Origin of the sequence: Paenibacillus sp. FSL H7-0350 (assembly GCF_038593195.1) — a bacterium.
GTDB lineage: Bacteria > Bacillota > Bacilli > Paenibacillales > Paenibacillaceae > Paenibacillus_AQ.
The window spans coordinates 2,768,232-2,825,902 of the sequence record NZ_CP151972.1 but is presented as its reverse complement, the minus strand read 5'-3'; the positions used below and the strand labels follow the sequence as shown (position 1 = coordinate 2,825,902).

Genomic DNA, 57,671 nt, shown 5'->3' with positions numbered 1-57,671 from the left:
CTTACCGGACGTATTCTACAGAATTTGGCGATTATAACCGGCAGGTTATGTTGGACCAACACACTCAATTCCTTGCTGAAATGGCCGCCTATAATTTACATAATAAGCGTAAAGAAGGCATTGGATTCATCCTGCAAAGTTTGGAATCGTCTGCTAGAATTAATAATGAGAGCAATATCATCAAATGTGTTGATCTGTTCGAACAGCATCGTCATCTGGCAGATGAAGACGAGCAAGAGCAATACAAACTTCTAATTAGGGAGGTGCAGGATTCACATGAGAAGAAAATTGTTCAAGCTTCTAGTTTCCTGTAGTCTGGCTATTGCAATTATTATAATTGTTGGTACTGCTGAGCCTGTAGCAAACATCAGTACTCAAAGTCTTATTCAAATTATGAATCACGGTGTAGGTGGTGGTTGATGCTTACCGTGCAGCAATGATATGATTTCAAAGCTTGGGAAACAGTAGAGACAGCGGCTAAGCAAATATGATTTCGAAACGATAGAGACCCTATGAGACCAATAGGGTCTCTAATTTTTTACCATAATGCAAATGGGTTGCCTGTAGTTCACGGATTATACCAATCTGTAGTATTCTACGTTATTGACCATTGGAATAATGTGACATATTATTACAACTATAAAAGAAATTATATTGGATTCCAGTTAGGTGGTGTTTGCATGGTCCCTACTACTAGAACGATGATTCGCGATCTATTAGCGTTGCATTTGTCGCAGAAGGGAATGTCTATTCATCAGTTCTCCATACAATCCGGAATTAATTCAGGAACGCTCAGCCGGATACTTAGTGGTCATCAGCCCATTGCTATGAACCATCTGGAGCGAATCACCCAGGCGATGGATCTGCCGGAGGATCATTTCTATAGCTTATACGTGGATGAATGTTTCTATTTCTCATCACCTACCTGGCGGCGTCTAAGGCCTTTTCTTGTGCGCTCCGCTGAGCTGGGCCGTCTGGATTGCGTTGAACGGGTGGTTCAGAATCTGCTAGAGAATCTGGTCTATGCCCCCATGCTGTTCGAAGTAGCTGAAGGCCTGTTTCGAGAGGGGCTGTGGCAAGCCGCCGAATTGCTATATAAGAATGTGAGTGTCAGTGAGAAGTATCAGAATTCCGAGCGACTTGCGTTATGCCAATACCGTCTTTTCCTAATTGCCATAGGTGATGACCAGGCGCGGAATTTACAGGCTGCGCATCTCTTCGAAGGCTACCTGGACTGGCTGGATGAAGCGGATCAATTAGACGGGTTGAATCATTTGGGTCATGTCTACGGTTCAATGAACCGGTGGCATAAGGTGGATGAACTCGCTAACAAGATGCTGCAATTAGCAACTATACGTTATAATCTCCAGTGGCAGTCAAACCGCAGAGAGAGTAACGAGAAAAAAACTGAAAAACCCCTCTACTTCTATATCCTGTACGCACAGCTTATCCGTTCAACTGTGTGTGAGGAATTAGGGGACTTCAATTCGGCATTAGAGTGGGTATCTCTCTATATGGATGTGAGTTGGATACAGGAAGACGATGAAGAAGCGAAGCGGATTGTGGCCCAGTTCCAGGAATGGGGTACCGCGAACAGACTGCTCCATCGGGTGATGGGAGGACAATATGAGGCGCTCTCTGAATATGTTGAATATATCTCCCACCGGCCAGATGAGATATTTATAGCGTTATACAATATTATCCTATCGGCTAACCGCTATGATTGGAATGTTGATTATATTCTGGAGCGATTTGCTTCCTATATTCCTTACCGGACAAATCTTGCAGAGTATGGCATTCTTCATAACAAACAAGTCATAGCCAATCAATACTCCCGATTTCTTTCTGAATTGGCAACCTACTATTTACATGATAATCGCAAAGAAGGAATTAGATTCATCCTGCAAAGCTTGGAATCGTCCGCTAGAATCAATAACGAGAGCAATGTAATCAAATGTGTCGATCTGTTTGGGCAGCATCGGAATCAAGCAAATGAAGAACAGAACGAACAATACAAAGTTCAAATTGGAGCATACCTATAAAGTGTCTTTTTACAAAAAAAGTAATGCTATTCCCCATTGCCCTCCACAATGCGACAAACAAACCAGGTATCCCGGTCTATAATTAGGAGAAAATCTATTTATAGTCTGGGAGAAATGGACCATGCCTAATTATTATTTTAGGGAAGTGTGGACACCGCTGCGCTTGTTCGGGATCAGATTCTACCGGGATGACCAGGACCGGCTGTGGATCAAGAAGGGGAAGCAGCGGCGGCAGCTGGTACGGAAAGGCGATAGTGACACGATGGAGACCTGAGGGTCTTCATCTTTTTTTTTGCGGCGTCTTTCCTTTTTTTCCTTGAGATGCAGGTGTATGATAATTCAGTAGACTAGATAGAGAGAAGGAGATGCTGGTATGTTGCCGAAGGAGAAAGTACATAAGCTAAGAGAATGGATGACGGAGCGCGGGATAGCGGCCTGTGTGGTGTTGAGCGGGGATGCTCACTTAAGTGAATATGAGGGGGAGCACTGGAAAAGCCGCCGCTGGATTACCGGCTTCACCGGTTCTGCCGGAACGGCTGTGATCACGTTAGCGGATGCTGGCTTGTGGACGGATGGCAGGTACTACATTCAAGCAGAGCGGGAGCTGGAGGGCTCCGGTATCCGTATGTTCCGCATGGCTGAGCCTGGCGTTCCGCAATGGGATGAATGGCTGGCCGAGGAATTGCCGCAAGGCGCACGTATGGCGGTAGACGGCAGAACGTTGTCCGTAACCGCGATGAAGGGCTTGCAGGCCAAGTTCGCGGCGAAAGGGATTCAGACGATTACAGACCTCGACCCGGTAGGGGAGATCTGGACGGACAGACCGGCCATTCCGGCCGAGCCATTAATGCTGCATGACGAAGAGTATGCAGGCCTCAGCCGGGTGGACAAGCTGGAGCAGATCCGGCAGGGGATGAAGCGTAAGGGCGCTGATTATTATGTGCTGTCCGCGCTGGATGATCTGTGCTGGCTGTTCAACATCCGGGGACGGGATATTCCGTTCAATCCGTACGTGACGGCTTTTGCCATAGTAGGGGTACATCATGCAATCTTGTTCGCCGGAGGGCATAAGGCCACCCCGCAAGATAAGGAGACGCTGGCCCGGGATGGCGTGGAGATCAGGGAGTATGAGGACATCCTTCCGTTCCTGCAGACGCTACCGGAAGCAGCTTCCGTGCTGTATGATCCGAACAAAACCGGATATAGTCTGGCGGCGGCCATCCCGGAATCCGCTCATAGTATTGAAGTATCGGGTCTTGTAGTAGCCCTTAAGTCGATCAAGAACGAGGTGGAGATCCGTAATATCCGGGATGTCTATTTGAAGGATGCGGCCGCCCTGGTCGGACTGTTCAAATGGCTGCAGGAGACGGTTCCGCTCCGTCCGGTGACCGAGCTTGAAGCCGATGAGAAGGGGCTGGAGCTGCGGCGGCAGCAGCCTTTATTCGCTGAGCTAAGCTTCTCCAGTATCTCTGCCTACGGCGCGAATGCTGCGATGATGCACTATTCGCCGTCTGCCGACCATCCGGTAGAGCTGGAAGCCAGAGGCCTGTATCTGCTGGATTCGGGCTCGCACTTCCAGAACGGGACAACGGATATCACCCGCACGCTGGCGCTTGGCCCGTTGACGGATGAGGAGAAGAGAGATTTTACGCTGGTGCTGAAGTCTGTGATTGCGCTGTCTACGGCCAAGTTCCTCTATGGCTCCACCGGATCTACCCTCGACATTCTCGCCCGCAAGCCGATGTGGGATAACGGCCTCGATTACAAGTGCGGAACCGGGCATGGTGTAGGCTATTACTCCAATGTGCATGAGGAGCCGCAGCGGTTCAGCTTCAAGCCGAATCCTGTTGTCCTGGAGCCTGGGATGATTATCACGGTAGAGCCGGGAGTCTACAAGGAAGGCCGTCATGGTATCCGTACGGAGAACACGCTGCTGATTACGGAGGATGTGACTACGGAGTTCGGTAGATTCCTGAAGTTTGAAGACCTCTGTTATTTGCCGATAGATACCCGGGCGATTGAGACGTCTATGCTAAGCGGGGAGGAACTGGCTTGGGTGAACCATTATCATGCTGCGGTGTACGATAAGCTGGCTCCGCTGCTGGATGAGGAGCACCGGGCGTGGCTGAAGCGGGAGACGGCGGCTTTGGTGTTGTAAGGAATAGAAGAACAAGAACGACGGGGACCTTAGGGGCTTCGTCTTTTTTTGTATGTTTTTTGGAATTATATTAGACAAATTGTGACAAAACACTGGGGGAAGCTAACTTTCTGGGCCCCTGGTAAGGAAGTAATAGACATTTTCGCGAAATAAATGTAACATCCTTGTTGTGAGCCTTCTGAATAGGATTAACTGGGGAGGGAGTAATAATCTAACTATAAGTTAAAATGTGTTGATTGAACTGGGGAGAAGGAGATGGAATATGTATTCGAAGAAATTAAGAACGGCGGTTTCCATGGTTCTGGTCTTATTATTATCGTTATTAAGTGTGCTTGAGGTATCTGCCGCCTCGTTCAGAGCAGGGGTAGTCTCGAATGACCGGCTCCCGGATGGCACACAAAAGATCATGGTCAATAGTGTAGTAGATGTGACTTATAGCGATCTTAAGGTTCTGAATGAGGTTAAGTTCGTACTTATGAAAGAAGATGTGGAGATAGCCAGTAAGGTGAAGGCGAGAAGTGAAGCCAAGCTGACTGTGCTGGATGCAGTGTATACTTCTATGGAGTACAATTATCTTTCTTTTGAAGGGCTGGCTGCCGGTGAAGAATATTCTCTTCATGCCGAATATACGGGCGGGCAGGGGCTGGTGATGACACCTCCGCAGAGCATCCGTGTGCCTTCAACTACGGGCATTGATATCTCTGTAGAACGGATGACTAAGGATTCCAATACATATGAAAGTGCTACACAATCGGAGGTCCGCAGCGATGATAAGAATGTAAGGCTTACCATCCTGAATAATGGTGTTCCGCTTGTGAAGGGATCCGTGGCGATCTGGGCGAATTATCAGTCCTATTCCTATACCACGGATGAGAACGGGCAGATTCAGCTTAGGGATAATCATCAATTATACTTGAATACTCCGGTGATGTTCGTATTGCTTAAGCAGGGGAGCGAGCAGTATGAAGCTAAGCCAATCTATGTAACTGACCGGGAGCAAGCGGGTACATATATGGTGGCTGTCCGTTATCTGAATGCCAAGGGGAAGCTGTTCACCGATCAGTTCCTGACCAACTCCGGACTTAGGGGATTGGCGAATCAGTTTGCTGTGCCGGGATATACGGTGCTGGTATTCAGAACAGGAGAGGTGCCTGGGGACTATAAAGCTTATATAGCCACTGATAACCGTGAAGCTTATATGTTCCAGATTCCTGCCTCTTCATTGTACGCGGCGGAAGACGGGACACACAAAGAAATCATCAAGGATGCCAGTGACTACAGCCGGATTAGCTTCCGTGCTTCCTTGGATGGTGAGCCTGTATATGTAGAGAACTATTCTCTCATTGATAATACCAGGTACAAACAGATAGACAATGCGAGAGGTTCTCAGCTCTTTTTCGGGCAAAGTATCTATCTGGAGAAGAATAAGGAATATGAATTCACGTCGCTTGCAAGAAATCGTGATACCGGCGTCAATATCTTATTCCGTAATAAAATCACGCCAACCGAAGCAAAACATGAAATATTCTATGATGGACATTCCCAGGATTTCAGCAAGCTGCAACTTCAGATACCGGCTATGGGGATGGGGCGTGGTAAAATAAACATCTCTTATCTGAACGAAAGATATAACTATAACCAGATCAGTATGAATCTTGCTGTAGGCGATCATCTGTATGTACCTAAGGGTGAACAAATTCACCGCTTGACGGCAAACACTACTTTTGGCGGTGCAGATTCTAACAGCAACCCGAATGAGCTTCTATTGAGTTCATACTTCACTCCGTCAGATGATGAGTATAACATCCGTGGCGGGAGTACATTTAAGGCCGGGATCAGTCTCCAGGTGCAAGCCTCCAGTTACTATGACCAGGCTGAATTCCGCAATCAGGTTGTTCTGGGCGAGAGTGTGAATGTTCTTGTGAAAGTGACAGATGAGTATGAGAATCGTCTTGATCTCAGCAGTAATTATAAGCTGATCATCACAGATGAGAGCGGCGCTGTGATCTCGGATGACTCTCTGTATTGGTCCACTGAGCAAAAGGAAGGGAAGCTGCAGCGGATCAATCAGCGGGATTGGAAGCCTGCCAAATCAGGGACATATAAGGTTCAATTATTCCCAAGCACCTGGATAAATAGTGGTTATGTTCTGGGAGAATTGCTGAGTGAGGCTGAGCTGACGGTTCTGCCGAAGAACGAATTGGATATTGAGATCAGAGACAATGATGGCAAGCTGGTGGACCTGGTAGACAAGCCATACCTGACTGTTGACCAGGCACAGAAGGTAACGGTTACTGTACGCCAGCATGATACGGGTGCCCAGGGGCAACCGGTGGCTGGAGTGCAGATCAGCGGTTATGGGGAGGCGCTTGGCACCACCGATGAGCAGGGAACATTCACCATACCGGCAGACAAAGCTTTTTATGCAGGTGAGTTGTATTTTAAGAAGACTGATTATTTATCTAAAAGTGTGCACCTAGCGATCATTAATCCGCAATCGCAGGCTGTCATCCGTGTGCGGGGCCTTGATAAGGCTGAAGGCGGGAACTATGCGGGCGGGGTTCCGCTGGACGATGCGAATATCCAGGCTAAAGTCACAAGAAGTGACGGTTCTTCTTCTATCGTCTCTTCTTATGTTCGCAGTCCTGAATCCCAGGGGTTCCTGGTGGTAGATTCTCCTTCAACTGTAGACGTTGACTTCATGCGCTACAACAGAAGCCATAACGGAGTGCAAGCCAAATATGGTTACTACATGTATGGCTCCATTAATACAGAACCCGGCAAGGATTACTCGCTGGTGCTGGACGCAAGACAAGAGCTTCAGGAAGTCAGCAAGGTTATATTAGACCAGCCGGCTGACGAGCTGTATGTGGTGCGGCGGGATTTGGCAGAGACGGATTACATTCCTTATGTGATCGACAGTAATCCTGCAGGTGAGAATTATTTCTACGCCACTCAAGGAACCTACAGTATGCTGGCACATACCCGGTTAGACACTTTTGTATACCGTGATCAGGTTGTAATCGGTGCAGGAGACAATAGCTTGTCGATGGATGATAGTGCGTCTGCGCTGGCTACGCTGGTGGCACCTGAATCAGGGACCATCTATGCGGTTAAATATACGACACCGGGCCAATCGACACTCCAAGGCTATGCGTTCAATGCCAATCAGGTGCAAATTACCCCTGGCGATGTAGTAGTATCTGTAGACCAAATCAAGGGTGCCATCGAATACCAGTACGATATTCATTTCGCACCTGGAACGCTGCAGGCAGGTACACTCACCCAGATTACGCCACTTGCCTTGAAAGGGCTGGATATTGTGGGGTTGCAGAATGGCAAATTAATCCGGCCCGCTGGTTCGACCTTGATTGAGATTGGACTGGTCGATACAGCAGGCAACTCCATCGGACAAATCAAGAAGCCGCAAATTCTGGTTGCCAATGGCGGAACAAGCAGTGGCAGCATGAGTCTGTACCCGGACAAGGCTACTTATGAGCTTCAGAACGAAGCGGGAAAGGTGCTAACCAAAGAGGCTTTTCTGGTATACCCGCTAAGAGCAATGACTTATGATAATACAGAAAACAAGATGTTGACTGACGGAACTTATGTGATCAAAGCTTCAATGACCATCGATGGACAGACCTATACCCTGGACAAAAAAGTAATCCTGGAGTCGTCGGGAGATACTGTGGTTAATCCAGGCCCTAATCTGCCAGGAAGCGATAATGGAGGTAACGGCGGCAATACCGGAACGAATCCTAATCCCGCACCGGCACCAGGGGGAAGCGGACCAGGAGGAAGCGGACCAGGAGCACCTGGACCAGCAGCAACACCGGCTGCTCCCGCTCCGGCTGCGGTAACAGGGACTGACGCGAATGTTCAGCAGCAGAATGATAAGCTGAAGGACTTGCTCAAGAATACTTCCGGCTCCGCAGCAGAGAAAGCCACGGCAGCACAGAATGCGCTGTCCAGCATGGCCGAGTCACTCAAATCGGCTAACACTCCTGCACAAGCTGAACAGAACAGCAAGAGCTTGTCTCAGGCCATGGATTCAGCAGCGCAGCTGCTGGGAACTATTCAGGATTCCGCAGAAAAACAGAAGATTGTGAGTTCTATTACGCAATTGGTGGATAGTGCGCCTTATTTACTGAACAAGCTGGATAGCTCCAGCAAGGCAGTAGAAATTGCCCAGGCCCTCATTAATAATGCGGCTGCGGTGCTGAATAACGCGCAGGGCATCAAGGCTGAAGAGGTTCAGAAGCTGAAGGATGCTGTTATACTTTCCAGCCAGGCCGCGCTGAACAAAGCTGGCGAAGCTACAATTACCAAAGACAATGTAACTGTAGAAGGAAACGCCGTCTCTTCGCAGCTGGATTCGGGATTCATCAGCGCACAGATTGAAACGGCCAAGCAGGCATTAGCATCCGTCGCTGGAGAGCTGACTAGCAAGCTTGGAGCTGGAACGGCTGCTGACCTGAAGCTGAGCCTGACGGTGAAAGTACCTCCAGTGGATAAAGGGATTCATAAGCTGAATACCACGCTCCCATCAGAGATTCTTACCTTGGTGCGGGAGAATGACATTGCCGGATTGAAGATTCAAATGGACCAGACGGCATTCACCATTGAGCCGGATACCTTCGGTAAGGTGGAGGCAGGCCAGAAGATTAATCTGGCAGCAGAAGTGGTAGAGAATGCTGTAATTAACAAACCCCGTCAGGCAGAACCGCTGGCCAATATTCCAGTGATGGAATTCAGTGCTTCTGTTGACGGCCAGCCGGTGAAGAGCTTCGCGAAGCCGATCGATGTGACCTTTGATGTGTCAGCCATTGATATTTCGAAATATTCAGAGGCGAATCTGGAGAATCTGACTGTGTACGTCCTGAATGAGAAGAGTCTTACCTGGGAAGCGGTTGGCGGTAAATATGATCCTGTTACTCAAACTGTAACGGCACCGAGAGGACACTTCAGCAAGTACACTGTGATGCTTGGAGCGGCTGCATTCACAGATGTGCCTGCCAGTCACTGGGCAGTTAAAGAGATCAATTACCTGTTGACTAAGGGAATCCTGGACGAAGGCGGAGCATTTGCTCCATCTGACAAGATTACCCGCGAACAGTTCGCGGCAATGATCGCCAGAGCTTACGGGTTGAACGGGGAAGGGCTGGCCTTGCCGTTCAAGGATATTAAGCCAACCAATCCTTACAGTGATGAGATTGCTGCGGCTTATGCAGCCGGAATCATTAACGGCAAATCGCCGGCTGCTTTTGACCCTGAGGCAACCATCACACGTGAAGAGATTGCAACAATGCTTGCACGTGCACTTACAGCGTATAACGGTAAATCAGCTGTTGCCCAGCCGGCAGCAGTGATTGCAGCCTTCACAGATGGAGCCAAAGTATCGAAATGGGCGGCATCCAGTGTGGCGTTGACCAAGAGTATGCATCTGTTCGAAGGCTTCGGGGATCAGAGCTTCCGCCCTGCCCAGACCGCCAGTAAAGCAGAGGCTGCAGCCTTGATCTACCGGTTATATCAGTTGAAATACTAAATTAGATCTAAACTCAAAAAAAGCAGCGGTTCTCGGTTGAACTGTGACCCACAAGAAAGACACTTTGAAAAAAGTGACCATCTTGTGGGTCTTTTGTGTTTTAATCAGAATATTGGAAAAGGAGCGGGATAAGGCTGTGGGAAACTTAAATCGAACCCTATTTACGGAAGATATCATCAGAAGATTAGAGAAGAATCCAAATGTTCAGCGAGTATCCGAGACGAATATTTCGTATACTGCTGAGTTTAAGTTGGCGGCAGTGAAGGCCTACAACGAGGGGACACCCCCGTCAGAAATATTTCTTAGGGCGGGCTTTGACCTGGATCTCATCGGTTCTAAAAAACCAAAGCATAGTTTGAAACGCTGGAGAGATAGCTTTGCTAAATATGGTGAACTGGGACTACTGGAAGAACGGCGTGGCAAAGGCAGCGCTGGGCGAAAGCCTGCAAGTCCCTTGTCTGCTGACGAAGAACTGAAGCGCGCAAAGGCGAAGATCAAATTACTAGAAGCTGAGGTCGACTTTCTAAAAAAGCTCGAAGCGCTCGAACGGAACAAAGGAAGACCTTAACACCTTCGGAGCGCTACGAGATCATTTATTACACCCTGAGAGCCCATGGACTCAGCCGCATGACGCGTTATTTCTGTGAAGTCGCCGCCGTGAGCACCAGTGGCTATTACAGATGGCTGGGCTCCGAGCAAAGACGCCAACTTCGTACAGCCGACGACGAACGTGACCTTGTTCTTATTAAGCAACACTTCGACGCATTACAAGGAAGAGCTGGCGCTTTGGTGATTAAGATGCGTTTGGAGCACCTCAGCGGGGTCACCATGAACCACAAGAAGATTCGCCGATTAATGCGTAAGTTTAACCTTGTCGCGGCCATACGGCAAGCTAACCCGTACCGTAAGATGGCAAAGGCTACGCAGGAGCATCAGACCTGTGCAAACTTACTGAAACGCCAATTTGACCAGAACGAGCCGGAGAAAGTCTTTCTAACCGATATCACGTATCTGCGGTACGGAAACGGACAGTGGGCTTATCTTTCGTGCATAAAAGATGGAGCAACGAGACAAATTCTTGCCGACTGTGTAGCAGGGACACTAGAGTTACCACTCGTTGAAAAGACGATTCGGCGCCTGCTGGAACGGCTGGATGGAAACCTTCATCCAGAAGCCATTTTCCACTCCGATCAGGGCATGCACTACACGCATCCTAAAACTCGTCTTCTCATTGAGCAGGCAGGTTTTCAACAGTCCATGTCCCGTAAAGGGAACTGTTGGGATAATGCATCGATGGAGTCATTCTTTGGGCATATGAAAGATGAAATGAGCGTTCGAGATTGTCAGAATCTTACGGAAGTCAGGGCTCGTGTTTCGGAATATATTGCCTACTATAACTCCGAGCGATACCAATGGACATTAAAAAAGATGACTCCTGACGAATTCAGGAGTCATCTCCTAGCGAGCTAGCTCTAGGGTGTTTCTTTTAAACCGTCCTCAAATCGGGTCACAGTTCACGGTATTGGAGAATCGCTGCTTTGCTTTATGTTGTGGTCAAAAGTCTGAGCTACACAGCTAAAGGATCAGCCCTGCCTCCGCTCAGGAATCACAAAGGATACCGTAGTGCCAGCCCCGGGCTGGCTGCGGATGACGAGGCCTTCGCCGTAGAGCTGGGTCAGGCGCCGGTTGGTGTTCAGCAGGCCGATGCCGCGGTGGGCCAGGAAGGTGTCATCGAGCAGACGGGCCACCTGTTCCTCGCTCATGCCCTTGCCGTTATCCTCCACTTCGAAGGAGGTGTAGCCCTTCTGGCGGTGAATGCGGATCGATAGCTTGCCTCCGGCTTTGCGGCTTAGCAGGCCGTGTCTGACGGCGTTCTCCACAAGCGGCTGAAGGGTGAGCGGAGGAAGCAGCAGCTCGATGCCGGGATCAACCTCCCATTCGATCTGCAGGCGTTCCTCGAAGCGCGCTTTCTCAATGAAGAGATAGGACTCTACCAGCTCCAGCTCATGGGATAATCCGACGAGTTGCTGCGAATTCATATAATCGAAGCTGATGCGCAGGTAGGAGGAGAAGGCCTCCCCGAGATCACGCATCTTCGGCAGGTCGAATTCACTCAGCGCCAGCAGCGCGTTCAGCGTGTTGAACAGGAAATGAGGCTGAATCTGTGCCTGGAGGTAAGCGGCCTCCAGCCGCAGGCCCTGGGTAATGGACTGCTTCAGTCCGGTCAGTGAGCGGACCCGGTATTTCAGCTCCAGCGCATCTACCGGCTTGGTGACATAGTCGTTGGCTCCGGCCATGAAGCCGGTATAGATGTCCGCAGGCTGGTTGCGGGCCGTGAGCAGCAGGATCGGCAGCTCCGAGATGGAGAAGCGCTGCCGGACGATCCGCGTCAATTCATAGCCGGACATGTACGGCATCATCACATCGGCGATCAGCAGATCCCACGGCTCGGTGCCAAGCAGCTCCAAGGCTTCCTCGGCGCTGGTGGCGGTGACCAGCTGATAATGCTCTGCCGAGAGCATGCTGGCGAGCACTTTGAGATTGACCGGATCATCATCGACGGCCAGGATCAGAGATTTGACCGCCCGGGAGGCATCCTGCATCTGCGGCGGATTCGTTAATTCCATAGGGACTATGAGATTGCGGATATCGGGCTGCTGTAGCAGCAGCCGGCCTTCCTCCAGCAGCATCTCCTGCAGTTCCGGGTTGTCCGGCTGCCCCTGCGAGGCTGGTTCCTGGTCCGCCATCTCCCGGGCCCCGGCAGAGGAGGCCAGCGGCAGGGTGAAGGTGAACACTGACCCTTTGCCCGGCTCTGAGTCAACAGTGAGATCTCCGCCATGCAGCTCGGTCAGCTGCTTGCTGATGCTTAAGCCGAGACCGATGCCGCCGCCGTCAATGATGCCTTTGCTGCCTTGCTCATACGGCGAGAAGATCCGCTCCTGCGTCTCCTTGTCGATTCCCGCTCCGGTGTCGGCTACGCTGATCCACGCAAGCTTGCCGTCGGCTGCAGCGGATACGGTGACCGTTCCGTCCTGCGTGTACTTGATGGCATTGTGCAGCAGGTTATAGAGGATCTGCACAATCCGCTTCTCATCCCCCCAGACCGGCGGCAATGAAGCGGGAAGCTCATTACGCAGCTGCAGCCTTTTGCCTTCGATCATGAATTCGAACATCCCCAGCACGCCCGAGACCAGTGAACCCATGGCCAGCGGCTCGCGCTGGAGGATAATCCGCTTCTCCTGCAGACGGGTCACATCGAGCAGATCGCCCAGCATCAGGGACATTCTGCGGCTGATCGTAATGAGCAGCTCCAGATCCTTAGAGCTCTGTTCGTCCAGCACCTTTTGTTCCTTGGAGGCTACAGTCTGGGCAATGCTGATAATACCGTGCAGCGGTGTCCGCAGCTCATGGGAGGTATTCGCCAGGAATTCGTCCTTCTTCCGGTCGCTCTCCTTCAGCTGCTGGTTGAGCAGCCGGTTCTCCTCCGCATTGCGGAAGTACCGCTTGAACCAGTAGGAGGAGAAGCCGATAATGGCTGCTATCATATCAACGGGATAATACTGGATACTTATCCGGCTGTTCGATTCCAGGGCGCCGCCAATGACACTGGAGCCGATGGCGGCAGCAGCGAACAGCAGGAAGAAGGAGTCCTGTTCCTTCCGCCAAACCATCCGGCCGATATGGTAGATAACTGCAGCTACAGGAAGCAGATAGAGCAGAGAGAAAAATATTTTTCCATACATCACCAACTGAACAGGTAGAACGAGTACATAGACGGTGTAGATAAGCAGTCCAGCCACATATCCCTTCAATAGACGGCCGGAGCGCCCATGAGTATAGAAGCTGCGCGTCAGCAGCAGCATGAACAGGGAGATCGCCGGATAGGACAGCAGCTTGATCTTCAGCGCCCAGGTATAGTTAATGGGGAACCAGATCAGCAGAATCGCATCGTTGTCGGCGATGATGGAGACCGCTACAGCGAGCAGCAGCAGGAAGAAGAGCACGAACACATGCTCCCGCCGGTTGAAAAAGTATAGAATGCTTGCATACAGCGCATGAAGCATCATGATCACAAAGCTGACCAGCTGGAAGCCGATCGAATACATCCGTTCAGTATCCACCGCTGCTTGGGAGCCGAAGCGAATCGACCTCACAATCCCGCCCTCCAGCGGATGGTCGTAGTTGGCTGCCCGGACGAGGAGAACAATCTCCTGCCTGCCCGGCTCATCGTAGGCTGCGGTGTAAGAGACCGCCTTGGGGATATAGTCTCCGCTATTCGCGGCCAGCTTCCCGAAGCTGGTCTCTCTCTGCTCGTTAATATCGATGCTGGAGGCGGCCTGAATCCGCTGAATCCAGAAGCCGTAAGACTCGGTCTGTGACGGATCTAAAAGTATACGCAGCTTGTATGTACCATAGCCGAGAGAGGATTGCTCCCCTTCCGGGAAGCTGCTGCTCCAGTCACCGGGAACCTGGACAACATGCGGTGTGGCCGCAGCCTGTGCGGCGGAATCCTCATAGCCGAGGAGCTGGCCGGGATAGAACTCCCATTCTCCATCCAGCTGGATGGATGGGGAATTCACGAAGTCCCAGCCCCGCATATCCAGCACACCTTGTTGTGCCTCGGGATGCTCAGACGCTGTATTGGCATTGAACCACAGATAGCGCAGACTGATCAGAATGGTTAAGTAGAAAAGCAGCAATATAGCCTGCTTGAGGTTGAATCTGGCTCGTGCCTTCATTAGGTGTGTACTCACAGAGGTTATCTTCATCATACGGTTTCAATTCGACATCTGTGATCCTTATCCTGCTTACCCCCAGATGCCAATTAGCAGAATTCCGCAAAAAATGACAACCGAGCATATCATCCGCCGCAGGCCCTGCCGCTCCTTCAAGAGCAACACACCAAGGAGCGTAGCGAATATGGTTCCGATCTCCCGCAGCGGGCTGATGTGGGCGAGCGGTGCCTGCTGAAGTGCGAACAGGAACAGCAGATAGGAGCCAGGATTCAGCACGCTGCCCAGCAGGATGGTGAATGTGTTGCGGCGCCACTCTTCAAGCAGCTTCCGCGATCTCAGGACCGCGGGGGTCAGTCCGGCAACGAAGCCTATATTGGTCACCTCAAGCAGGGCCAGCGGCGACATATGCTGAAGGTTCAGCTTATCGACGAACACGTAGCAGGTAGTGCATAATCCCACGCAGAGGGCCATGAGTACCGGTGTGTAGTAGCCTAAGGTGGTGCCGGGGCCGGATGCAGAAGGAGTGCCGGACACAGACCCGGATGAAGCCGGGTGGCTTCTTCGGGAGCCTATTCCGCTGAGGACAGCGAAGCCGCCGAGCATGCAGCAGATCCCGATCCAGCCATAGGCAGACAAGGATTCCTTCAGGAAAATAACGCCGATCAGCGGGATCAGCAGCGTGCTTGTCCCCCGCATCACCGGGTAGATCTGGGACAGGTCGCCCATCTCATAGGTTATGGATAAAAGCCAGGAATATAAGGCCTGCAGCGCTACAGACAGCAGCAGCAGGGCGTAAGCACCGGCGGCCAGCGGCTGTGTCCACAGCTCGATCAGCAGTACCGGCAGCAGCAGCACCGTGGAGACCATCATGATCGACCACAGGAAGATGCTTTTATTCAGGCTTCTTTTGGTGAACATGCTCCACACCGCGTGGCACATTCCGGAAGCCAGCACCAAAAGAATTGGCAGCAGCATTGATTGTCAGCCCCTCAAGTAGTAGTTAGTGTTGTGAATCGGCAGCAGGGGGGGGGAGTATGGGCAGGCTGTTCTGTACACCGGGAGCCGTCTGCCAGCCGGAGCCAGGTATCGAAGGACGGATGGTTCTGCTCTAGACGGATGACGCGCGCTCCCCGCTTGAGATTGTCGTGCCCGTAAGTATTATAGCCGGTTGCCCGGCCATAGCTGAGGCGGATGCCATGCAGTGTACCGGTGAAATCATTGATATGGTCATGTCCGCAAAAGGTGCCTGCCACATCGCCCATCTCTACGAGGGTAGCGAATAACCCTGAGTTCAGAACCGGAGCGCAGACCCGTTCATACTTGTGTCCGTAACAGACTTCGGTGTTCCACATCTCGTCATATTCGGGCAGCGGGATATGGAAGAATGCCAGCGCAGGCCGCTTGGCCTTACCTTCTCCGGGATTCAGCCGCGCTGACTGCTCTGCCAGCCAATCCATCTGGTTACGCCGGACCCAGCTATACCCGGGAATCTGCTCCAGCGGAGAGTAGGCACCCGTATCGAGCATATAGAGGATGGCTCCCGCATGATTGCCCGCGCCTTCAATCTCCAGGACGTAATTGCTTGAACCTGCCAGCTCCGCCGGACCAGCCTCAGCCAGACACTGCGGAGACTCCTGCGCAATCTCCATCAGCTCGCTGTAGGTCACTCCGTTCTCCGTGTCGTGGTTGCCGAATACGAACGCCCAAGGCACACCGGAATTCACTACAGCAGCCACTGCATCGCGGAAGGCCTGCTTGGGATCCTGGCAAGGAAGCTCACCTTCACGGACCGGACCCGTATAGATCGTATCCCCTGTGAAAATAACCAGGTCCGGCTGCTCCGCCTTCAGCACCAGCTCCATCAGCTCCCGGGTCTGCTGATCCTCTGCTCTTCCATCCATCCAGTGGAGGTCAGTGAACTGTACGATGGTGAAGGTACCGTCTGGCCGAAATGATAATTTACTGTTCATGCGGGAAATCCCCTCTCTTGTCAATCCGATTATGGGTATGGCAGTAAGGCGTGTGGTGATGTAATAGTGCGGCGTTTGTTGATTCAATGTGTTGTTGATTTATGTTTCTTTGTGTTGTTTCATGTTGATTTTAGGCTCGTTTGGTTATTCTGTCAAGCCTCCTATGGGATGATTGTATTCTCTGCAATAGAATTAGCACGATATTAGGCAAAAGCTCATTCTACTGTAGTTCATACAATGTGTGCCATACCCATATATCTACCAAGGATGCTTCTGTGGCAAAGGGGCCGCATTGACAAGTGGAATTCAGATTCATATACTGGTGAAAACAACATCAATACACTAGAAACAACATTTCGACTAGAGATACCCAAAAAAATTTGAATTTACTAACTAGTACCTTATTGGATTTAAAATAGTGGAGCAGACGCAATTCCCCTTCAAATTACATCTTTTTTTCCAAGCGGGCCTTGTTCTTCAGGGGCTCTTGGCTTATCGTAAGGGACTGAGGTGCGCTTATTTGGGAAGAAAATCGCCAATTGGGCGAGTAACGGACTCCATGGAGCTAGAATAGGCCTTATCCTTTGCACTTCAGCTCCGAAACGTCTCATAGAGAGACTGTAAGGTCACCTGAGTCCGTTACGCTGCAAAAAGTGGCGTTTTCGCGGAGATAAGATCTCACCGGTCCGTTAGATTTTGGGTTGATAGGGTTTAACAAACTTATCCATCCTTTTTAACCTGATGCTCTACTAGTTCGTGCAGCAGAATGTATGCTGTTTTTCGCATACATTGGGACTGGTTACTTTCGTGCAGCAGCCGTCACCGGATTTCTCCCGCGAAAAGTGGCTGAATCAAGGGAATCTGGGACAACAGCGGCTGGAGGGCCAACTATTCTCTGGTGTCACGGCCAATCCCATCATAGAAAAATAAAAGTACATTCTATATAAAATCAACACCGACTGGAGGAAGTATGGATGTCGCTGACCTATGAAGAACGCAAGCACACGATTCTCGCCCAGCTGGAGCTTGAGGGGAAGGTGCAGGTGCATTTTCTCGCGGAGCGGTTCGGGGTGACGACGGAGACGATCCGGCGTGATCTGGACCGGCTGGAGAAGGAAGGACGGCTGCGCAAGGTGTACGGGGGAGCGGTGCGAATCCGCTCGGAGAATCATGAGCCTACGTTCATGAAGCGCGCCCAAATGCATCTGCCGGACAAGCAGGCTATCGGCAGGCTGGCAGCCTCACTCATTCAAGACGGTGAGACGGTCATCCTCGACAACGGAACAACGACCCTTGAGATCATGCGCGCGCTGAAGGACCGAACACAAGTGACAGTGATTACAAACTCTGTTCCCGTGCTGAACTGTGCGCTGGAGCAGTTTGCGGGGAAGGTTATTTTTGCCGGAGGTGAGGTGAATGCAGGATACCAGGCGGCAGTAGGGGGCACCGCCCATGATTTGCTGGGTCAGTTCAAGGTGAATAAGGCTTTCATCTCTGCCGGGGGGATCTCGCTCTCGGAGGGCATTACCGACTACCACCTGGAGGAAGCCCTGATCTCCCGCAAAATGATGGAACGGGCTGAGGAATCCATTCTGGTCGCGGATCATTCCAAATTCGGCATCACTACCTTTGCCCAGATCGCCCCGCTAGAGCATATCTCCATGGTGCTGACCGACAGCGGCTGCTCTGAGGAATGGAAGGATACCTTTGCCCGGCTGGATATTGAGCTGCTGACCGGTGCGTAACGCAGAGCTGTGCAATATAAATAGCGCCAATCCATACACTTGTGAAGTGGAGGATTGGCGCTATTTGTTATGTCTATTGGTTAGTAGGGTCAGCCGATCCAGATCCGCTGCGTGCTATGATCACTGGAGTTGGCGCCGAGCATGATATCGAAGTCTCCAGGCTCGAACACCAGCTGATCATCCTGGCCGTAGAACATGAGCATGTCTCTGGTGATCTCGAAGGATACCGTCTGCTTCTCATGCGGGGCAAGGGTAATCTGCTTGAAGCCCTTCAGCTCCTTGCCGGGACGGACCACACTTGCGGTAACATCGCGGATATAGAGCTGTACGGTCTCCTTGCCGGTAACCTCCGAGGTGTTCTCCACCTGGATGGAGGCAAGCACCTTGCCGTCTGCCGCAGCTTCTACTGTAAAGCTACTGTAGGCAAAGGCGGAATAGCTAAGGCCGTAGCCGAAGCAGAACAACGGATCATTCGGAATATCCAGATAGCGGGTTACATAACGCACATTCGGATACTGGGGATCATAAGGACGTCCCGTCTGATAAGCATTATAGTACACCGGGATCTGTCCCACGGAGTAAGGGAAGCTCATGGAGAGGCGTCCGGACGGGTTATAATCGCCGAACAGCACATCTGCAATGGAATTTCCCGACTCTGTGCCGAGGAACCAGGCCTGTACCAGTGCATCACTTGACTCAAGCACTGGTGCAAGCTCCAGCGGGCGGCCGCTGAACACAATGGTGACCACCGGCTTGCCGGTTGCCTTGAGGCGGTGGATCAGCTTCTCCTGATTGGCGGACAGCCGCAGGCTGGCTTTACTGCCGCCTTCTCCGGTATCCTGCTGATTCTCGCCGACTGCGGCAAGAATCACATCACAGTCCTTCAGCTGCTCGTAAGCCGCTTCGGAAGCATCCTCCACATCGAATACACCCTCCAGCATGCTTCCCAGCTCGCCGGTCATTGCTGTGAGCAGGTCCGCTGCCGGGATTTTGCCGGTGATGCCCTCGTAGAGGGAGACCGCCGGGTCTTTCTCGGTACCGGCCCAGCCGCCAAGAACATTGATCGAGGTAGCGAAAGGACCGGCGAGGCCGATCTTCATGCCGCGCGTAAGCGGCAGGATTCCGCCTTCGTTCTTCAGCAGAACGATCGAGCGGGCGCCCAGCTCGCGTGCTGCCTGAAGATGCTCGGGACTTGGCTTATCGGCTTCATCAGCTACAGGGTCGGCATCCTTGAACGGATTGTCGAACAGGCCGAGGGCATCCTTAAGCTCCAGTACCCGCTTAACAGCTTCGTCGATGAGGCGGAGGTCGAGAAGACCTTCCTGGACAAGCGAGGCAGCGTGGTTCAGATAGTGGGTGGACATCATTTCGATATCGAGTCCGGCTACCAGACTCTTCAGCGCTGCTTCACGTCCGTCTTGCGCTGCGCCGTGGGGCACCAGCTCATTCACGGAGTTGAAGTCGGCGATGGTTACGCCATCGAAGCCCCATTCCTCGCGGAGAATACCGCGCAGGAGCTTGCTGTTGCCGCTGGACGGGATGCGGTCAATGGTATTGAACGCAGCCATTACCATAGCGACACCGGCATCTACTGCTGCCTTGTAGGCTGGCAGATAGAACTCACGGAGTACGCCGGTGGACATGTCCACCGTGTTATATTCACGTCCTCCTTCTGGCGCGCCGTAGCCGGCGAAATGCTTCACGCAGGCAGCGATCCGCCCCGGCTCCTTCAGGTCCTTGCCCTGGTAGCCCCGGACCATGCTCTCGGTCACCCGGGCGTTCAGGTAAGGGTCCTCACCGGAGGTCTCCATGACCCGGCCCCAGCGCGGATCGCGCACGAGGTCGGTCATCGGAGAGAAGGTGAGGTGAATGCCGGCGGCAGCGCTCTCCCGCGCAGCTACCTCAGCGAACTGCTCGCAGGCATCGAGATCGAAGGAACAGCCCATGGCGAGCGGAATCGGCAGAATGGTCCGGTAGCCGTGAATGACATCGGCCATGAAGATCAGCGGGATCTTCAGGCGGCTGGATTCCAGATGCCGGGTCTGCAGCTCAATGACATTCCGGGCGCCGATGCCGTTCAGAACGCTGCCGATGCTTCGGATCACCTGCGGCTCGATATTAAGTTCTTTGAATGGACCCGTCAAATCCACGGTATCATCCAGACCCCAATAGTACGGACCAAGCTGGGTAAGCTGGGCTAACTTCTCGTCTAGTGTCATATCGTTCACGAGATCCTGGATAAACGGTTTAGTCATGGTTAACTCCTTCGTAAGCGTACTGAAAGTTATTGTGTTACATAGATATGCAGCTCATCGCCGGGCAGGCTCAGCAGATGATTCTTGGCAATGCTTACCGCACCCGGGCGGTATGGATTCGGTAGTACCTGGCCAGTAACAGCAACGCCTGCTGCCTGCACTTCCGGGGTGCGGGCCTTACCTGGGCTGATGTGATAGACAAAGGTCATCTTCTTGCCGAAGCACTCATAAGTGAAGCGCAGACCGTCAAGGCTGGCCGGAAGGACCGGATCAATAATCAGCTCTTCTTCACTGAAGCGGATACCCAGGACGGCTGAGATCAGCTGATTCAGATAGATTCCGGGACCGCTGGAATACAGCCGCCAGCCGCCCTTCACCTCAACGCTGCCGTCACGCAGCTGGTCGAAGTTCTCCTGATAGCTGTAACGGTCAGGGAAATCGCCGTCCGAGCTGCTGAAGTACATGTTGCTCTGACGCAGCTGCGCATTAGGCACGCTCTGCCGGATGTTGATCGGGTTGATCTGGAACAGGCCATCCCAGGCACGCTTCGCTTCGCCCAGCTTGGCGGAAGCTTCAATATAGCGGATATGGGCATGTACATATTGCAGGCTGATCTCACGGCCGACGCTGGCTGCTTGCTCCGCACGGCGGAAGATGGTGCTTACGCCGCCTTCATAGCGGGCAGGACGGTCCATCAGGCGCACGCCGTCCGGGCAGTTCAGGTGCTCATCGATCAGGCGCAGATTGGTTAGCGCCTGCTCCGGCGTAACCAGCTCCGCAATAATACTGCGGGTCATCGGCAATAACCGGTAATGAATTCCAGTCTGCTGATCCAGCGGATGAAGCATATAATCAATGCTGCCGTTCTCCTGGAAGTAAGCGAAGCCGGCGATCACGCCGTCTTTGATCAGGAGGGTACGGAACGATTCCTTCATCTCTTCGGCCATAGTTGCCAGGCTGGCGGAGAATTCAGGATCGGCGGAAGTCACCTGGGACAGATTGCGGATCACCTGGAAGGCGAGCGCGACAGTCCATGCGCTGACCAGCTTGGTCTTGAGCGCTTCATTGGCTGGCTGCAGGGTGTCATCCCAGTCGCCGCCGGCATAGTTGATCAGGGACGTGCCCGGTATGAAGCGATCACGGATGGTCTCAACGGCAGCCTTCACATGCTCAAGGACAGTCTCGGTCTGCTGGCTTGGCTGAGCGTCCGCCAGATGGTGATAGCCGATTTCTTCGTTAAGAATCGCGTAGTCTCCGGTAGCCATGATGTAATCGCTGATGCATTTCAGCGGCCAGAGCACAACGTCGCCATGCCATTCATGGGCCTGAACCGGATGCTGGTCGAACATGAACCATTGCGGCCATTCCTTGCTCTCCCACAGCTGATGCGAATAGATCTTCAGCAGAACATTGCGGGCCAGCTCATAATGCTGGGTCATCAGGAAGTATTCCATTGGCCCCTGGCATACATCGCGTGTACCCCAGGCTGCTCCGCCCGGCTGTTCAAGGCCATGCGGCATGATGAAGTGGGTCATCGCATTATGGGTGTACCACCATGCGGTCTCATTCAGAATGCCGATCCGCGACTGCTCCGCGCCATCCAGCTCCAGGTGGAAGCCGGAAGTGAAAGAAGCGTAGAATTCGTTATATTGTACCTGCTCCTTCTCCAGTGTGTAAGGGGCCGTCAGCGGAAGAGCCTCTGCTGCTGAAAGTCTGCCCTGAAGCACGAGCTGGAAGCCGGAGGACTGCGTTACCGACAAGGTAAGCAGAGTGCCGTTGCGCGGCTGTCTGTCGGCATAGAACATCCGGTCGTCACTATACGTATAGGAAGTTCCCGGCAGCTGGATATCGAAATGCAGGCCCGGATAAGGAAGCTTCTGAAGTAATGCTTCATCAGGAAGAAGCTGCAGGATGCCGTCTTTCTCTTCTACCCGTACCGGATGCTGGAATTCATGTTCGCCCATGACCAGCTGGTTCGTGATCAGATAATCATAGGATCTGCCGAGCTTCGACTGGACCTGAAGGGCAACATCCGGCTGGCCTGCTGCGGCGATCGCAGTAACGGTCAGCACATCGTCTTCAACCTGATAATGCCATTTCGCAAAATTCACGCCCATCTCGTAAGCCGCCGGCAGTGTAAGAATCCGGTAGACCCCGTCCATGCGGACGTAGATCCGCTGACCGCTGTTCCGCTGAATATTCAGCAGGCCGCGCGGCGTGGAGAGCCCTTTATGGAAAGAGGTATTCCCCACTACAGTCTGTCCGTTGAAAATCCCGTACATATAGTTAGTGGAGGAGATCAGGTTGTTGTCTACCTGCTTGTCGCCCAGCAGCGAGGTGATGATATGGCCATGCGGACGTTCTACCAGCAGCTCCTTAGGCTGTAGAACCACATGGACATGCCCGTCTGTGAAGAAGGAGAGCAGCTGTCCGTTCTCCATCTCCTCAAGCTTCCGGTTCGGGAAGGCAGCATCGATCTCGGCCTGTGACCACTGTGCGGAGACATATGGCTTGCCGATATCGTCACTCAGCACAGGGACATCCCGGCTTGGCACGGCTTCCTTGCCGCTCCAGTCGATCTCTGCATAAGCTGCCTGCAGCTCAGCCTGGAATTCAAGCTCAGTTACAGCAGCGGGATGATTCGGACGGAATAGGCCGTAGAAGGCGAATTCTACCGGAGCTGACAGGACCATAGTCTCGGTCTGGAGTGCGGTATAAGCCAGCTCGTATTGATAATTACGGTTCTGCAGATTGCCGTTGAGCGCTTCAGGCACATAGCTTCCTTTATAGGAAATGCCGAAGAACTGCATGCCATCCGTGGAGTAGCCTACAGCCCGTGAACCGACTACACCCTGCTGGAGATAAGGGAAGTCCGAACCCTGCGGCTGGTTCTGGCGCGAGCAGACGGCGTAGCCCTGCGTGCCTTCCCAGATGCTGTGATCCAGATATTGGCTCATGTACAGCTCATTAGCGAGAATGCCGCCTTTATCTGCAATGCCGACGTCCTGGCCATACACTACATCTACAGTCTCACCGTTGCCGGAGAGCTGAAGCTGCCAGAACCAGATGCCGTCCTTTGCCGGTGCGAAGGTTACGCGGTAGCTGATTGCTTCTATAGAACCTTCAAAAATCAGTTTGTCGTCGGTACATGACAGCTTGGAGCCCGACTTAATACCCAGCAGCGGATAGCTCTGGATTCCTTGCTCCGTATATACGCGCAGGTAGATATTATTGGAAGAGCCGTCTGCCGGATTACCCTGGAACAGATTAATTAGAGTGGAGCCCTGCGTGAATTCAAAAATATCTCCTGTAGGCAGGAATGTATACGACAGGTCATCCCGGGTTAACGTAATCATGTTCATTTGTTGTTTGAATATCATATCGAGCCTCGCTTTCCAGTGCTTAAGTTAGGACATGAAATCGATCAGAACGGGGAAATTCATCATCAGATGTCACAAAAAAGGGCTGACATGTCCATGTAAAGAATAAATAGAAACGTTTCCATAGGCGATACATTTCGAGTTTAGACTTTTGACTGAAAAAAGTCAATTATCTATAAAAAAAACGCCTTTTCCTCTATTATGTATAGCGAAATGTAATTTTATTACTTGTTATTTAAAAATAAAAAATGTTTGACAGCGTATACAAGGAAGGAGTATGCTCTGAGCAGGGGAAACACAAAGAAATAATGGAAACGTTTCTATATGGTCGAAAAGGGTTAATTAGTTGCAGTGGAATGCAATGTTTAATTTGGAGGTGGGTTCATTGGCAAGATTTGTACAATCGGGCGGAAATGTTGTCCGGGAATTATTGAAGAACAAAGTGTTGTATCTCATGCTGCTGCCTGTCATTGTGTATTTTGCTGTGTTTCATTATGCGGTAATGCCTGGCGCTTACGTTGCATTCGTAGATTACAAGCTCAACAAAGGGATCTTCGGCAGTGACTTTATCGGACTCAAGAATTTCGAGTTCCTGATTCAGAACGGAGACCTCTGGAATATCACCAAGAATACTTTGCTCTACAATCTGGTGTTCCTTGCACTAGGTAACATCATCCAGATTGTATTTGCCATCATGCTGTCGGAGATTACAGGCAAGTGGTTCAAGAAGATCTCCCAGTCGGTTATTCTGCTTCCGAACTTCATCTCGATGGTTATCGTCGGCGTGTTCGCGTATAACCTGTTCAATTTCAACTCCGGGTTTATCAATACGATGCTTACCAGTACGGGCTTAGACAAGATTGAGTTCTACTCCGACGCTGGAATCTGGAAATACATCATTGTAGCGTTCAAGATCTGGGCAAGTACCGGTTACGGTATGATTGTCTATCTGGCAGCGATTACGGGGATTAACCATGATCTCTATGAAGCAGCCTATATGGACGGCGCCACTACCTGGCAGCGTATCCGTTATATGACTTTGCCGATTCTGAAGCCAACCTTCATTCTGCTCCTCCTGTTCGGTATGGGCGGAATTCTCAAAGGCTCCTTCGACCTCTTCTACAATTTGATTGGAACAAACTCCGTGCTGTATCCGCAGACGGATATTATAGATACGTATGTCTTCCGGTCGCTCGTGGGACAATTTAACTTCTCCATGGGTGCTGCTGTAGGCTTCTACCAATCCTTATTCGGTCTGGTTCTGGTGCTTGTCGTTAACTTTATTGTGCGCAAGGTTGAACCGGATAGCGCGTTGTTCTAAGACAAGATAAGAAACAGGGGTGTTAATATGGCAAGTAATACTATTAAAATCAAACAGGATTCAGGCAGCATTTTCATTAAGGTGATCAGCTACATTTGCATCTCCGTGTTTGCCCTGTTCTGTGTGTTTCCTTTTGCGCTGATGATCTCTTCCTCCTTCATGAATGAGCAGGAGATTATCCGCGAGGGGTACAAGCTGATACCAAATGAGGTATCTTTCAAGGCCTATGAATTGTTGCTCAGTAACTCCTCCAAGCTGGTGGATGCTTATCAGGTAACGATCTTTATCACAGTCGTCGGTACGGTGCTCGGACTGTTCATGATGTCCATGGCCGGATTTGTCCTGAACCGCAAGGATTTCAAATACCGTAACTTCTTCTCCTTCCTGATCTATTTCACCACTTTGTTCAGCGGAGGATTGATTCCGACTTACATCCTGATGGTTAAGCATCTGCACCTCAAGGACAGCCTGTTCGCCATGATTCTGCCAGCTGTGGTAGGGGCGTGGTCGATCTTCCTGATGCGTAACTTCATGAAGGCGATCCCGGATTCCCTGTATGAATCAGCGACGATTGACGGCGCAGGCGATTTCCGCATCTACTGGCGGATCTTCATGCCGCTGGCGGTTCCATCACTGGCAACGATCGGACTGTTCTCGGCACTGGGCTTCTGGAATGAGTGGTACAACGGAATGCTGTACATGGACACTCAGAGCAAATTCCCGCTTCAGTACTTCCTGCAGCGTATGATCAATCAGGCGAATATGGGCAGTCTCATCAACTCGGGAGCGGTCATTAACACAGCCGATCTGCCGACCCAATCGATCAAAATGGCTACAGCCGTGCTGGCTACAGGCCCGATCATTCTCCTATATCCATTCATTCAGCGTTACTTCGTAACCGGTCTTACCATCGGTGCTGTTAAGGGTTAATGGACGCCTGCTTCAATTGAAGGGTGTTTGTTATAGATGCAAAATTCATAATATAGAAAAGAAAAGGGAGGCTTACCGAATGAAAGGTAAAAAGATTGCTTCTTCTCTAGCTGCTGTCCTCATGCTTACTGGAGTGCTATCCGCTTGTTCGTCAAGCAATAATGCAAATGGAAATACAGGCTCGTCGAACACTCCATCCACTTCCACTAATTCTGGAGGCGTAGACACTTCTAAGGAAGCGAAGCTGACGTACTATCTGTGGGGCAGTGAGGGAGTTACCAATAAAGACATTCTGGCTGAGATTAACAAGAAGCTTAAGGCCGATATGAATACTACGCTTGAAATCAAATATATTGACTGGGGAGACGTAGCAACCAAGTATCCGCTGCTGTTCGCTTCCGGCGAATCGTTCGATCTGTCGCATGCTTCTCCGGGTGCTCCTGTGTCCTACTACACCCTGGCTACTGAAGGTGCGCTGACCGACATTACCGACATGCTGGACAAGGTAGCGCCTAAGCTGAAGGCTGAGATTCCAGAATCCTCCTGGCAGAACACCAAGGTAAATGGCAAAATCTACGGCGTACCTAGTCTGTTCAGTGAATATACGCCTGCCGGTTATGCCTACCGTACCGATCTGCTGAAGAAATATGGCATGACAGACATTAAGTCCATCGATGATATGGTTAAATACATGGATAATGTGGTTGCCAATGAATCCTTCCCGCCAATTAACGGTAAGGCTGAGGATGCACAGAACATGTACAGAATGCTCGTTGATACTACAGGCATGTGGCTGAACGCACCTGGTATCTCGCTCAATGAATTGAATCTGGTCACTAAGAGCCCAGAGGATTACAAGACTGTATTCCATCCGGCCTTCACCCAGGAATTCGAGGATTGGGCTGTGAAAATGCGTGAGTGGGGCGACAAGGGCTACTGGGGCAAAGACGTTCTGTCCGCTTCCCTAGGCAGCAAAGACAACTTCAGAGCCGCGAACTCTGCGGGTTATCTGACTCATGCCCAGGACTGGATCGGCCAATATGGCGGAGATATCAAGGCGCTGCCTGATGCTCCTACAGCTTTCTATACCTTTGCTGAAGCCAACAAGAAAATCAAACGTAAGATGGGTGTAGACAACTCGACAGTTATCAGTGCGAACTCCTCTAACCCAGAGCGTTCTCTGATGGTTATTGAGAAATTCATGACGGATGAAAGCTACTACAACCTGATGCAGTACGGTATTGAAGGCAAGCACTACGTTATTGAAGATGGCGTGAAGAAACAGCCGCAGGGCTTCAATGAAAAAACAGACGGCGGCGGCTTCTCGGCTTGGTCCCTCAGAAACGACAAGTTCGTGATTCCTAGTGATACTGAGAACCCTGTTCGTAAGGAACTGTTCGCTGCATGGGATAAAGAAGCGATTGATGATCCGTACAACGGCTTCAGCTTCGACCCGGCTAATGTAACTACTGAGATTGCTTCGATCTCGAACGTGAATGCACAGCTTGGTATCCAGCTCATGCTGGGTAAAACAAATAAAGATGCAAAAACGGCTGTAGCAGAATACCGCGATCAGCTGAAAAAAGCAGGAGTTGATAAGGTCATTGCCGAAGTAGAGAAACAATTGGCAGAATTTACACCTGTTAACTAAAAGAATGTATAGGTTACAGGGGAGCTATATCTTATAGCTCCCTTACCTATAAATGGGGGAGTAGAGTGGACGTAAACATTAAGGATATCGCCAGGATATCCGGTGTCGGCATCTCAACAGTGTCCAGAGTCATCAATAATAAGGGTCTGGTGAGCAATGCCACCCGGGAGAAGGTACTGAGTGTCGTCAAGGAATATAATTATATTCCCAATTCCAATGCCAGAAATCTGAAAACAACGCAATCCAAAAATATTGCACTTATGGTAAAAGGGATCACTAACCCATTCTTCTCGATTATGATCAAGGAGATTGAACGTCAGGTCAATCTGCGCGGATATCCGTTTCTTATCCATCAGGTAGAAGACGGCACCGATGAGATTAACGCAGCCATTCAGCTGGTGAAAGAGAAGAATCTTAGCGGGATTATTTTCATGGGCGGTACCTATAATCACTCCGAAGAGAAATTCAAGCAGTTAACCGTTCCATTCGTACTCACGACCATCACTACCTCACAGGAAGTGGACCCGTCCATCTTCTCAAGCGTAACGATCGATGAATCCAAGGAAGCCTATAAGGCAACCTCTTATTTACTTTCGCTGGGACATCGAAACATCGGCTTTCTCGCCAAATCCCCTTTACTGGAAGACACCACAGGCAGCCGCCGCCTTCTTGGCTACAAGATGGCGCTGGAAGAACATAACATACCTTATAATCCGGGATTCGTAGAGGATTGTGAATACAGTCCAAGCTCAGGCTTCAATGCTGCACGCAGACTGCTTAACCGCGACAGAACCGTAACCGCTATCTTTGCGGCCTCCGATACGATTGCGATCGGTGCGGCCAAAGCTGTGCTTACCGCAGGCTTATCTATCCCCGATGATATTTCGATCATCGGCTTCGACGGTATTGAGATGGCTGAGTACTATCATCCTGCGCTGGATACGATCAGCCAGCCGGGCACTGAAATGGCACTGTCCAGTGTGGGCGTGTTGTTCGACCTGATTACCAAACATTCCTCCCATCAGCACATTGTCTATGATGCGGTATTGCTCAAACGGGGCTCTTGCAAGATGATTAAGGGCCGGTAACAGCAGGGCGCTGACTATAAAACCAACTGGAGTTGACAACAATATGCAAGATTCACTGAGAATAGGGACGCTTGTACGCGGCGGCGAAGCCGTCCAGGTCATTCCGCAGATTGTAGAGCATGGCTTCGACTCCTTTCAATTGAATTTCTGGCAGACGACAGGCGGAATCGATCTGGCGGAGACCGCAGCCCGGGTCCGGGAGCTGGCGGCTGAGCATCACTTCATCATCTCTGCTGTCGGCATCTACGGCAATCCGCTTGGCGGCGGGCCGGAGGCTGAGACAGAGGCTACCTTGGAAGGCTGGGCGCAGCTGATTGAACACGCTCATTTGTTCGGGACTGACCTTATCGGCGGATTCACGGGGCGCTTGCCGGGCTCGTCGATTGACGAGTCGCTTCCGAGATTCGCCGAGGTGTTCGGAGAATTGTCGAAGCGGGCGGCAGACAAGGGTCTGCGGATTGCTTTTGAGAATTGTGCGATGGGCGGGAGCTGGCAGAAGGGTGACTGGAATATTGCTCATAACCCTACAGCTTGGGAGAAAATGTTCAACGCCGTTACGGCAGACAATCTCGGGCTGGAATGGGAGCCTGCCCATCAGCTCACCGCGCTAATTGATCCGATTCCGCAGCTGCGCAAATGGGTGGATAAGATTTTCCATGTTCATGGCAAGGACGCGACGATTGCCTGGGACATAGTCAAGGAATACGGAATTCATGGTCCGAAGCCTTATGTGTGGGACCGGACGCCGGGCTTCGGAGATACGAACTGGACGGATATTATCACCATTCTCCGGCAGGGCGGCTATCAGGGTACGATTGATATTGAAGGCTGGCATGATCCGGTCTACCGGGATGAGCTGGAGATGACAGGCCAGGTCCATGCGCTGAATTACCTGAAGCATTGCCGGGGCGGCAGTATGATACCGAATCCGGTTGTATAAGTACACAAGAAAGACCTCATGTTTCACATCTCCTGATGTGGCCGTGAGGTCTTTTGGGTTGGAATGATGTGATTAGATGAACCGCTTGATCGTCCAATAGGGGACGGTGAAGGTCCCTTTATTCGTTTCAATATGCAGTGCATCTGCGGAGTGGTCGATTTGGCATACTCCAGTGTACGTTTCTCCGCTGATTAAATGCACGCGCTGGCATAGATTGGAGAGAAGTGCATGCTGAATATCCTGTTTAATCATACCGTCCACTTCCTCCTTGAATGCATTGCTTGTAAATCTCTGTACTTATTATTAAACACGGATAGGATATTTTAACAGCAAAAATGGTTACAGTTTTGTACCATTTCACACCTGAATAGATGGCCTCAGATGGAGTAACATATTCATGTGCCTTCGGAGTGACGTTCTGTGGAGAGGGTAATATATATTCAGGAGGTGTTACCGATGAATAGAACGACCAGATTACATCAGATAACCGTAACTCTTCTTACTGCAGGTCTACTTGCCCTGTCAGGCTGGGGATCGGCGGCTTCTCCGGTTCAGGCGGCGGCAGCTTCAGCCGCGGCACTGGCTTGCGGGACTGGAGATCACGGGCTGCTTCAGGATTTGCAAAAGGCACATAGCGGAGCTGACAGCATTCCGCTCACCTTCTCGGATGTGGAGTTTCTGAACGCGAATATCGGGCGCGCAGCCGGAAACGGTTTTCTGATTGCAACCTCGGACGGCGGCTGCCATTTCCAGAAGATCTATGAAGGACAGTGGAGCTTCCAGCAGATTGATTTCCCGGATAATGTTCACGGCTGGGCGCTTGCTGCGGTTAAGGACGGGCAGGCTAGATATCTGCTAAGAACGGCAGATGGCGGCTCTATCTGGACAAGGCTATCGAACCAGGCAGTAACCTTTGAACGGATAGAGTTCCTGGACAGCAGCCAGGGCTTCGGCTACAACCGCGCATCTACATATTATACGAAGGACGGCGGGAAGAGCTGGAGTCTGATCAAGACGCCTGCCAACACACGCGGGGCGGAATTCACCAGCCGGAATAACGGCTGGGCTGTGGTGGCCGTTCCCGGCAGCGGCTATCGGGTGATGAAGACAACTAACGGCGGAGCAGTCTGGAAGCAGGTACTTAGCGCCTCCTCCCCTGAGGCGAATTACGGACAGATCTACGCCAAGGGTAGTCAGGTGTATGCGCTGCTGTACGGCGGCGTCGGCATGTCGCAGACCTCTTATTCCCTCTACGGCAGCTCTAACTCCGGCGGCAGCTGGACCCGGGTGATTGCCCAGGAGACCGCAGGCGGCGGTCCGGCTCCGGGCAGCGGCGCAGCCATAGCGAAGAAGGGGCCAGCTTCGGGTACCCCCGGTAATATGGTGCTGATCGGCACACAGACTGCCTTTCTGGTAGGATACCAGCCGGCAGCGGAGCAAGTGGGAATCGGGCTCACCAAGAACAACGGACAGAGCTGGAAGAATCAGCAGACCATTCCCGGATTCGAAGGAACGATCTCGTTCACCGACGTCAATCAGGGCTGGATGGCTGTGAAGGATATGAACAGCTCCACCCTCTATGTGACGAAGGATGCAGGCGCTACCTGGACAGCACGGTTTTCTTTTGAGACGGCAGGGCAGTAGGTTGTCCGTTAGATCTTGACGAATGGCAAAGATGACTGACAAAGATGACTAACAAAGATGAGTGATAAAGACGGGTCTTGTCCCCATGGGGGCGGACCCGTCTTTGATTGAAGGTGTTGTGGAGAATAACGTTAGCTTTGGTGTAATACTTGTGAGTAGCGGGTAATGGGATAGCATAGGGGGTGAAGCATGGTTAGACCCGTTAGAATACTCTGGATTATTGCTGTCGTGGTGAATATTGTAGGCTTAGCGCTCGTTGTCCTGCTGACTAACCCATGGTTCAGCCAAGGATTTATCCTGGATGTCATAAATATATTGCTGCTCCAGATAATAGGCATCCCTTCTGCGGTTTTGGTTGTTGCATCGCTTCTTCTGTTGAAGTACACAAGGAAACCGCCAGGCTGGGCGGGGTACATAGGAATCATCATCATGATAGGGGCGCTGTTGTGGATTGGGTGTTATTTTCTGTTTTTTGCATGGCTGATGCTATTTGAGAACGTCCGGTAAAAATAATACTTTACCGAACGTTCTTGAATATGTTAAGATGCAGCTACGAAAGAAATTATTTTTTTGACAATACTAGAACGATTGGTCTCAAATAAAAATGATGAGGAGTGTTAACGATGGGGAAGCTTGACGGGAAGGTTGCATTGATTACTGGAGGGAATAGCGGGATTGGGCTGGCTAGCGCCAGGTTGTTTGTGGCGGAGGGTGCCAGAGTGGTCATTACCGGCCGTAATCCGGTATCTCTGCAGGCGGCGGTAGAAGAGCTGGGCGCGGAGCATGCTGTTGCTGTTCAAGCGGATGCGACTGATCCGCAGAGTGCGGTGAAGGCTGTGAATGCAGCGATAGAGGCCTTCGGCAGACTGGATGTGGTCTACGCGAATGCAGGAATCGCGGGCTACACACCGTTGGGTAGCACGGAGCTTGCCACCTTCGAGGAAGTGCTTCGGGTCAATGTGACCGGTACCTTCTTCACCGTCCAGGCTGCGCTGCCTCATCTGAAGGCCGGAGCCTCCGTCATTCTGACGGGCTCTGTGTTAGCCAAGGCCGGAAGACCTGGCAATTCCGCCTATGCCGCCAGCAAAGGAGCGGTTAGCAGCATGACCAAAGTGCTGGCCTCCGAGCTGTCCCCGCTGGGCATCCGCGTCAACAACATTGCGCCCGGCGTAACGCGCACTCCGATCTGGGGCGAGTCGGCGATGGATAACTGGAAGCAGGTTGAGGCAGGCATGGCCCTTTCGATTCCGCTGGGCCGCGCGGCTGTGCCGGAAGAGGTCGCCAAGGTAGCGCTGTTCCTGGCCTCCGAGGATTCGTCGTATATCCAGGGCGCAGATATCGCCGTCGACGGCGGAGCGGGCAGCTCTCCGCTGGGCGCACCAATATACCGCCAAAACGCATAAGGATGGAAAGTGGCAGGAAAAGTGGCTAGTGGCAGGAAGCACCTTGAGGGGTGCTTTTTTGCGTTCAGGCGGAAGAGTTGATGAGTGACCGAATATATGTGAGAAACCGAATACAATATGCTGGCATTCACCCAGTATGGTAAAATGAACTGACACTTGTAAATTTATGTTATTCTCACTCAGGGTTGGAACCCTATTTTGAACGGAGGTTATCCGCATGAGGCTTACTAACCGGGGTACGATAATTGCTGTTGTGGTACTCGTTGTTGTAGCAGGAGGGATCTACCTGTCGCTAACCGGATTACCCTATAAAAGAAGTCAAATCGCTAATGAGGTCAAAGCCTACCTGATTCATACCAGAGCATATCCCGAAGCAGATATTCAAGAGATCCGGGGAGTCTATAGCCTGAAATCGGGCGATTATGAAGCGGAGGTACGATATAAGGATGAACCCGATCAGAATTATACGTATGCCAAAGTGAATGGTGTGTTCAGACTCGTCGGAGTCAGCAGCATGTACGGGGGACATATTGATGAAACTTTTTATTGATGATTGATTTCCAGGTTAGAGGTAAACGTTCTGCGCTGTCGAATAAGAGAATATACATAATGATGGAAAAGCTTGCATGTAAGGCGGATGTGTTGTAAACGCTCACAATTGATGCAGGAGGCGAACGGGAATGGATGGTAGCAAGTCGTTGATCTATCAAATTCTTAAGACTATTGAAGAGGGTAAAGTGCCGGTTCTGGAGAACCTGGAGGGAGTGACGGTTGGGGGCTTTCACAGTGCGCTTGAACAGATTGTAGAGAACAAGCTGGCGAATAATATTAGCTTCTCCCTCAGTGGCAAAGGCAAGAAAGCGGTCCGCGTCGTGGACACGAGCGGCTCCAAATTGACGGCGCAGGGCGTAAATTATATCCATGTCCAGGATAGCCGCACCTACTAGCTATATAAGAAACAAGACAACACCCGCAGAAGTGGAGAGACAATCTCCTGCTGCGGGTGTTTCATTGTGGGGCAAGTACCTATTCGCCAGTCTTGATGATCCAGACCTCCGGCAGATTACGGTACTGCTCGGCATAGTCGAGGCCGTAGCCGACGACGAATTCGTCCGGGATGTCAATCCCGCTGTAGTCAATGGGAACATTGACCAGGCGGCGGGAAGGCTTGCTGAGGATGGTGCAGATGCGTACGCTGGCGGCTTCGCGCAGGGCGAACAGCTGCTGCAGATGCTGAAGTGTCAGCCCGGTGTCGATCAGATCCTCGACGAGCAGGACATGCTTGCCCCGGATATCGATGTCGATATCCTTCTTGATCGTGATGACACCGGAAGAGGTAGCGCTGGCGCCGTAGCTGGAGACCGACATATAATCGATGCCAACCGGAAAAGTAATCTCCCGCATCAGGTCGGACATGAATACAGCGCCGCCCTTAAGAATACCGATAAGCACAAGCTCCTTGCCTTCGTAGTCGCGCGATATTTCAGCGCCCAGTTCCTGTACTCGCTGCTGTAGCTGGTCCTTGCTGACCAGAACTTTGGTAATTTGGCTCATGATTGACGCTCCTTATGGATCAGGATGGGATCAGGAAGATGATCTGTCCTTTTCCTTAAGCATAACATCATGTGCGCCTCCTTCAAAGATCGTTGTCGAGGAGACCAGGGTAATCTTGGCCTTCTGCTGCAATTCCGGGATGGTTAGCGCGCCGCAATTGCACATGGTGGACTTGATTTTGCTGATGCTGAGATCAAGATTATCCTTCAGCCGTCCGGCATAGGGGATAAAGGAATCCACCCCCTCTTCGAATTCCAGCTTGCTCTCCTTATCGGCATTGCCGAAGTCATAACGCTGCCAGTTGCGGGCCCGGCTGGAGCCTTCGCCCCAATATTCCTTCACGAAGTTCCCGCCGACCAGCAGCTTGCGTCCGGGACTCTCATCGAATCTGGCGAAATAGCGCCCAAGCATCACGAAGTCAGCGCCCATCGCCAGCGCCAGCACAATATGATAGTCATAAACAATTCCGCCGTCCGAGCAGATGGGGACATAGATGCCGGTCTGCTCATAATATTCCTGGCGCGCCGCCGCCACTTCGATGACGGAGGAGGCCTGGCCCCGGCCGATGCCCTTTTGCTCGCGGGTGATGCAGATGGAGCCGCCGCCGATACCGACTTTGATGAAATCAGCTCCCGCCTCCACGAGATACAGGAAGCCCTCCTTATCGACAACATTGCCCGCGCCGACCTTCACGCTCTCCCCGAAAGTCTCCTTAATATAATGGATGGTCTCCGCCTGCCACTCCGAATACCCGTCAGAGGAATCGATACACAGGATATCTGCTCCAGCCTCCACCAGCGCCGGTACACGCTCCTTGTAATCCCGCGAATTGATTCCGGCACCCACGATGAGCTGTTTGTTGTCGTCATGCAGCTCCAGCGGATACTCCTGATGGCTGTCATAATCCTTTCGGAAGACCAGGTGGACGAGATGGCCGCTGTCATTCACAATCGGCAGGCAGTTCAGCTTATGATCCCAGATCATGTCGTTCGCTTCTGTCAGTGTGATGCCTTCTTCGGCGTAGATCAACGAAGCCAGCGGGGTCATGAACTCTGTAATCGGGCAATCCGGCGGGAGGCGGTTCTCGCGGTAATCCCGGCTGGTGACGATGCCCATCAGTCTGCCCGTTGGTTCTCCGTTGTCTGTAATCGCAATGGTAGAGTGGCCGCTGCGCGCCTTCAGCACCAGCACATCCTGAAGCGTATCTTCCGGGCGCAGGTTCGAGTCGCTGAGGACGAATCCGGCTTTGAACTTTTTGACCCGGCGGACCATTTCGACCTGTTGCGTGATAGACTGGGAGCCATAGATGAAGGAGATGCCCCCGCTTTTGGCCAGTGCGATTGCCATGTTGTGGTCGGATACCGCCTGCATGACCGCCGAAGTCACGGGGAGGTTCATGGTCAGTGCCGGGGTCTCTCCCCGGCGGAATTTGGTTACCGGTGTGCTAAGATCCACATTTCCGGGAATGCAATCTTTGGTGGTCAGGCTGGGCACCAGCAGGAACTCACTGAAGGTTCTTGAAGGCTGCTCGTAATAATAAGCCATGGCTTGTCACTCCCCCTGCTATTTTTGGACAACTTATACCTGGGACAGGAACCTGACGGGTACTCCGATGTCCGCTTCCAGCTGCTTGTAATGCTCACCTTTGGCTAAGATTGCCTGCACGCCGATAAGCGTCACGCCCATCACAGACAATTGAGCAGCAATGCAGCGGATCGTAGCGCCTGAACTAATCACATCATCCAGCAGCAGCACGCGGTCACCGGAAGAGAAGCCGTCAAAATAGATATAATTCTCATTATACGCCGTCTCGCGCCTGACACTAACCTCATAATTCTCATACAGCTCCGTACTGAGGCGCAGAATATTCATCGGCTTCATCAGCTTGTAGGCAGCCAGCATCCCCCAGGTATGACCGCCGGGTTCAGGGGAGACAATGTAATCAAAATCGGGAAATTGCTCCGCTACAGCATCCGCCAGTTTGTGAGTGATTTCACGGATCAGCTGGGGGGCGATATACGTTCCGCGTTCTCCGAAGGGGTAGAGCTTGAAGTCATAGGCGGTGTCCTTGTTCTTGTAGATCCTCACATTTCTGGCCTTACGGATCGATTCACTTAAGCTTGCGTAGGATGCACTCATTTGCCCTCACTCCTTCTATTATAATGGATGCTAAAAACCCCAGGCTAAAGGAGGCGCAGTCCAGAGCAGGATACATCAGCAGAGAAAAGCCCGGTTTCACCCGTAAGCTCACACTGATTTATCCAGCAGGGGTCTGGCCTCTTGTAGCCTGGGGCAATTTACGGTTGCCTGTAGATACGCCCATTCCGGATTAACGGGCTTATACAAGAGAGGTTTGAAAGGACATAACTGACACAATGTTAACTCGGGAAAGGAGAATTAGGTCGTTTTTGCTACATATGTTATAAAAGTTAACTCAGATCATTTGTTATATGCTATCATCCGCAATAAAGTGTGTCAATATTTCATCAACATGTTATATTTAATTACTTATGTACTTATTTATAATAATTATTATCTGCAATTCATAAATAGTTCAAAGGTTTTGTTAAAAGCCGTATTTTGATGTGATATACTTAACACAGCGTTTTGAGATCTTGTGAAATTGATTCTATTATTTGCTGATAAGCAGTAACAGCGCCTACACCAATGAATATAGATTAGGATGGTGAACAAGCGATGCATATTGTCGTCGTTGGCCTGAATTACCGTACGGCTCCCGTAGAGGTGAGGGAACAGTTCGCTTTTGCCGAGAAAGATCTGCCGCTTGCGCTTCATCAGCTGCTGCAGACGAAGAGCGTTCTGGAAGGGGTCGTTGTCGCCACCTGTAACCGGACGGAAATTTATGTGGTCGTGGACCGCCTTCATATGTGCGGATATTTCATCCGCAGCTTCATGGAGCAGTGGTTCGGAGTAAGAAGCGATGTATTTACGCAACATATGTATATATATGAAGACGAGCAGGCGATTGCCCATCTGATGCGTGTCACCTGCGGTCTGGATTCCATGGTGATTGGCGAGACACAGATTCTGGGTCAGGTGCGCAGCGCCTTCCTGACGGCTCAGGCGGAAGGGGTTACCGGAACCTGGTTCAACCGGCTGTTTAAGCAGGCGGTGACGCTCGGCAAGCGTGCGCATAGTGAGACCTCGATCGGTGAGAGTGCGGTGTCGGTCAGCTATGCGGCAGTGGAGCTGGGGAAGCGGATCTTCGGCATGTTCACCGGCAAAAGAGTGCTCATTCTCGGCGCCGGCAAAATGAGCGAGCTGACGGTGAAGCATCTGTACAGCAGCGGCGCGGCGGAAGTGATTGTCGCCAACCGTACCTTGTCCCGCGCTGTAGAGCTGGCCGAGAAATTCTCGGGGAAGCCCAGGACGATTGAAGAGGCGCTGAAATCTCTGGATGAAGTGGATATTGTGATTAGCTCCACGGGTGCGGACGGCTATGTACTTACGGCTGCCCAGGTAGCCGAGGGCATGAAGCGCCGCCCTTCACGGCCGTTGTTCATGATAGACATTGCTGTGCCGCGCGATATTGACCCTGCTGCTGCCAGTGTGCCGGATGTATTCCTCTATGATATCGACGATCTGGAAGGCATTGTGGAGAGCAATCTGGAGATGCGCCGCAGTGAAGCCGCCAAGATCGAGGTTATGATCGAAGGCGAGATGGCGGATTTCCAGCAGTGGTTGAAGACGCTGGGCGTCAGACCGGTGATCCGTGCGCTGCAGGACAAGTCAAACGGAATATATGAAGAAACGATGGATAGTCTGTTCAACAAGCTGCCTGAGCTGGATGAGCATCAGCGCAAGGTGATCCGCCGGCTGACCAAGAGCATCGTTAACCAGATGATGCATGATCCGATCAATGTGATCAAGGAGATGTCCGGTGGCAAGCAGGGGAATGAAGCGCTGGAGTACTTCACTCAGATCTTCGCCCTGCAGGAGCAGCTGGATGCAGGTCCGGCCGGTGAAAGTGTTGAACCGCTTCAGCGCAGCACTGCTGAACGGCCCTCCGGCGGAGAGATCCGTGTGCCGGGAGCGGTGCTTACCCCAGCCGGTCTGCTGGGCGGGTGAGCCACATGCAACTGCTGAACGGAATATATGATGCCGCTCTGCTGCTATATGCCCTGAGCCTGCTGTTTGTTTTCTCGGATTGCCTTCGGCGTAATCCGGGCGGAAAGCGGCTGGGCACAGGGCTTCTTGCTGTCGTGGGCCTGCTGCAGCTGACCGGACTTGCGATCCGCTTCGCCCAGGAGGGCGGATTGCCGATTTTCACGCCTTATGATTTCCTGTTCTGGTTCTCCTTCAGCATGGTGGTTACCTCGTTCGCCGTGACGTATACTCGCGGCGGTGAGTTCACGGTGCTGCTTCTCAGCATGGCGGGCTTCAGCGTATTCCTGCTGAACCGGGTATGGCTGACGGCAGAGGATCATACCTTGCAGAGCTGGAGTGCGGTGCACGGGTGGCTGGCGATGCATGTGATTCTGGCGAATCTGAGCTTTGCCGCACTGACACTGGGGACGGTATTTGCGATAATGTATCTATTCCTGCATACGAAGCTGAAGAATAAGAAGTGGGATGACCGCGTCCGCAGGCTGCCCAGCCTAGAGACGATGGACAAATATTCCTACACAGCGATCCTGGCCGGAGTTCCGCTGCTGCTGGCCTCGCTGGTTCTGGCGGGTCTGTCAATTGTCGCGGAAGGGCGGACGCCGCTGTTTCAGGATACGAAGGTCCTGACTACGCTTACGGGCCTTGGCGTCTATATTGCCTACCTGGTGCTGAAGTTCTCCGGCCGCCGAAGCGGTACAGTCATGGCCCGCTGGGCGATTGCCGGGTACGGCTTCATTATTCTTAACTTCCTGTTGAATTCCTGGTCGAAGTTCCATGGCTGGGGCGGGGAGTGAGCGGGATGGAGAGTAGCTTGCGAGCGGGATGGACGTTGGATGAGCCGAGTTGTAATTGTTGGGGAGAGCTGGAGTGAGCGTGATGGAGAGTAGCCTGCCAGTGGGCTGGAAGATGGATGAAAGTGAGTTGGGAGTGCCTGGGGAGCTGGAGTGAGCGTGATGGAGAGTAGCCTGCCAGTGGGCTGGAAGATGGATGAGAGTGAGTTGGGAGTGCCGGGGGAGCTGGAGTGAGTGGGATGGAGAGTAGCCTGCCAGTGGGCTGGAAGATGGATGAGAGTGAGTTGGGAGTGCCGGGGGAGCTGGAGTGAGTGGGATGAAAAAGTATCTGCCGATTATGCTGGATGTGGAAGGCCGGCGTGTGGTGATCGTTGGCGGCGGGGCAGTGGCTGCTCGCAAGGCGGCTCCGCTGCTGGAAGCGGGCGCGGAGCTGGTCATTGTCAGCCCCTCGCTCAGCGGGACGCTGGCTGACGAGGGGCGGCTGAAATGGATCAACCGCCCCTATGCTCCCGGGGATCTCCAGGGAGCTGTTCTGGTCTATGCCGCCAGCGATAATAGGGCGGTGAACGAGGCCGTTGCTGCGGAAGCCCGGCAGCTGGGGCTGCCCGTTAATGTGGCCAGCCATGCGGAGGCGGGCACGTTCATTACGCCCGGCGTGCTCCGCCGCGGGCGCTTGACGGTTACGGTCTCGACCTCCGGGGCGGGACCGTCTGCGGCTGCGGAGATTACGCAGCAGATTGCGAGGCTGCTCGGCGAGGAATACGAGCCGTATCTGGATTTTTTGCATGAGCTGCGGACAGCCATCAAGCAGCTGGAGCCAGCGGCAGAGACACGGTCGCGGCTCTTGCGGCGGCTGGGGAAGCTGGATGTGTTGAATGAGCTGCGGCAGGGCACCTTTATACCATGGACACCCGGGGAGATTGAGGCTTGGGTGGCGCGCAACCGGGAGGAATAGGCGGCGGAAGTGACTGGGAGTGTGCCGAATGAGGGGCAAAAGTGCCCCTGATTTCTACGAAAGCCGCCAGGGTGAACGAATCAAGGGCAAAAGTACACTTGAATTCGGCCGAAGGGGCTCAGGCGAGCCAATGAAAAGTATAAGTACACTTGAATTTAACCGAAGCAGCTCATTCGAGCAAATGAAGAGTATAAATACACTTGAATACGGGCGAAAGTGGCCCAGTCGAGCAAATGAAGAGTATAAATACACTTGAATACGGCGAAAGCGGCTCAGTCGAGCAAATGAAGAGTATAAGTACACTTGAATACGGGCGAAAGTGGCCCAGTCAAGCCAATGAAGAGTATAAATACACTTGAATACGGGCGAAAGTGGCCCTGTCGGGCAAATGAAGAGTAAAAATACCCTTGATTTCGGCGAAAGCGGCTCAGTCGAGTAAACGAAGTGTATGAATACACTTCATTTTGGCCGCAGCAGCTCAAGCGAGCGTGCTGATTCACGGGAGAGTTATAAGGCGGCGGCTGGAATAAGGGACTGACTTGAACAGGGGGAATTGGGCATGCGGAAGATTATCGTGGGCAGCAGACAAAGTGCGCTGGCTTTAACGCAGACGGGGCATGTGATTGCCGATCTGGAGCGGCTTAGCGGAGCGCATGGATTTGATTTTACTTTTGAGGTGCATAAGATTGTGACCAAGGGTGACCGGATTCTAGATGTGACCCTGTCCAAAGTGGGCGGCAAAGGTCTGTTCGTCAAAGAAATTGAACAGGCGATGCTGGCGAAGGATATTGATATGGCAGTACATAGTATGAAGGATATGCCTTCCGAATTGCCGGAAGGCTTGATGAATGGAGCGGTGCCGAAGCGCGAAGATCCGCGCGACGTTCTGATCTCGGGCAGCGGAGCAGGACTTGAGGATCTGCCGCAAGGCGCGCGCGTAGGCACAAGCAGCCTGCGGCGCTCCAGCCAGCTGGCTGCGCTAAGGCCGGATCTGCTCATTGAGCCGGTACGCGGCAATATTGATTCGCGGCTGAAGAAGCTGGAGAACGGCGAATATGACGCGATTCTGCTGGCAGCGGCAGGGCTGTCGCGGATGGGGTGGCAGGACCGGATTACGGCATATTTGCCGCCTGAGGTCTGCCTGCCCGCTGTAGGCCAAGGAGCACTTGGTATTGAGTGCCGTGAGGACGATGAGGAGCTGCTGAGGCTGCTGGCGCTGTATAATGATGAGCGTACGGCACTCACGGTGACGGCGGAGCGGACCTTCCTTGGCGCCTTGAACGGCGGCTGTCAGGTGCCGATCGGCGCTTACGCGATCCTTGAGCCAGAAGGTGAAGCTGCGAGTCCGCGAATCACTCTGACTGGGATGGTCGGAACACCAGACGGCACAGTCATTCTGAAGGAGACCTGCACCGGTGAAGATCCGGTGGAGCTTGGTGCGGAGGTCGCGCGTAAGCTGGTGGCTAGAGGTGCGGAGAAGATTTTGGAAGATGTAAGGGAATAAGGGATAAGGGTTAAGAGTTAGACAGGAAATAGTGTGGGTTGGGGAGAAGCTTATGCAGGCCAGGATCGTATGTGTATAGGGATAAGGGGATGACGGAGATGGCGGGGAAGGTATATCTGGTAGGTGCAGGTCCGGGGGATGCGAAGCTGATTACAGTCAAGGGGCTGGAGTGTATCCAGAAGGCTGATGTACTGGTCTATGACAGGCTGGCCAGTCCAAGATTGCTGAAATGGATGAAGCCCGGCGGGGAGAAAATATACGTAGGCAAGCTCTCGGACCGCCATACGATGAAGCAGGAGGATATTAATCAGCTGCTGGTCGATCTCGCGCTGGAGGGCAAAACGGTGGTGCGTCTGAAGGGCGGGGACCCCGTGATTTTTGGCCGGGTAGGTGAAGAAGCGGAGCTGCTTCGCAGGAACGGCATCTACTACGAGATTGTGCCGGGCATTACCTCGGCCATCAGTGTCCCGGCGTATGCCGGTATTCCGGTGACTCACCGTGAGGCATCATCTTCCCTGTCGATTATTACCGGCCATGAGAGCCCGGATAAGCTGGATCATTCCATTCAATGGGATAAAGTAACGAATGCTACAGGCACGCTGGTGTTCCTGATGGGTGTCGCCAAAATTGGTTACATCAGCACCCAGCTCATGAAGCACGGCCGTCCGCCGGAGACCCCGGTGGCGCTGGTGCGCTGGGGGACGCGTGCGGATCAGGAGACGCTGACCGGTACGCTGGCCGATATTGAGGCGAAGGTTACGGCGGCCGATTTTCAGCCGCCGGCGGTTATTGTAGTCGGTGACGTTGTGCTCCAGCGGGAGCACCTGATGTGGGTGGAGGCGCTGCCGCTGTTCGGCAAGCGGATTGTAGTGACGCGGGCGCGCGCGCAGGCAAGTGAACTGGTGGACCGGATCGAGGAGCTGGGCGGCGAGCCGTATGAGTTCCCGGTCATTGAGACGGTGATGCAGCGGGATGCGGACAAGCAGGCGGAGATCGCTGCAGCACTTGGCGGGCTTCCGGCGTACGACTGGGTGTTCTTCACCAGTCCGAACGGCGTAGACTTCTTCATGCGTCATCTGACGCAGCAGAAGCTGGATATCCGCAGCCTGCACGGGGCACGCCTGTGCGCTGTGGGACCGGGTACGGCCGCGGCGCTCGCAGAGCGAGGGTTGATCTCCGAGGAGCTGCCCGGCCGCTTCCAGGCCGAAGGGCTGATCGAAACCTTCGGCCCCGAGCTTAAGCCCGGGCAGAAGGTGCTGCTGCCGCGCGGTGATCTGGCCCGCGACTGGCTGCCTGCGAAGCTCGGGGAGCTGGGGCTGGAAGTGACGGAAGTGGATACTTATGAGACGATTGTCACCGGCGAGGATGATATTGAGCTGGTGAAGCTGCTGGAGGAGAAGCGCATCCATGCGGTGACCTTCACCAGCTCGTCTACGGTGCGCAATTTCCTCGGCATCCTGAAGCGGATGGGCCTGGAAGATCCGCTGGCGCTGCTGGCAGGCGTCAAGATTGCCTGCATCGGTCCGGTTACCGAGCAGACCGCAGTCGAAGCAGGACTCACTCCGGGACTGCTCCCGGAAGAAGCCACCATCGAAGGGCTGGTGCAGGAGCTGTGCCGCTGGAATGAATCGACAAGGCTTCACGATATAAATTGAACCTGAAAAAATACAGCGGTACAATTGAGGGAATCTGGGACAAGTCATGCCCGTTTAGAGATAATTGCTTAACATAGACAGATGTGTGTAGATACTTACTGAACAGGAGGTTTACAGCAATGAGCTTTCCAATAACCAGACACCGCCGTTTGCGCGGGTCGGCCGGTATTCGCGGCATGGTGCGCGAGACCGTATTAAATGTGCTGGATTTCATCCAGCCGATTTTTGTAACCTATGGAACGGGTGTGAAGAATGAGATCGGTTCCATGCCCGGCGTCTATCATTTCTCGCTGGATACGCTGAAGGCAGAGGTAGATGAGATTGCTTCCCTGGGCATTCCAGCGGTGCTGCTGTTCGGTATTCCCGAGACGAAAGATGCAGTCGGCTCGTCCGGCTTCGCAGACGATGGCATTGTGCAGGAAGCCACGCGTCTGATCAAAAAATGGTATCCCGACCTGCTGGTCGTAGCCGACACCTGCCTGTGTGAATTCACCGACCACGGCCACTGCGGCATGGTGCATACCCATACGGTGGACGGCGTGGTTCACGGGGATGTAATCAACGATGCTTCGCTTGAGCTGCTGACCCGCACGGCGGTCTCGCAGGCCCGGGCAGGGGCGGATATTATCGCACCGTCCAACATGATGGACGGATTCGTGCAGGCGATCCGTGCCGGACTCGATGCGAATGGCTTCGAGCAGGTACCTATCATGTCCTATTCGGTAAAATACGCCTCCGCCTTCTATGGCCCGTTCCGTGAAGCGGCGGATTCGGCTCCCCAGTTCGGCAACCGCAAGACGTATCAGATGGACCCGGCCAACCTGCGGGAAGCTATCCGCGAAGCGGATTCCGATGTGCTGGAAGGCGCGGACATGCTGATGGTGAAGCCCGCACTGGCTTATCTGGATGTAATCCGTACGATCCGTGACCAGTTCGATCTGCCGCTTGTAGCCTACAACGTCAGTGGTGAGTACTCGATGGTCAAGGCGGCTGCGCTGCAGGGCTGGATCGATGAGCAGGCCGTTGTGCTGGAAATGCTGACCGGCATGAAGCGCGCCGGAGCAGATGTAATCATTACCTATTTCGCCAAGGACGCAGCCCGCTGGCTGCGCGGCTAGGATCAGGAGGGAACAAGCATGGGCAATATACCGCTGAACCGCCGGGAAGAGGCTTCCCGCACCGCTTTTGAAGAGGCAAAACAATATATTCCCGGCGGGGTGAACAGCCCGGTCCGGGCATTCAAATCCGTAGGATTGACTCCGGTGTATGTCGAAAGGGGCGAAGGCTCGCGGATCTACGATATTGACGGCAACAGCTTCATTGACTACGTCTGCTCGTGGGGACCGCTAATTATGGGACATGCCCATCCTGAAGTGGTGAAGGCGCTGCAGGAGACTGCGGCTAGAGGGACAAGCTTCGGCGCGCCGACCCTGATGGAGACCGTTATGGCCAAAACCGTGGTAGAACGTGTAGCCTCGGTGGACATTGTGCGCATGGTGAACTCAGGAACGGAAGCGACGATGAGCGCGATCAGACTGGCCCGCGGCTATACCGGACGCAGCAAAATCCTCAAATTCGAGGGCTCCTATCACGGCCATGCCGACAGTCTGCTGATCAAGGCTGGTTCAGGGGTGGCTACCTTGGGGCTGCCGGATAGTCCGGGCGTGCCGGAAGGTGTGGCGGTGAATACGATCACGGTACCATATAATGACTTGGACGGGGTCAAAACCGCTTTTGAACGTTACGGCAACGAGATTGCCGCTATCATCGTTGAGCCGATCGCCGGAAATATGGGCGTTGTGCCTCCGCTTCCGGGCTTCCTGGAGGGGCTTCGTAAGGTGACTACGGGGTACGGGGCTTTGCTGATTTTTGACGAGGTGATGACCGGCTTCCGTGTGGACCGGGGATGTGCGCAGGGGCTGTTCGGAATGGACCCGGATCTGACCTGCTTCGGCAAGGTTATCGGCGGCGGGCTTCCAGTAGGGGCTTATGGCGGCAAAAGAGAGATCATGGAGCAGATCGCTCCTTCCGGTCCGATCTATCAGGCAGGCACACTCAGCGGGAATCCGCTGGCGATGGCGGCGGGCTACAGCACGCTTGCGCTGCTGACCCCGGAGGTCTACACCCGTCTGGAGTCGCTTGGCGCGAGACTGGAAGCCGGACTTAAGCGCAATGCGCAGGAGACGGGCATTCCGCTGACGATTAACCGCGTGGGATCGATGGTATGTCCGTTCTTCACGGAGGAGCCAGTCATTAACTTCGAGACGGCCAAGACCAGTAACCTGGAGCTGTTCAAGCGTTATTTCGGCAAAATGCTGGATCAGGGTATCAGCGTTCCGCCGTCCCAGTTCGAAGGAATGTTCGTATCCGCTGCGCATAGCGAGCAGGATATTGACGATACGATTGCGGGCCATTACCAGGCCCTGAAATCGCTATGACGGCGGGACCGGAGGACCGCTCCGGCCAGCATGGCAGCAGCATGGGCCAAGACGGAAGTGATACCGCCAGTGCCCCCTTCGCGGGGGGCGGCAAGTGGACCCGGCGCGGGGAATGGCTGGAAGCCATGCCTGGCCGGGTCATTACGTCGGCTGCCGACAGAACGGCAGCCATCGATGCCTGGCTGCTGGGCGTAGCTGGCATGCCGGAGAAGCTGCACGCCCGGCTGCGCCGCGAGGACGGCATCCAGTGGAGGGGCGACCGGCTGCGGCTGGCCTTGTTCCCCCACAGGGAAGCGGGAATAGAGCCGGTATGGCAGGAAGCTGCGGCTAAGGTGCTGTTCGAGGACGACTTTTGCCTCGTGGTCCATAAGCCTGCGGGTATGGCAGTTCATCCGGACGGCAGCAGCACCGAGGTGACGCTGGATCATATCGTTGCTGCGCATTATGCGGCTTCCGGCGGAGGGATTGCCATCCGCCATATCCACCGGCTGGACAAGGATACTACCGGACCCGTGCTGTATGCGAAGAACGAATATGCCCAGCTTGTGCTGGATGAAGATATGCGTGAGAAGAAGGTATCCCGCCTGTATGCCGCGATTGTTGAAGGCGCAGTGCCGCCTGAGCTTACAGTGATCGATGCCCCCATCGGCCGTGACCGCCATCATGCGGCGCGCAGACGGGTATCCCCTGGAGGGCAAGCGGCGGTAACACGGATTGTGGGGCGTGAAGCCCTGCCCGGCGGAACCGTAGTGAAGCTGCAGCTGGAGACGGGCCGGACGCACCAGATTCGTGTCCACCTCAGCCATGCGGGTCATCCGCTGTTCGGGGATGATCTCTACGGCGGATCGGGCTGGCATACCGCGGGTATTCCCTCTTTATATGATGAGAAGCCCCCGCGTACGAAGCCTGGTCAGGTGAAGTCTGCCATTACAGCCTGGTTTGAAGAGCAGGAGAAGGCAGGCCTTACCCCTGGTCTTCAAGTCTCCGGCAAGCAGCCAGCTCCACCTTCCAAGCTGGGAGTCACGGCGAAGAAGGAGAGTTCCGACCGCCAGGCGTTGCATGGCGAGAAGCTGATTTTCGCCCATCCCTGGACCCGCATCAAGATCGAAGTATCTGATCCCTGGCCGGAGGATATGCGCCGTCTGCGCCAGCAAATCGGCGGCGTAGATCAGGAGTAGGCCATTAACCAAGTGGGCCTGTGAACTTAAGGTAATTCTTCTGTGAAGCTAAGGTAAGTCAATATAATCTATGCCCAGCCGGGCCGCGTTTCTCTAATATCTGGAGGATTGCGGCTCGGCTTTTAGTTGTTGTTCAGCATGACCTCCCCTCCAGCCGGAACATCGAACAATAAGTGGATTTATGCTATTTAATTTACGCCCCATTGCTCTCCGAGAAGTGTTAAGTGGATTTAGGGCATCTAATTTTCTCAATATGTCGTATGTGTTCATTTGCAGCTTATATAAGTGATGTTTTTCCAACTGTTGCCGGATATTCGTAGATTTACTGGTGAACAGTTGCCCTTTTTCCACTTAATTAATTGAAGCTACCTGTTCGCTCGCCTCCCCTCTGATACAATTCTGCTCTCAAGCCCGTCTTACTAGTATGAGGAGATGATTTGGCAGTGAGCATGAGATGGAATCGCAGAGTGTTAGGAATTTTAGCCGCCTCGACCCTGGTGATTACCGCCGGAATAATGCTGGTTGTGCAGCTGGACAATAAATATGGCGTACTGGGTCTGGTTGCCCAGCTTCAGAGCTTCCAGGTGAGGGTAGACAATCAGTCAGACTTTGAGCTGAGTATTCTGGCGACAGGAGTGGTAACCAGCGCAGCAGCGGAGGCGTCAGTAGACGAAGTTGGCAAGATTCTCAAAAGCGGAAAAACAATAAAAATCAAACCCCGGCTGACCTTAAGCGGTGAGGGCGGCATTTACCTGAAGTATTCAGACCCGAGAGAACCGGATGTTTCCAGAACCGTCGGAGTATGCTCCTACACCGAGACTTTATCCGGCTATTCCAAGGTTATTATTACGAATGACAAGGTGACAATCGAACAAAACTGCAGCTAATCTATACACAATCCATATATTTGCAGATTTCTAGTAACATTTGTAACTGACGGGCTTCCAATATATTGATAAATATAGTATGTAAGCGCAGTCTATTTGATGAACTGGGGGAATATTTGTGAAAAAAGTTACTAAGTTAATGCTCGTGGCCGGCATCTCATTGGCACTTGTCGGGGTAGGGAACAGCGGCGCCCTGAACAATGTCACTTCGGCAGCGAGCGCACCGCTTAAGGTAGGCCGGGTGGAAGCGGCTGCCCATGGCACCAAATGCTTCACCGTAGCGGTTGCTGTAGTCCAGAATGGCGTGATCGTTGCGGCTTCACTGGATGATTATCAGTTCCTGGGCACCGATGTAGCCACTGGCGTACCGAACTCGGACAAGGATTTCGGCCAGAACTACAAAGATCCGAACATGGTACTGGCCTCCAAGAAGACCAACGCCAAATATTACAGTGAGCACATGACGGAAGAAGCCAAATCAACAGTATCCTATGACAAGAACCTGGCTGCCATCGAGAAATTCGCAACAGGCAAAACTATAAAATCCCTTGAAGCTACACTGACTAACAAAAGCAAAGAGCAAGTCGTTGATGCTGTAAGCGGTGCAACTCTGGTGGATACCCAAGGTTACCTGAAGGCCATTCTAAGCGCAGCCAAAGCTGCAAAATAATTAACAGTTCCATCTATTTAACCGATGTTAACCCCTTCATGGCTGCGGCTGTGGAGGGGTTTTGCTATGCTGTTTCCATTTGTCGCCAGACCGGCTCCGCTGTTCAAGAGAGTGGCACCCCTGCAATTATGGGTATAACAGTAATAAGTACAAAGACATCAGTATTCGTGAGTATTCATAACTGGGGGGAAGGCCATGAAATGGCAGGGCAGAAGAGGCAGTTCTAATGTGGAAGACCGCAGAGGCCGCGGCGGCGGAAGCGGGGGCAAGCTGATCGGCGGCGGAATTAGCGGGATCGTGATTATAGTGATTGTTACGCTGCTGAGCGGAGGGAATATCGGTGATATTATGGGGAATCTGACCTCAACCGGTTCGGGCACGAACTCAAATGTCCCCTATGAACAGAGCGCACAGGAGAAGGAGCTATCCGAGTTCGTATCTGTGGTTCTGGCCGATACCGAGGATGTCTGGTCCGATATTTTCAAGGAGCAGGGGATGACTTACCAGGACCCGACGCTTGTGCTCTACAGCGGCAGCGTGAACTCTGCCTGCGGAACCGCCAGCTCCGCCGTCGGCCCGTTCTATTGTCCGGGGGATGCCAATCTGTATATCGATCTCAGCTTCTATGATGAGCTGCAGCAGCAGTTCAAGGCGCCTGGCGACTTCGCCATGGCGTATGTAATTGCCCATGAGGTGGGTCATCATGTACAGACGCTGCTGGGCGCTTCCAAGCAGCTGAATGCAGAACGCCAGCGCCTCAGCGAGACTGAATTCAACAAGGTTCAGGTTCGTTTCGAGCTGCAGGCCGATTATTATGCCGGGGTATGGGCCCATCATGCCCAGGGGATGAATCTGCTGGAGGAAGGGGACCTCGAAGAGGCGCTGACTGCCGCGAGCGCGGTGGGGGATGATACGATCCAAAAGCGGGCGCAGGGATATGTGGTGCCCGACAGCTTCACGCACGGCACCTCCGAAGAGCGTAAGCGCTGGTTCTATAAGGGCTTCAACTCCGGCACGATTGCCGGTGGAGATACCTTCAAGGCTGCTGAACTCTAGCCTGCAACTGTTCTATCACAACAAGAGCCGCCCATCCGCTTGACGGAGAGCGGCTTTTGTTCTTATTTGGGATATTATTATTATGAGCCGTTTCTGCTCCGCCGGGAAGCTGTGATGTATGCCAAAAACAGCATACATTGTGCTGCCGCGCAGGCGTCCGGTCCGAATGTATGCCAAAAACAGCATACATTCGGCGGGTTCTGCCCGGCCCCCGCAGGCCGTCTCACTGCGAGGGAACGTGTGCTTACGACTGCACATCGTTCCGGTAAGAAAGGCGGTTGCGGCCAAGCTTCTTGGACTCCAGCAGGAGCTGGTCGGCGTAGACGTACCCTTTTTCCATAGAAGTCTTCTGGTCCGGATCAGCCTTATAGTAAAAGAGTCCGAAGGATGCCGAATATGGCACGCGGATCATCTGCTCCTCGAATTCTGCACTTACGCTGTGATCATGAAGGCTGTCCAGAATCTCCTGAATCTGTGTCCTGCACTCCTCGAAGGTCTTGTCCCTCAGCAGCAGTGTGAACTCTTCCCCGCCGCTGCGGAACAGGATGTCTCCCTCCTGCAAATGCTTCTGCAGCGTCTGCGCAAAATGAACAATGACCCGGTCGCCGACGGCGTGGTTATAGGTGTCGTTGATTTTTTTGAACCGGTCGATGTCCGCCACTACAATTCCGATGTACTCCCCGCTCTGGTTCAGCTCCTTCATCATCTTGTCCATATGCGCCCGGTTATAGGTTCCGGTCAGGAAGTCGCGGTAAGCCATCTGCTCGAATTTGTCGCGTTCATACTTGTGCTGGGCACTCTGTGATTTGGAATAGAACGAGATACTGACAACATAGTTGAGCACGAACAGGGCGATCAGCATCTCCCATTTCTCCATTTGCAGCAGCCGCAGCAGCAGAGCATTGCTCAAGGCGACCTTGCTGAAGTCCAGCAGACTCCGGCTCCGCAGGAGCAGGTTCCGCGCTTCACCGCGTGTCTTGATATCTCCCGACAGGGCAAAGGTCAGCACCAGGAAGGTGGAGGACAGCAGGGTTGTGACGCAGACCACAAGCAGGAACAGCAGCCAGTATCCGAGCGGAAGCTTGTCCGCCAGGGGAGAGAGCGCCGTATACAGATAGTACGCAGCAGATCCGCCCAGTGTGAACGCGCCGATATTATAGAAGGTATCCAGTAACTCTCCGGGATCGTCGGTTTTTGTTTTCTTTTTATAGAAATATACGATGAACCGGTATACCGTCTCGAACAGGAACGTGCCGAGCGGACCGGCAAAAATCCCGAATGAGGAGGTATAGCTGATTGCATAATCGATTGTAGAGTTCCCGCTCCGGGTCACAATCCGCAATTGGAAGTAGATGCTCGAGAAGATAGTGTATAGCAGTAATGCTTTTATATAGGTGGCGTCCAGGACTACAGCATGCGCGTGAATGAAAGCTATAGCCAGGGAGGCGACAAATAGGAAAAGGTCAAATACCCTCGCTTTTGACATGTCGGAAATTTCCTTTCAGGATTTATACCGATTATACCCGAAAAGCCGATTCTTGATTAAAAGTTATTTTCAAAATTTGTATTGAATGACCATATATCCATTTCCGCCTGTCTGCAACCTTCATATACTATCCTGGCTAAGGTGGAGCAGACTGCTCCTGTGCCTCTAAATAAATCTATAAGCCGGGGAGAGGAATGCATGAAAATATTGCTGGTCACCTACTGGGGCCTCACCAATATGGGCGGGATTTGGACGTATATGAAGCAGCTGGCAGACGAGCTGGGCGAGCAGGGCCATTCCGTTACAGTGATGGGCAGCCATGTGGAGAACAATACATTGTATCTGCTGAACCGGACAGAGTCTTTTGATAAAAAAGCGTTCTATTCGCTTCTGCTGCCCCGGCTTGATATCGGCCGGTTTCCCTCGCTGCATCTGGAGCATGGCATCTTAAGCTTTGAGCTGGGGCGTTACGTATTCGAGGGCGGCGCCGCTGTGCTTGGGCTGGAGGAATATGATGTCATTCATGCCCAGGACCCTATCGCCTCCTATGCGCTGCGGCGGATCATGCGCCGTCCTGTTCCGCTGGTCGCAAGTGTTCATGGGGCATTGACCAAGGAGACCTACTATGAGTACAAGGGACTTGAGCCCGGACTGACCCGGGAGGCCTATGAGCAGCGGCCGATCTGGAGATATTTCCGCAAGCTTGAGACACTGGGGGCCCAGGCGGCTGACCAGATTCTGGTCTCATCGGAGTGGATAGGACAGCTTACGCAGAGTCTGGGCGTCAGCCAAGGACGTATCCATACCTTGCCGTACGGGCTGGACCTGCATCAATATGCTGCCCGGGCCGCAGAGACGCCGCCGCTTCAATTTGCAGAAGGAATCCCTGTGATCATGTATGCCGGACGTCTTGAATATATCAAAGGCGTCCATGTGCTGATAGAGGCGCTAGGGATTCTGCAGCAGCGCTGTCAGCAGTGGATCTGTGCGGTGGCTGGAATCGGCAGCCTCCTGGAGGAGCTCATGGAGCAGACCCGCCGGCTGGGTATCGCGGATAAGGTCCATTTCACCGGGAAGCTGAACAACATTCCGGCTGCACTCCGGGCTGCCGACATCTATGTGCAGCCCTCCCTTCAGGACACGCAGCCCTTCTCGGTTACGGAAGCGCAGCTTGCCGGGATCGCGCCGATTGTCGCCGGAACCGCAGGCATGCCGGAGATGGTCCGGCAGGGAGAGACGGGCTGGATTGTTCCTCCCGGAGATGCCGCGCAGCTCGCCCTGCAGATCGAGCAGCTGCTGGGGGATGAGGAACTGAGAAGACGCACCGGCCTCCAGGCTAAGCAGTGGGCAGAGCTGACCCGTTCGCTGGATGTCATGGCTGCGGGTACGCTGAATGTATACCAGAGAGCGGTCAGTATGCGGGCGGGCCGGCCGGCAATTCCGGATTACCTCCGGTTTGAGGAAGAACCGGGAGCGGGTGCGCTGCCGGCAGCTTTTCATCCGGCGGATGTGCTTAACGAGTGTAGTCCGGGGAATCCGCTTGCCGTAACGCTGCGTGTCAAGCTTCCACAGCACTACTCTATTCCTGATGCACGTACAGCCCTTTCTCCCCTGGGATAGACGCTGTCCGCAATTGAAGCGGCAAAGTTGTCATGCCTGCCTGATTGAAGCATATACATGAGGGGAGTAACATTTTGGGCTTATACTCTGGGCTTGTCTCAGGGATAGATTATGCCAAGAAGGAGGACATTTCCCGTGTTTGACCAGTCCCATGGCTTGCGGTTTGATATTTATGAACGCATTCACCTTTCGGAAGAGCTTCCGGGAATAGCAGAGCTGGAGGAAGTCGAGCTGGTTCCCGACATCCAGGTCATCCAGCGTGAGGACCGGGCTGAACTGCACGGACAACTGCTGCTCACCGGACTCTACCGGGGGGAGGATGACCTTACACAACGTCTGGAGCATGCAATTCCCGTTGAAATCACTGTTCCGCTGACCCGGGTCAGCTCACTTGATGACATAGGGGTGGAGATCGAGAATTTCGATATTGATCTGCTGACGATGCGAACCGTCAACATTACCGGAGTGCTCTCGCTGCGCGGAATCGGAAGTGCAGATGCACAGCCGGCCTGGCAGCAGGAGGAATACACGGTAGCGTATTCGCCGGAGGCAGGAGACGGCAATACGTCTGAGGAGAAATTACGCAGTCCGGAGAATGATACCCTGTATGAGAATTCGCTTTGGACCTATGGCGAGGGGGCGTCCGAGGGCTCTGAAGAAGATCAGAGCTCTGCTGATCCGGCTGAGGCTGCAGCTGAGCCGCTGTATGCGGAAGACGCTGCGTACACCCAGCCCGCTGCCTATCTCTCCACACCCCTGAAGGACAAGGAACCCAGAGCAAGGACCCATAGCCTGGATACGGCTTCTTCGGCAGGCAGCGCCGTCTTGAACACAGTGGATCATTGGGGCAATGCGAAGCTTCATGCCGCAACGCAGCCTGAGCCGGTGCTAACCTCCGCTGCCAATGATGCTGCTGCGCTGTTTGCCGGGAACGAAGAAGGGGAGGCGGCAGAGGAGATCCAGGCCACAGACAATGAGGTCTTCCTGTCTGCGGAATCTCTGGCTCCCCCGGAAGAGAAGCAGGATCTCAAGGTTGCCCTTGGCAGCAAAAAAGAACCGGGAGCCGCCGAGCAGGAGCCGCTCACCTTCTCTTCGCTGCTCAGCGCAAGCCGCGCCAACAGAGAGCAGGAGGAACTGCTCGCGGGCGATATTGACTCTGTAGCGGAGGCTGTCCCTGAGCCCGGCAATGATACAGCGTGGAAGAGCCGGTTCATCGGCGGCATGGGCGGAACGGAGCTGTTCCGGAAGGTAAGGCTCTGCATCGTGCAGCGGGAAGAGACGCTGGATACCATAGCCGAGAAATACCAGCTAAGCACCCGGGAGCTGACCATGTATAACCGGCTGTCCGGCCAGGTTGTAGAAGAGGGACAGGTATTATACATCCCTTGAGATTGATGATGCGCGGAGAATTCAGGCTTAACAGGAACAGCCCTTTCCTTACGGATGGGGCTGTTCCTGTTTCTTTGTGAAGCGATGAAGTGATTTTTATTATGCGGTCTGTATATAAGATCTCCGCTTCTGGTTTACAAACCGTTCAGCCGGGGGTAATAGTCACTACCGGCCTACATACATTACACATTCAGGCAGCTATGCGCTGGTACACCACTTCTGGAAGGATGATCACTCACATGAAGAGAAAAGTGGCAGCCACTGCGGCCGCACTAAGCTTGACGCTCACAGTCTCGGCCGGTGTCTACGCCGCCAGCAATCTGCAGGAGATCAAGGCGCTCCTGAACAACAAAATCGGGATCGTCGTGAATGGTCAGGCATACACGCCAAAAGACGGCAACGGCAAAACCCTCGCCCCGATTACCTACAACGGCATCACTTATCTGCCTGTACGCTCTATCGGCGAAGCACTGAACACCGCTGTCACTTATGATGCTGCAACCAGCCGGGTCATCATCGGTGATGCGGCTGCTCCGGCTGTCTCCTCCGGAGGCTCGTCCGCAGGAACACCAGCGGATTCTGTGAAGCGCCCGAAGAGCCTGCCGGCGGACTTCCCGCTTCCGGCGGACGCGAAGATATATGATCTGATCGAAGGCTCGGCGACCGGCAAGCCGTCTGCGACCTTCAGCTACCGTACGAAGCAGAGTCTGGAGACGCTCGGCAATACGTATAAGGACTATTTTGTACAAAAAGGAGCTACCTCCAAGTCCGAGGAAGTCTCAGCCTCAGCCTTCTCGATTATTGATGCCGGAAGCACATTCTCCGTTACGCTGGATGGCGCTCCCGGAACAGGCAGCAATCAGGGCTTCAATGTGGTTCAAGTGATCTGGAGCGGGGAGTAAGCGCCAAGGTTCGTCTGCTGCGCGCCCTTTGTGTATATGCTGGTTGACTAGGGATAACACTGAATGTATTATTGAACTAAGTAATAACTAGCTTAAAGACTGGGAACGGGAAGAGTAGGCGGTCAGCCCTTCAGAGAGCGGGATTATCATTGGTGTGAATTCCCGCAGGATGCAGCCCCCGAAGTCGCCCCGGAGTTGCCCTTCTGAGCTTGTCTTCATCATGAAGACCGGTTAGGATGCGGCCGGTTGCAGCCGTTACCCTGCATGAGTGTCGCGCTAAGCTTTAGGAACCTGCAAGGGAACTTAAGGCAGTGGTTTATTTTTTGTTGGCGCGAAACAAAGGTGGTACCGCGAAAGAATGGCCTTTCGTCCTTTGAGACGAAGGGCCTTTTTGTATTCTCAGAAACCGCTAGCTACTCAATACATTTAACAGTGGAGGGTTCACAATGGCTGATAACAACAATGCAGCAGCAGAGCTGCCGAACGGGCAGGAAGCGGTAGAAGCTACCGCTTCAGCTAATCACAAGCAGAGCGACATGCCGACTACATATGATCCGGGAGCGGCAGAGAAGAAATGGTATGCGTACTGGATGGAGAAGGGCTTCTTCGAAGCCGGCAAGCGGCCGGATGCGGAGCCTTACAGCATCGTGATTCCGCCGCCGAATGTAACAGGAATGCTGCATATCGGACACGCGCTGGATTTCACTCTTCAGGATGTGCTGATCCGTACCAAGCGGATGCAGGGATATGATACCCTGTGGCTGCCGGGTACGGACCATGCAGGGATTGCTACGCAGACCAAGGTAGAGCAGAAGCTGCGCCAGCAGGGAATTTCCCGCCATGATCTGGGACGCGAGAAGTTCCTGGAGCAGGTATGGGACTGGAAAGACCAGTATGCCCAGACCATTCATGACCAGTGGGCCAAGATGGGCCTGTCCCTCGATTACTCCCGCGAACGCTTCACCTTTGATGATGGAATGAAGAAGGCGGTAAGTAAGGTATTTGTGGAGCTGTACCAGAAGGGCCTGATCTATCGCGGCAAGCGGATTATTAACTGGGACCCGGCTGCCCGTACAGCGCTCTCGGATATCGAGGTTGAATACAAGGAAGTGAACGGGCATCTGTACCATCTGCGTTATCCGCTTAAGGATGGCAGCGGCCATATCACGGTGGCTACCACACGGCCTGAGACGATGCTGGGCGATACAGCCGTAGCAGTACACCCGGAAGATGACCGTTACAAGCATCTGATTGGCCAGGCGCTGGTCCTGCCGATAATAGGCAGAGAGATTCCGGTTATTGCTGATGATTACGTAGATAAGGAGTTCGGCAGCGGTGCGGTTAAGATTACACCGGCGCATGATCCGAACGACTTCGAGATGGGTGTCCGCCATAACCTTCCGCAGATCAACGTAATGGATGAAGGCGGAGTGATGAACGAGGAAGCGGGCGCTTACCAGGGAATGGACCGCAGCGACTGCCGTAAGGCCATCGTAGCTGACCTGAAGGAGCAAGGCGTGCTGATCTCCATTGAGGATCACGTACATCAGGTTGGGCACAGTGAGCGTTCGGGGGCTGTTGTAGAGCCTTATCTGTCCACCCAGTGGTTTGTCAAAATGCAGCCGCTGGCTGAAGCAGCCATCGCTGCACAGAAGGACGGCGACGGGGTTCACTTCGTGCCGGACCGCTTCGAGAAGACGTACCTGAACTGGATTGAGAATGTCCGCGACTGGTGTATCTCCCGCCAATTGTGGTGGGGTCACCGGATTCCGGCCTGGTACTCCGAATCTACCGGGGAGCTTGTAGTTGCACATGATGAAGAAGAAGCGCGCCGCATCAGCGGGCTGTCCGACCTGAAGCAGGATGAGGATGTTCTGGATACCTGGTTCAGCTCCAACCTCTGGCCGTTTGCTACCTTAGGCTGGCCTGACGGGGAGAGCAGTGACTATCAGCGTTACTATCCGAACAACGTACTGGTTACCGGATACGATATCATCTACTTCTGGGTAGCGCGGATGATTTTCTCAGCCATGGAATTCACAGGCCAGAAGCCGTTCTCCGATGTGCTGATGCACGGACTCGTACGCGATGCCGAAGGACGCAAGATGTCCAAGTCTCTGGGCAACGGTATCGATCCGCTGGATGTTATCGAGCAGTACGGCGCTGACGCCATGCGCTATATGATTACTACCGGCAGTACAGCGGGCCAGGATCTGCGGTTCCGTATGGAAAAGGTAGAGCAGGCGCGCAATTTTGCCAACAAGATCTGGAATGCCTCCCGGTTCGCGCTGATGAATCTGGAAGGCGTATCCTTTGAAGATATTGACATTACAGGAGAGCTTGGCACAGCAGACCGCTGGATTCTGCACCGCCTGAACGAAACTTCCCGCGATATTACGCGTCTAATTGACTCGTACGAGTTCGGCGAGACCGGACGCCTGCTCTACAACTTCATCTGGGATGATCTGTGCGACTGGTATATCGAATTCGCCAAGCTCTCGCTGTACGGAGCGGACGCAGCTGCCAAGGCCAAGACACAGTCTGTTCTGGCTTATGTACTGGACCGCACATTGCGCCTGATTCACCCGTTCATGCCTTTCATTACGGAGGAAATCTGGCAGCATCTGCCGCATCAGGGCGAATCCAT

43 protein-coding genes, 1 pseudogene, 1 riboswitch and 1 other annotated feature (2 of these 46 cut by a window edge) are annotated in these 57,671 nt (G+C 53.1%); of the genes and pseudogenes, 34 read left to right on the top strand and 10 right to left on the bottom strand.

Translation table 11 applies throughout. The annotated features are described in order from the left end of the window. The 7 genes from NYE24_RS12885 to NYE24_RS12855 all read left to right on the top strand — a co-directional run. On the top strand, positions 1 to 314 hold the 3' end of the coding sequence (locus tag NYE24_RS12885; protein ID WP_342478817.1) for a helix-turn-helix transcriptional regulator. The gene continues 1,222 nt to the left of window position 1, outside the view; 314 of the gene's 1,536 nt are visible here — the last part of the coding sequence; the start codon falls outside the window, past its left edge; it ends in the stop codon at positions 312 to 314. Between the two features lie 366 nt (positions 315 to 680). Then, complete coding sequence (locus tag NYE24_RS12880; RefSeq protein ID WP_342478816.1) at positions 681 to 2,042, top strand: helix-turn-helix transcriptional regulator; 1,362 nt, start codon at positions 681 to 683, stop codon at positions 2,040 to 2,042. Positions 2,043 to 2,163: 121 nt separating this feature from the next. Beyond that, positions 2,164 to 2,316, top strand: coding sequence for a hypothetical protein (locus NYE24_RS12875; protein ID WP_156949675.1), 153 nt, complete (start codon positions 2,164 to 2,166; stop codon positions 2,314 to 2,316). A 99-nt stretch (positions 2,317 to 2,415) separates the two neighbouring features. Next, positions 2,416 to 4,200 (top strand): aminopeptidase P family protein, encoded by a 1,785-nt coding sequence (locus NYE24_RS12870; protein ID WP_342478815.1) that lies wholly within the window; start codon positions 2,416 to 2,418, stop codon positions 4,198 to 4,200. A gap of 262 nt (positions 4,201 to 4,462) precedes the next feature. After that, positions 4,463 to 9,748, top strand: a complete 5,286-nt coding sequence (locus NYE24_RS12865; protein ID WP_342478814.1) for an S-layer homology domain-containing protein — start codon at positions 4,463 to 4,465, stop codon at positions 9,746 to 9,748. A gap of 43 nt (positions 9,749 to 9,791) precedes the next feature. After that, the gene (locus NYE24_RS12860; protein ID WP_342476360.1) at positions 9,792 to 10,316 is read left to right on the top strand and encodes an HTH domain-containing protein; all 525 of its coding nucleotides are present in this window, start codon (positions 9,792 to 9,794) and stop codon (positions 10,314 to 10,316) included. Positions 10,317 to 10,336: 20 nt separating this feature from the next. Then, positions 10,337 to 11,218, top strand: a complete 882-nt coding sequence (locus NYE24_RS12855) for an IS3 family transposase (protein ID WP_327196403.1) — start codon at positions 10,337 to 10,339, stop codon at positions 11,216 to 11,218. 113 nt (positions 11,219 to 11,331) lie between these two features. Here the strand turns inward: NYE24_RS12855 and NYE24_RS12850 are convergent, their stop codons facing one another. The 3 genes from NYE24_RS12850 to NYE24_RS12840 form a co-directional block, all read right to left on the bottom strand. Beyond that, the gene (locus NYE24_RS12850; protein WP_342478813.1) at positions 11,332 to 14,487 is read right to left on the bottom strand and encodes an ATP-binding protein; all 3,156 of its coding nucleotides are present in this window, start codon (positions 14,485 to 14,487) and stop codon (positions 11,332 to 11,334) included. Between the two features lie 69 nt (positions 14,488 to 14,556). Continuing rightward, entirely contained in the window at positions 14,557 to 15,459 is a 903-nt protein-coding gene (locus tag NYE24_RS12845; protein ID WP_076162180.1) for an EamA family transporter, read from the bottom strand. 14 nt (positions 15,460 to 15,473) lie between these two features. Beyond that, complete coding sequence (locus NYE24_RS12840; protein ID WP_342478812.1) at positions 15,474 to 16,454, bottom strand: metallophosphoesterase family protein; 981 nt, start codon at positions 16,452 to 16,454, stop codon at positions 15,474 to 15,476. Positions 16,455 to 17,243: 789 nt separating this feature from the next. On the opposite strand from NYE24_RS12840, the gene NYE24_RS12835 reads away from it, so the two are divergent. Beyond that, positions 17,244 to 17,384, top strand: coding sequence for a hypothetical protein (locus NYE24_RS12835; RefSeq protein ID WP_342478811.1), 141 nt, complete (start codon positions 17,244 to 17,246; stop codon positions 17,382 to 17,384). A 44-nt stretch (positions 17,385 to 17,428) separates the two neighbouring features. Next, positions 17,429 to 18,199: a DeoR/GlpR family DNA-binding transcription regulator gene (locus tag NYE24_RS12830; protein ID WP_076162176.1), complete on the top strand. Its 771-nt coding sequence runs from the start codon at positions 17,429 to 17,431 to the stop codon at positions 18,197 to 18,199. An 89-nt stretch (positions 18,200 to 18,288) separates the two neighbouring features. On the opposite strand, the gene bglX is transcribed toward NYE24_RS12830, so the two are convergent. After that, positions 18,289 to 20,454, bottom strand: coding sequence for a beta-glucosidase BglX (gene bglX / locus NYE24_RS12825; RefSeq protein WP_342478810.1), 2,166 nt, complete (start codon positions 20,452 to 20,454; stop codon positions 18,289 to 18,291). A gap of 29 nt (positions 20,455 to 20,483) precedes the next feature. Further along, on the bottom strand, positions 20,484 to 23,816 hold the full coding sequence (locus NYE24_RS12820) for a cellobiose phosphorylase (RefSeq protein ID WP_342478809.1): 3,333 nt from the start codon (positions 23,814 to 23,816) through the stop codon (positions 20,484 to 20,486). Positions 23,817 to 24,219: 403 nt separating this feature from the next. On the opposite strand from NYE24_RS12820, the gene NYE24_RS12815 reads away from it, so the two are divergent. From NYE24_RS12815 to NYE24_RS12795, 5 genes are all read left to right on the top strand, one after another. Beyond that, positions 24,220 to 25,155 carry an ABC transporter permease subunit gene (locus NYE24_RS12815; RefSeq protein WP_036697502.1) on the top strand — a complete coding sequence of 312 codons (936 nt, stop codon included), beginning with the start codon at positions 24,220 to 24,222 and terminating at the stop codon, positions 25,153 to 25,155. Positions 25,156 to 25,182: 27 nt separating this feature from the next. Beyond that, positions 25,183 to 26,085, top strand: a complete 903-nt coding sequence (locus NYE24_RS12810; RefSeq protein ID WP_083678254.1) for a carbohydrate ABC transporter permease — start codon at positions 25,183 to 25,185, stop codon at positions 26,083 to 26,085. Positions 26,086 to 26,164: 79 nt separating this feature from the next. Then, on the top strand, positions 26,165 to 27,736 hold the full coding sequence (locus NYE24_RS12805; RefSeq protein WP_342478808.1) for a DUF3502 domain-containing protein: 1,572 nt from the start codon (positions 26,165 to 26,167) through the stop codon (positions 27,734 to 27,736). 65 nt (positions 27,737 to 27,801) lie between these two features. Further along, the gene (locus tag NYE24_RS12800) at positions 27,802 to 28,824 is read left to right on the top strand and encodes a LacI family DNA-binding transcriptional regulator (RefSeq protein ID WP_036697498.1); all 1,023 of its coding nucleotides are present in this window, start codon (positions 27,802 to 27,804) and stop codon (positions 28,822 to 28,824) included. Positions 28,825 to 28,867: 43 nt separating this feature from the next. Then, positions 28,868 to 29,764, top strand: coding sequence for a sugar phosphate isomerase/epimerase (locus NYE24_RS12795; RefSeq protein WP_036697496.1), 897 nt, complete (start codon positions 28,868 to 28,870; stop codon positions 29,762 to 29,764). A gap of 72 nt (positions 29,765 to 29,836) precedes the next feature. Here NYE24_RS12795 and NYE24_RS12790 read toward each other — a convergent pair whose 3' ends face one another. Beyond that, a complete protein-coding gene (locus NYE24_RS12790) occupies positions 29,837 to 30,016 on the bottom strand; it encodes a hypothetical protein (RefSeq protein ID WP_036697495.1) in 180 nt (59 codons plus the stop codon). Positions 30,017 to 30,220: 204 nt separating this feature from the next. Between NYE24_RS12790 and NYE24_RS12785 the strand changes: the two genes are divergently transcribed. From NYE24_RS12785 to NYE24_RS12765, 5 genes are all read left to right on the top strand, one after another. Further along, a complete protein-coding gene (locus NYE24_RS12785; RefSeq protein ID WP_342478807.1) occupies positions 30,221 to 31,408 on the top strand; it encodes a hypothetical protein in 1,188 nt (395 codons plus the stop codon). Between the two features lie 189 nt (positions 31,409 to 31,597). Continuing rightward, complete coding sequence (locus NYE24_RS12780) at positions 31,598 to 31,915, top strand: hypothetical protein (RefSeq protein ID WP_342478806.1); 318 nt, start codon at positions 31,598 to 31,600, stop codon at positions 31,913 to 31,915. 116 nt (positions 31,916 to 32,031) lie between these two features. Beyond that, complete coding sequence (locus NYE24_RS12775) at positions 32,032 to 32,811, top strand: glucose 1-dehydrogenase (protein WP_342478805.1); 780 nt, start codon at positions 32,032 to 32,034, stop codon at positions 32,809 to 32,811. 217 nt (positions 32,812 to 33,028) lie between these two features. Further along, positions 33,029 to 33,361 (top strand): DUF3139 domain-containing protein, encoded by a 333-nt coding sequence (locus NYE24_RS12770; RefSeq protein ID WP_036697491.1) that lies wholly within the window; start codon positions 33,029 to 33,031, stop codon positions 33,359 to 33,361. Positions 33,362 to 33,491: 130 nt separating this feature from the next. Further along, positions 33,492 to 33,758, top strand: a complete 267-nt coding sequence (locus tag NYE24_RS12765) for a hypothetical protein (protein ID WP_036697490.1) — start codon at positions 33,492 to 33,494, stop codon at positions 33,756 to 33,758. Positions 33,759 to 33,837: 79 nt separating this feature from the next. Here the strand turns inward: NYE24_RS12765 and hpt are convergent, their stop codons facing one another. From hpt to NYE24_RS12750, 3 genes are read right to left on the bottom strand one after another with little or no spacing between them, the layout of a single operon-like run. Further along, complete coding sequence (gene hpt, locus NYE24_RS12760; RefSeq protein WP_200869229.1) at positions 33,838 to 34,368, bottom strand: hypoxanthine phosphoribosyltransferase; 531 nt, start codon at positions 34,366 to 34,368, stop codon at positions 33,838 to 33,840. Between the two features lie 27 nt (positions 34,369 to 34,395). Further along, positions 34,396 to 35,910 carry an IMP dehydrogenase gene (locus NYE24_RS12755; RefSeq protein ID WP_036697488.1) on the bottom strand — a complete coding sequence of 505 codons (1,515 nt, stop codon included), beginning with the start codon at positions 35,908 to 35,910 and terminating at the stop codon, positions 34,396 to 34,398. Positions 35,911 to 35,943: 33 nt separating this feature from the next. Next, the gene (locus tag NYE24_RS12750) at positions 35,944 to 36,504 is read right to left on the bottom strand and encodes a phosphoribosyltransferase (protein WP_342478804.1); all 561 of its coding nucleotides are present in this window, start codon (positions 36,502 to 36,504) and stop codon (positions 35,944 to 35,946) included. Between the two features lie 124 nt (positions 36,505 to 36,628). Further along, positions 36,629 to 36,731: riboswitch (purine riboswitch) on the bottom strand. Positions 36,732 to 37,062: 331 nt separating this feature from the next. Here NYE24_RS12750 and hemA point away from each other — a divergent pair. From hemA to NYE24_RS12695, 11 genes and pseudogenes are all read left to right on the top strand, one after another. After that, a complete protein-coding gene (gene hemA, locus NYE24_RS12745) occupies positions 37,063 to 38,454 on the top strand; it encodes a glutamyl-tRNA reductase (protein ID WP_342478803.1) in 1,392 nt (463 codons plus the stop codon). A 5-nt stretch (positions 38,455 to 38,459) separates the two neighbouring features. After that, complete coding sequence (gene ccsA, locus NYE24_RS12740) at positions 38,460 to 39,287, top strand: cytochrome c biogenesis protein CcsA (RefSeq protein WP_342478802.1); 828 nt, start codon at positions 38,460 to 38,462, stop codon at positions 39,285 to 39,287. 313 nt (positions 39,288 to 39,600) lie between these two features. Beyond that, positions 39,601 to 40,239 carry an NAD(P)-dependent oxidoreductase gene (locus tag NYE24_RS12735; protein WP_342479234.1) on the top strand — a complete coding sequence of 213 codons (639 nt, stop codon included), beginning with the start codon at positions 39,601 to 39,603 and terminating at the stop codon, positions 40,237 to 40,239. 559 nt (positions 40,240 to 40,798) lie between these two features. Beyond that, the gene (hemC, locus tag NYE24_RS12730) at positions 40,799 to 41,743 is read left to right on the top strand and encodes a hydroxymethylbilane synthase (RefSeq protein WP_342478801.1); all 945 of its coding nucleotides are present in this window, start codon (positions 40,799 to 40,801) and stop codon (positions 41,741 to 41,743) included. 98 nt (positions 41,744 to 41,841) lie between these two features. Then, positions 41,842 to 43,398 (top strand): uroporphyrinogen-III C-methyltransferase, encoded by a 1,557-nt coding sequence (gene cobA / locus NYE24_RS12725; protein WP_342478800.1) that lies wholly within the window; start codon positions 41,842 to 41,844, stop codon positions 43,396 to 43,398. A gap of 119 nt (positions 43,399 to 43,517) precedes the next feature. Then, positions 43,518 to 44,516 (top strand): porphobilinogen synthase, encoded by a 999-nt coding sequence (gene hemB / locus NYE24_RS12720; RefSeq protein ID WP_342478799.1) that lies wholly within the window; start codon positions 43,518 to 43,520, stop codon positions 44,514 to 44,516. Between the two features lie 18 nt (positions 44,517 to 44,534). Next, complete coding sequence (hemL, locus tag NYE24_RS12715; protein WP_143804442.1) at positions 44,535 to 45,836, top strand: glutamate-1-semialdehyde 2,1-aminomutase; 1,302 nt, start codon at positions 44,535 to 44,537, stop codon at positions 45,834 to 45,836. Between the two features lie 41 nt (positions 45,837 to 45,877). Continuing rightward, positions 45,878 to 46,681, top strand: a pseudogene (locus NYE24_RS12710) (RluA family pseudouridine synthase); the annotation flags it as partial. Between the two features lie 800 nt (positions 46,682 to 47,481). After that, positions 47,482 to 47,901, top strand: coding sequence for a hypothetical protein (locus tag NYE24_RS12705; protein ID WP_342478798.1), 420 nt, complete (start codon positions 47,482 to 47,484; stop codon positions 47,899 to 47,901). Between the two features lie 118 nt (positions 47,902 to 48,019). After that, positions 48,020 to 48,571 (top strand): hypothetical protein, encoded by a 552-nt coding sequence (locus NYE24_RS12700; protein WP_036698948.1) that lies wholly within the window; start codon positions 48,020 to 48,022, stop codon positions 48,569 to 48,571. Positions 48,572 to 48,766: 195 nt separating this feature from the next. Next, positions 48,767 to 49,627, top strand: coding sequence for a neutral zinc metallopeptidase (locus tag NYE24_RS12695; protein WP_342478797.1), 861 nt, complete (start codon positions 48,767 to 48,769; stop codon positions 49,625 to 49,627). Between the two features lie 244 nt (positions 49,628 to 49,871). On the opposite strand, the gene NYE24_RS12690 is transcribed toward NYE24_RS12695, so the two are convergent. Beyond that, entirely contained in the window at positions 49,872 to 51,113 is a 1,242-nt protein-coding gene (locus NYE24_RS12690) for a GGDEF domain-containing protein (protein WP_342478796.1), read from the bottom strand. A gap of 198 nt (positions 51,114 to 51,311) precedes the next feature. On the opposite strand from NYE24_RS12690, the gene NYE24_RS12685 reads away from it, so the two are divergent. The 4 genes from NYE24_RS12685 to NYE24_RS12670 all read left to right on the top strand — a co-directional run. Then, positions 51,312 to 52,733 carry a glycosyltransferase family 4 protein gene (locus tag NYE24_RS12685; protein ID WP_342478794.1) on the top strand — a complete coding sequence of 474 codons (1,422 nt, stop codon included), beginning with the start codon at positions 51,312 to 51,314 and terminating at the stop codon, positions 52,731 to 52,733. 135 nt (positions 52,734 to 52,868) lie between these two features. After that, a complete protein-coding gene (locus tag NYE24_RS12680) occupies positions 52,869 to 54,122 on the top strand; it encodes a LysM peptidoglycan-binding domain-containing protein (protein ID WP_036698952.1) in 1,254 nt (417 codons plus the stop codon). A gap of 239 nt (positions 54,123 to 54,361) precedes the next feature. Beyond that, entirely contained in the window at positions 54,362 to 55,024 is a 663-nt protein-coding gene (locus NYE24_RS12675) for a stalk domain-containing protein (RefSeq protein WP_051493905.1), read from the top strand. A gap of 92 nt (positions 55,025 to 55,116) precedes the next feature. Beyond that, positions 55,117 to 55,401: a binding site (T-box leader), on the top strand. A gap of 159 nt (positions 55,402 to 55,560) precedes the next feature. Then, positions 55,561 to 57,671, top strand: the 5' portion of a protein-coding gene (locus NYE24_RS12670; protein ID WP_036699001.1) for a valine--tRNA ligase. It continues 526 nt past the right edge of the window; 2,111 of the gene's 2,637 nt are visible here — the first part of the coding sequence; its start codon is at positions 55,561 to 55,563; its stop codon lies off the right edge, out of view.

What these genes read in the sequence shown, in the direction of transcription:
- NYE24_RS12770 (WP_036697491.1), top strand. Translation starts at nt 33,029, where the DNA reads ATGAGGCTTACTAACCGGGGTACGATAATTGCTGTTGTGGTACTCGTT.
- NYE24_RS12850 (WP_342478813.1), bottom strand. Translation starts at nt 14,487, where the DNA reads ATGAAGGCACGAGCCAGATTCAACCTCAAGCAGGCTATATTGCTGCTT.
- NYE24_RS12675 (WP_051493905.1), top strand. Translation starts at nt 54,362, where the DNA reads ATGAAGAGAAAAGTGGCAGCCACTGCGGCCGCACTAAGCTTGACGCTC.
- NYE24_RS12795 (WP_036697496.1), top strand. Translation starts at nt 28,868, where the DNA reads ATGCAAGATTCACTGAGAATAGGGACGCTTGTACGCGGCGGCGAAGCC.
- NYE24_RS12780 (WP_342478806.1), top strand. Translation starts at nt 31,598, where the DNA reads ATGGTTAGACCCGTTAGAATACTCTGGATTATTGCTGTCGTGGTGAAT.
- ccsA (WP_342478802.1), top strand. Translation starts at nt 38,460, where the DNA reads ATGCAACTGCTGAACGGAATATATGATGCCGCTCTGCTGCTATATGCC.
- NYE24_RS12695 (WP_342478797.1), top strand. Translation starts at nt 48,767, where the DNA reads ATGAAATGGCAGGGCAGAAGAGGCAGTTCTAATGTGGAAGACCGCAGA.
- hemC (WP_342478801.1), top strand. Translation starts at nt 40,799, where the DNA reads ATGCGGAAGATTATCGTGGGCAGCAGACAAAGTGCGCTGGCTTTAACG.
- cobA (WP_342478800.1), top strand. Translation starts at nt 41,842, where the DNA reads ATGGCGGGGAAGGTATATCTGGTAGGTGCAGGTCCGGGGGATGCGAAG.
- bglX (WP_342478810.1), bottom strand. Translation starts at nt 20,454, where the DNA reads ATGACTAAACCGTTTATCCAGGATCTCGTGAACGATATGACACTAGAC.
- NYE24_RS12870 (WP_342478815.1), top strand. Translation starts at nt 2,416, where the DNA reads ATGTTGCCGAAGGAGAAAGTACATAAGCTAAGAGAATGGATGACGGAG.
- NYE24_RS12875 (WP_156949675.1), top strand. Translation starts at nt 2,164, where the DNA reads ATGCCTAATTATTATTTTAGGGAAGTGTGGACACCGCTGCGCTTGTTC.
- NYE24_RS12840 (WP_342478812.1), bottom strand. Translation starts at nt 16,454, where the DNA reads ATGAACAGTAAATTATCATTTCGGCCAGACGGTACCTTCACCATCGTA.
- hemA (WP_342478803.1), top strand. Translation starts at nt 37,063, where the DNA reads ATGCATATTGTCGTCGTTGGCCTGAATTACCGTACGGCTCCCGTAGAG.
- NYE24_RS12750 (WP_342478804.1), bottom strand. Translation starts at nt 36,504, where the DNA reads ATGAGTGCATCCTACGCAAGCTTAAGTGAATCGATCCGTAAGGCCAGA.
- NYE24_RS12685 (WP_342478794.1), top strand. Translation starts at nt 51,312, where the DNA reads ATGAAAATATTGCTGGTCACCTACTGGGGCCTCACCAATATGGGCGGG.
- NYE24_RS12820 (WP_342478809.1), bottom strand. Translation starts at nt 23,816, where the DNA reads ATGAACATGATTACGTTAACCCGGGATGACCTGTCGTATACATTCCTG.
- NYE24_RS12810 (WP_083678254.1), top strand. Translation starts at nt 25,183, where the DNA reads ATGGCAAGTAATACTATTAAAATCAAACAGGATTCAGGCAGCATTTTC.
- NYE24_RS12880 (WP_342478816.1), top strand. Translation starts at nt 681, where the DNA reads ATGGTCCCTACTACTAGAACGATGATTCGCGATCTATTAGCGTTGCAT.
- NYE24_RS12765 (WP_036697490.1), top strand. Translation starts at nt 33,492, where the DNA reads ATGGATGGTAGCAAGTCGTTGATCTATCAAATTCTTAAGACTATTGAA.
- NYE24_RS12785 (WP_342478807.1), top strand. Translation starts at nt 30,221, where the DNA reads ATGAATAGAACGACCAGATTACATCAGATAACCGTAACTCTTCTTACT.
- hemB (WP_342478799.1), top strand. Translation starts at nt 43,518, where the DNA reads ATGAGCTTTCCAATAACCAGACACCGCCGTTTGCGCGGGTCGGCCGGT.
- NYE24_RS12775 (WP_342478805.1), top strand. Translation starts at nt 32,032, where the DNA reads ATGGGGAAGCTTGACGGGAAGGTTGCATTGATTACTGGAGGGAATAGC.
- NYE24_RS12735 (WP_342479234.1), top strand. Translation starts at nt 39,601, where the DNA reads ATGAAAAAGTATCTGCCGATTATGCTGGATGTGGAAGGCCGGCGTGTG.
- NYE24_RS12690 (WP_342478796.1), bottom strand. Translation starts at nt 51,113, where the DNA reads ATGTCAAAAGCGAGGGTATTTGACCTTTTCCTATTTGTCGCCTCCCTG.
- NYE24_RS12755 (WP_036697488.1), bottom strand. Translation starts at nt 35,910, where the DNA reads ATGGCTTATTATTACGAGCAGCCTTCAAGAACCTTCAGTGAGTTCCTG.
- NYE24_RS12865 (WP_342478814.1), top strand. Translation starts at nt 4,463, where the DNA reads ATGTATTCGAAGAAATTAAGAACGGCGGTTTCCATGGTTCTGGTCTTA.
- NYE24_RS12790 (WP_036697495.1), bottom strand. Translation starts at nt 30,016, where the DNA reads ATGATTAAACAGGATATTCAGCATGCACTTCTCTCCAATCTATGCCAG.
- NYE24_RS12805 (WP_342478808.1), top strand. Translation starts at nt 26,165, where the DNA reads ATGAAAGGTAAAAAGATTGCTTCTTCTCTAGCTGCTGTCCTCATGCTT.
- NYE24_RS12845 (WP_076162180.1), bottom strand. Translation starts at nt 15,459, where the DNA reads ATGCTGCTGCCAATTCTTTTGGTGCTGGCTTCCGGAATGTGCCACGCG.
- NYE24_RS12830 (WP_076162176.1), top strand. Translation starts at nt 17,429, where the DNA reads ATGTCGCTGACCTATGAAGAACGCAAGCACACGATTCTCGCCCAGCTG.
- hemL (WP_143804442.1), top strand. Translation starts at nt 44,535, where the DNA reads ATGGGCAATATACCGCTGAACCGCCGGGAAGAGGCTTCCCGCACCGCT.